The following is a 40490-nucleotide window of genomic DNA, read 5'->3' as shown; positions in this document are numbered from 1 at the left end:
CGCCGGGCTGGCCGCCGGCCTGGCCGTCCCGGCGCACGCGACGCCGGGCGACGTGCACACCGACCGGCGGCCCGCCACCGTGCTCGCCGGCCTGCCCCTCCCCGACCGCGCCGTCGGCCTGCCCGGACGGGCGCTGGTCGCCACCGGATCGCTGCGGCCGGCCCCCGCGCCCGGACCGGCGCGGACCGTCCTCGTCCGGCCCGGCGACTCGCTGTGGGCCCTCGCGGCCACGCACCTGGACGACCCCGGCCGCTGGCCGGAGATCTACGCCCTCAACCGCGACCTGATCGGCCCCGACCCGGGCCTGATCCATCCCGCGACCCGCCTTCGGCTCCCGGCCGACCGACCAGAGGAGACATCGTGAGCAACCAGGTGACCGACCCGACCGTCGTCCCGCTGCGGGCGCCGGTGCCGCTCGCGAGCGTGCAGGGCACGCTCGCCCTCGACCTCCAGCCCCGCTTCGACCCGCCGGACCCGGTCGTCCCCCACGGCCGTGCGGCGGCCGACGTGATCGACATCGAGCAGCCGCTGCGCCGCGGGCTCGAGCAGTGGGCCCGCCGGTACACGCAGGCGGCGGTCGAGATCGTCGGCGGGGACCGGCCGGTCTCCCAGCTGCTGCGCTGGAGCTCGCGCGAGGTCTACGAGAACCTGGACCGGCGCGCCCAGCTCGTCGCCCACGCTGGGCGCCACCAGCCCGGGCAGGGCCGGGTCCAGCCGGTGCGGCCCAAGGTGCTCGGCGTGCACGCCTGCTTCCTCTCCCGCGACGTCGTCGAGGTCAGCGCGCACGTGCGGTACGGCGAGCGCTCGCGTGCGCTCGCCGCCCGCTTCGAGGCCACCCACCAGCGCTGGTGCTGCACCGCGCTGGAGTTCGCCTGACCACCGACTCGCGGCCGGAGCTCGCGAGTCGCGTCGGCCACGCAGGTCACCTAGTGCCCGCGAGCAACGAAGGAGGTCGCGACGGCGCGTTCGAGACCAGGTGAGACGACGCAGGGCGGCGACCGTGGTCACCGCCCTGCGTCACTTCCGGGGTCTCGACGAGCTCGACACCGGCGCGTCTCGCTACGAGACCCGTGCGGTCAGTCCCGTCGGACCGCCGGGGCGGCCGTGGCACTGCTTGAACTTCTTGCCCGAGCCGCAGGGGCAGCGGTCGTTGCGGCCGACGCCGGCGAACTCGTCGTCCGCGTTCGTGGCCGTCGAGCCCTTGACCTCGGCCTCGCCGTCCTCGCTGGGCGCGGAGTAGGCGAGCTTCGTGGGCTTGGCGGGCCGCTCGAGCCCCTTGGCCCGGATCTGCGGCATCTCCGGCTGCTGGTCGAACGACGGCACCGGCTGGCGCATCGGCTCGAGGACCTCCTCCTCGTCCTCGTCGTCCTCCTCGACGTCGACCTGCACCTCGAGGTTGAACAGGAACCCGACCGACTCCTCCTTGATGCCGTCCATCATCGTGGCGAACATCTCGAAGCCCTCGCGCTGGTACTCGACCAGGGGGTCGCGCTGGGAGTAGGCGCGCAGGTAGATGCCCTCGCGGAGATAGTCCATCTCGTAGAGGTGCTCGCGCCACTTGCGGTCGAGCACCGAGAGCACCACGCGCCGCTCGAGCTCGCGCATCACCGTCTCGCCGATCTCGGCCTCGCGGCGGTCGTACGCCTCGTGGGCGTCCTTCTGGAGCGCCGCGATCAGCTCGTCGCGGTCCAGGTCCGCCCGGCCGCCGACCTCCTCCTCGAGAGCCCGGTAGTCGAGGCTGACGGGGTAGATCTGGCGCAGCGCCGTCCACAGCGACTCGAGGTCCCACTCCTCCGCGAACTCCTCGGTGGCACCGGTGACGTAGCCGGCGACCGTGTCGTCGATGAAGGTCCGGATCTGGTCCTGGAGGTCCTTGCCCTCGAGCACCTCGCGACGCTCGGCGTAGATCACCTTGCGCTGGCGGTCCATCACGTCGTCGTACTTGAGGACGTTCTTGCGGGACTCGAAGTTCTGCGACTCGACCTGGCCCTGGGCGTTCGCGATCGCGCTGGTGACGCGCTTGTTCTCGATCGGGACGTCGTCCGGGATCTTGAGGACCTGGAGCACCCGGTCGACCCAGTCGGACTTGAACAGCCGCATCAGCTCGTCCTGGAGCGAGAGGTAGAACCGGGACTCGCCCGGGTCACCCTGACGGCCGGAACGCCCACGCAGCTGGTTGTCGATGCGACGCGACTCGTGCCGCTCGGTGCCGACGACGTAGAGGCCGCCGAGCTCGCGGACCTCGTCGTGCTCGTTGGCGACCTGGGCCTTGATCCGCTCGATGGTGCCCGGCCACTCGGCCTGGTACTCCTCGGCGGTCTCGCCGGCGGGCTCGAGGCCGCGCTTGCGCAGCTCCTCGTCCGCGAGGAACTCGACGGAGCCACCGAGCATGATGTCGGTGCCTCGACCGGCCATGTTCGTGGCGACGGTGACCGCGCCGCGGTGACCGGCGAGCGCGACGATCTTGGCCTCGTCGGCGTGCACCTTCGCGTTCAGCACCGAGTGCGGGATCCCGCGCTTCCTCAGCTTCTCCGACAGGTGCTCGGACTTCTCCACCGAGACGGTGCCGACCAGGATCGGCTGGCCCTTCTCGTGCCGTTCGGCGATGTCCTGCACGACCGCGTCGTACTTCGCCTCCTCGGTGCGGTAGACCAGGTCGGCCTGGTCCTTGCGGGCCATCGGCTTGTTGGTCGGGATCGGCACCACGCCGAGCTTGTAGATCTTGTCGAACTCGGAGGCCTCGGTCATGGCCGTACCGGTCATGCCGGAGAGCTTGTCGTAGAGGCGGAAGTAGTTCTGGAGGGTGACGGTGGCGAGGGTCTGGTACTCCTCGCGGACCTGCACGCCCTCCTTCGCCTCGATCGCCTGGTGCAGACCGTCGTTGTAGCGGCGGCCCGCGAGCATCCGGCCGGTGTGCTCGTCGACGATGAGTACCTCGCCGTTCAGGACGACGTACTCCTTGTCGTTGTGGAACAGCTCCTTGGCCTTGATCGAGTTGTTGAGGAAGGAGATCAGCGGCGTGTTGGCCGACTCGTAGAGGTTCTCGATGCCGAGGTGGTCCTCGACCTTGGTGATGCCGGGCTCGAGGACGGAGATCGTGCGCTTCTTCTCGTCGACCTCGTAGTCCTCGTCGCGGACCAGGCCGCGGGCGACCTTCGCGAACTCGGCGTACCAGTGCACCTCGTCCTGCGTCGGACCGCTGATGATCAGCGGGGTCCGGGCCTCGTCGATCAGGATCGAGTCGACCTCGTCGACGATCGCGTAGTTGTGGCCGCGTTGGACGCACTCCTCGATCGAGCCCGCCATGTTGTCGCGCAGGTAGTCGAAGCCGAGCTCGTTGTTGGTGCCGTAGGTGATGTCGCAGTTGTAGGCCACCCGGCGCTCGTCGGGACGCATCTCCGGGAGGATCACGCCGACGGTCAGCCCCAGGAAGTGATGGACTCGGCCCATCATCTCGGACTGGAACTTCGCGAGGTAGTCGTTGACGGTGACGATGTGGACGCCGTTGCCGGACAACGCGTTGAGGTACGACGGCAGCACCGCGACCAGCGTCTTGCCCTCACCGGTCTTCATCTCGGCGATGTTGCCGAGGTGCAGCGCGCCGGCGCCCATGACCTGGACGTCGAAGGGGCGCAGGCCGATCACGCGGCGGGCGGCCTCCCTGACGGTCGCGAACGCCTCGGGCATGATGTCGTCGAGACTCTCACCGTTGGCGAGGCGCTCCTTGAACTCCGCGGTCATCCCTTGGAGCTCGGCGTCGCTCATCGCGACGAAGTCGTCCTCGATGGCGTTGACCGCCTGCGCGATGGCCTCGAGCTGGCGCAGGATCTTGCCCTCGCCGATGCGGAGGATCTTGTCGAGAATGGCAGGCACGTGGGTTTGGCTCCCTGAAATCGATGGCTGCGCCACTCTACCCAGCCTGCGAAGCACGCCCTAACCGCGCGCCGCGACCGCCGCGGTCAGCGCCGGGGCCAGGTCGCCGCGGGGCTCGACGGCCACCTCGGCGAGCCCGAGCCACCCGGCCAACGACTCGAGCTCGGCCGCCAGCTCCTCGGCGGTGTCGGGCGGGGCCCCGGACTCGGCGTACGCGGCCCGCACCACCAGCCGACCCGCTCCTCCCGCGGAGCCGCACTCGGCCTTCAGGTCGGCCCGGGCGACGATCCGGTCGCGCAGCAGGAACGGCAGCACGTAGTAGCCGTGCACCCGCTTGGCCGCCGGGACGTAGATCTCGATGCGGTAGCGGAACCCGAACAGCTGCTCGGTGCGGGTGCGCTCCCACACCACCGGGTCGAACGGGCTGAGCAGCGCCCGGGCGTCGATCCGCCGGGGCAGCCGGGCGTCGCGGTGCAGATAGGCGGCCCGGCTCCACCCCTCCACCCGCACCGGCACCAGCTCGCCCTCCTCGACCAGGGCGGCGACCGCGGCCGCGGCACCCGCCGCGGACATCCGGTAGTAGTCGCGCAGGTCCTGGACGGTGGCGACCCCGTGCGACCGGGCGGCGCGCCGGACCAGCTCGCGGGCGGCCTCCTCCCGGGAGGGGGTCGGGCGGGCCAGCACGTCGGCCGGGAGCACCCGCTCGGGGAGGTCGTAGCGGATCTCGAACTGGCTGTTGCGCCCGGCGATCGCCAGCTCGCCCGCCGTGTAGAGGTAGTCGAGCATCCGGCGGGTCTCCGACCAGTTCCAGCCCCAGCTGTCCTTGGCGCGGGGCAGGCCGTCGCCCACCCACGACGCAGCGTCGCGGGCCGTCGAGGCACCCCGGTCACGCACCACGGCCAGCAGGTCCTGCTCGAGCCGGTCGTTCTCGGCGACGAAGCCCCACTTGCCGCGCTTGTCGCGCTGCTCCGCCATCCGGTGCTGCATCACCGGCCAGAGCTCGACCGGCATGTACGCCTGCACGTGCGCCCAGTACTCCACGATCCGTCGGGGCCGGCGCTCGGCCGCGCGGTGCAGCAGCCCGACGTCGTACGGTCCGATCCGGGAGAAGACCGGCATGTAGTGCGCTCGCGTGAGCACGTTGACCGAGTCGACCTGCAGCACACCGGTCCGCTCGAGGGTGCGCTGGAAGGTGCGCATCGTCGGGGTCGTGTGCCGCGGGTCGAGGAAGCCCTGCGCGGCGAGCGCGATCCGGCGGGCCTGCGCGTTGCTGAGCGAGTCGACCACGGCGCGTACTCAACCACGAGCCGCGGACATGATGTCCGCGACCGAGGCTCCCGATTCCCTTGTGCAACCACGTCGCAGGGGAGGACGCTCAGGCATCGGCGATGACGGCGAGGAGGGCGATATGAGGCCCAGCAGGATCAGCATCTTCATCGCGGCCATCGTGGCTGCCGTCCTGGGCGGCGCGGTGTCGGGAGTCCCGACCGCGGCACTCGGCACGGCGCCCTCCTCAGGCAGCCACGGCGGTGCAGCCGCGGGCGTGGCCCCGGCACCCGGCAGCGCCGCCCTGCACCTCGGCCCTGCTGCGGTCGGCGCGCCCCCGACCGGCGGTCCGGCGGCCATGCGCCGGGCGGTCGTCACCGGTGGCTCCATCCGCCAGCTCGACCTGAGCTCCTCGGGCCGCGGAGCCAACGACGAGGTCATCAACGCCGCCGTGTCGCCCGGCGGGACGATGCTCGCCTTCTGGTCCCGGGCCACCAACCTCTACCCCAACGTCACGGACGGCAGGCTGCACCTGTTCGTCTCGGAGCTCGCCACCGGGAAGGTCATCGGCGTCGTGGACACGAGCGACGCCGGCGTCCTCGCCAACGACGCGAGCACCTACGACTCGTCACGCGCGCTCACCTGGGCACCGCGGGAGACGGGACAGAGGGACTCGCGTTACATCGCGTTCGGGTCGTGGGCCACGAACCTCGGCCCGGTCGCCCCCGACGGGGGCGGGCCGTACCTGTACGTGAAGACCCTCCAGACCGGCGCCGTCTCCCTCCTCGTCCAGGGCGTCACGGACGCTGCCTGGAGCCCGGACGGACAGAAGATCGCCTTCGTCACGCATGCGCAGTACGGCGCGGACCCCAGCACCGACGAGGACATCTGGTCGCTGGACCTCAGCGCACCGGACACGGCCAACCTGTGGGACGTCAGCACCAACAGCGCTGGAGCGTTCTTCACCGGGCACCCCGCCGGTTCGTTCGAGGCCTCCTGGGCTCCGGACTCGCACCGCGTCATGTTCCGGTCCTGGAACACCGACCTGGTGCCGAACGACACCAACGGATCCGCCGACATCTTCGTCAAGGACATCAACACCGGGAAGACCAGCCGAGTCTCCACGAAGAAGTCCGGTGGTCAGGCGAACAACTTCTCGGAAGGCGGCACCTGGTCACCCGACGGCAGGAGCATCGCGTTCACGTCCGCGGCGGACAACCTCGTGCGCGGGGACACCAACCCGGACAAGGACGTGTTCGTCAAGAACCTCTCGACCGGCGTCGTCCGGCTGGTGTCGACCACGGCGTCGGGGAGGCCGACGCTGTTCCCCAACTACCGGCCGCACTGGTCACCCGACGGCAAGAGGATCGCGTTCATGTCCGGGTCCGTGAGTCTTCTCCCCGGTGGGGTGGTGGACAACAACCACGTCGACGACGTCTACGTGAAGAACCTGGCGACCAACGGGGTACGCATCGTGTCCATCACCAAGTCCGGGCGCTTCGGCAACGGCTACTCGAGCATCTACGAGGTCGGTGGCTGGTCGGACAACGCCTGGTTGCCGGGCGGCCGGGCCATCGTGTTCCTGTCGATGAGCAGCAACTTCGCCAGGACGGATGGCAACCAGTTCAGGAGGGACGTGTTCCTCAAGACGCTCTGACCCCCGGCGCCGCCCTGGACGCCCTGGACGCCCTGGACGCCCTGGACGCCCTGGACGCCCTGGACGCCGTGGGCGCTGAGGACGCGCCGGCACCCGGTTGGCGCCGGCGCTAAGGCAACTCGAGCAGCTTCTCCTTGACGGCATACATCACGGCCTCCATGCGCGAGTGCAGCTGGAGCTTCTCCAAGATGTTGCGCACGTGGTTCTTGACCGTGTTCTCGCTGATGAACAGCTCCTTGGCGATCTCCCGGTTGTTCATCCCCTTCGCGACCAGGCGCAGGACCTCGAGCTCGCGCTCTGTGAGTCGCAGACCCGGGACGTGGTCGCGCTCGGGGCGCGACATCTGCTTGAACTCGTCGATCAGCTTCACGGCCATCGACGGGCTGATCAGCGACTGGCCGTCCGCGACCACGCGGACCGCCTGCGCGACCTCCTCGATCGAGGAGTCCTTGAGCAGGTAGCCGGAGGCACCGCTCTTGACCGCCTCGTAGAGGTCGGCCTCCTCATCGGAGACCGTCAGCATCACGATCTTCGCCGACGGGACGGCCTCCTTGATCGCCAGGCAGGCCTCGATCCCGGACCGCCTCGGCATCCGGATGTCCAGGAGCACGACGTCGGGTGCCGCGGTCTCGGCGAGCGTGGTGCCCTCGACGCCGTCGCCGGCCTCGCCGACCACCTCGATGCCGGTCTCGAGGCCGAGCAGCATCGTCAGGCCTCGACGGAACAGCTCCTGGTCATCGACCACGAGCACCCGGATCGGTTCCCGTCCGACGTCGGTCATTGCGTCTCCCACCACCGCATCATGGCACGATCAGGCCCCCCAGGCTGCATATCCGGGTGGTGACGCGAGCGGCCGGGGTGGCCCGTTCGGGCCACCCCGGCCGGGTCAGCCCGGACCAGCTCGTCGCCTCAGGACGTCTCGAGGTCCAGGGAGATCACTCCGTAGTCGTAGCCGTGCCTGCGGTAGACGACCGACGGACGGTCGTTCTCCTTGTCGACGAACAGGTAGAAGTCGTGACCGACGAGCTCCATCTCGTAGAGGGCCTGGTCGAGGGTCATCGGGCTCGCGGTGTGGGTCTTCTCCCGGACCACCAGCGGGCCGTCGCCGGCCACGTCGATCGGCCCCACCCGCCGCTCGTGGGTGGTCACCTGCTCGTCCGTGGCACCCGTCGCGTCCGCCGTGTCCGCCAGCGCCTGCCCGACCGACACCGGGGTGCGCCGTCCGCGGTGCACGCGCCGCCGGTCGGACGCACGGCGCATCTGGGCCGCCATCTTGTCCAGCGCGAGGTCCAGGGCCGCCATCTTGTCCGCGGCCATCGCCTCGGCCCGGATGACCGGGCCCTTGGACAGCGCGGTCAGCTGGAGACGTACGGCGCGGTCCGCCTGGCGCGGGTTCCGCTCACACTCCACCTCCACGTTCACGCGGATGATGCGATGGTCATGCTTCTCGAGCTTCCCCAGCTTCTCGTCGACGTGACTGCGGAACCTGTCCGACAGCTCGCAATGACGACCGGTGACCACAACTTCCATGTGAACCTCCCGTTGCACAGTTGGTTTCAGCGTTGATCAGCCCCCGAGCGCGCCCTCCTGCGGGCAGGCCGAGGCCCCGGCACCCCTGCTCAGGAGGGGTCCGGTGCTCGAGGTTGAGAGAGGAGTCCGTCCGGCCGACCTGGTCTTCGACCCCACAACCGCCTGCTGAGGTGCTCGCAGCTTGACTGCCACTACTGACCTTCTCCCGACCTGCGCCGCATCTGGCGACGGGGACGAGGCAGGACTTACCACTAAGCCGCACCGTGATCGGCGCTCCCACCGGAGAACGGCGGGAGCCACCTTACGTGGACCGTTTCGCCTGCGACTGGCATCGGCTTGCCGACTGGACCTCCGGGTGGACCCGGGCGTCCCGACGACGCAACCACGGACCCGGACGGACTCCATGCACAGACGTTAGTCGAACCCCTCGGCATTCAAAAGGGACCGAGGTCCCAGGACGCCCGGGGGGTCCGGCCGGGTCGGCGAGCCACGCCGCGGCGTGGCCGCGACGGCCGCCACCGCGACCACCGAGAGACCCACCGACTCGAGCGCGCGCTGGGCCTCGCGAGCGGTCGATCCGGTGGTGATCACGTCGTCGCACACCACGAGGTGGACCCGTGGCCGGCGCCCCCGCAGGCGGCGCAGCGAGGCGGCCGGGCAGTGCATGGAACCGGCTAGGTTGGCGGCTCGCGCGCCGGCATCGAGTCCGGCCTGGTCGAGCACCCCGGCCCGGCTGCGCAGCAGCCGCATCGCCACCACGTCCTGTCCCGCGGCCCGGGCGAGGCCGGCGGCCCGGGCGGTCATCGACCAGGTGGGATCGTGGCCCCGCGTGCGCACCGCGCCCGGGCGCGAGGGCACCGGCACCAGCACGACCGGGCCGTCCGGGCCGTCGAGACCGGCCAGCCCGGACGCGACGGACCGGGCCAGCAGCCGGCCGAGCGGTCCGCCGAGCGACAGCATCCGGCGCTCCTTGTGGGCGAGCACCATCGCGCGGACGGTGCCGGCGTACGCCGCGACCGCCCAGGGCGCCACCAGCCCGGCGGGCGCGGGCGTGGGCCACGCCGGTCGTCCCACGTCGGGCAGGATCGCGGCACACGCCTCGCACAGCGCCCGGCCCGGCCGGGCGCAGCCGACGCACGAGCCGCCGAGCAGGAGGTCGAGGGAGCCGTCGAGGACGTCACGGAGCATGCTCGATCGCAGCAGGTCCCGCCCTGGGGCTCAACCGGGCGGGGCGGGGCCTGTGGATCAGCCCACGTAGCCGAGGTCCGTGATCCCCTTGGGCAGCGGCGTCACCCGCTGGTCGGAGCTGCCGATGTCGACGAGGCCCGTCCGGGTCAGTCCGTACACGGGCTCGTCGCCCGCGGGCGACCCGACCAGCGCGACCAGTCGGCCCTCCACGGTCACCGACGAGGGCTCCTGGCTCGACGGCGAGCCGTCCACCGAGGCCAGCCCGATCGAGGCCAGCGAGGTCGTCACCGGCGGGTTGAGCACGGCCACGCTGGTGGCGCTGCGCCAGGCGATCGCACGAACCGGCAGCGGCGCGTCGACCCCGGTCCCGATCCGCGTCGCTCGGGTCGCACCGAGCACCCTGCCCGTGCCGCCGTGCTCGATCCGGCTGACGACCAGCTCGTCGCCGCCGTTCCTGTGGACCACGGCCACCAATCGGCTGCCGTCGCGCGAGACGAGGAACGACCGGACCTGCTTCCCGGAGACGCCGGGGACCTCCAGCGGGCGGACCCGGGTCCCCTGGACGTAGGCGACGCGAGCCCCGCGCGGGGTGCGGTCGACCAGCCACATTCGCCCGGCGAAGTCCCAGGCCGGCTTGAGGAAGTTGTGTCCACCGCTGACGACGGTCCGCACCCGCGCGCCTTCCCCGGCACCGAGCTCGCCGACCTGCACCGCGCTGCCGTCCGCGGCGATGCCCGCGACCGACTCCGCGTCGAGGCTGACGCCGATCGAGCGCAGGTCCAGGTCGGGACCGGCGAGCGCGCCCTCGACGGGGGCCAGGCCCGTAGGGGTGCCGGAGACGACACCGCCGTGCCGCAGGCCGTAGAGCAGCGGGCTGGCCTGGAAGCCGGCCGGATCGAACTGCGCGCCGCCGTCGACGCGGTACGACGAGACACCGCCCGGCAGCGGGACCGGGTTGCCGTTCACCGACAGCTTGATGCTCTTGATCGCGGGCTCCTGGCGCAGCGTCCACGCCAGCTGCGCCAGCAGCATCTCGGTCGTGTCCGCCGTCAGCGTGCCGACCTCTCCGGACAGCAGGATGTCGGCCACGCCGTCGTCGGAGACCGTCACCCCGACGGTCACCTCGAGCCCGGGCGGGATGAAGCTCTGGGCCACCCGCTCCAGTCCCGGGGAGGGTCCGAGCAGCAGCGCCTGGGTGAGGGCGGAGGCGAGCTGGTCGCCGCGGGGCACGAACGCCGGCTCGGGGACGAGGATCGAGGCGGTGGGGTCGAAGAAGTACAGGGAGACCTGGCGGTAGTACTGCTGGAACCAGTCCTCGGGGACGATCAGCGCGTCGGGCAGCCCCGCGATGCGCCACTCGCCCTTCTCCAGCGACATCGGGAAGGTGACCGTACGCCGCCCCTGGGGCAGCGACCCGCGCCACGCGCCGCGGCTGTCGAGGTGGTCGGCGTCGGCGAGGGCGATCGCCACCCCGCCCGGCGCCTCGCGCGGGGTCGGTGAGAGCGGGTAGGTGATCGTCTCCTGCTGGGGGTTCCAGGACGCTGCGGCGTCGGCGGTCAGGAACTCGCGGGCGACCTTGGTGCCGATCGGGGTCTTCTGCATCGCGATCAGGAAGCCGCGGACGATCTCGGTCCGGGTCGCGCCCGGCTGCGGGGGCATCGGGTCGAAGGACACCCCGCTGTCGGTGGACACGTCGCCCTCGGACCGGCTCTCGACCACGGGGCCGCTGTCCGGGAGCCGCACGCAACCACTGACGAGCGCCACCAGCAGGAGCCCGGCCAGGGCGGCCGGGACGCGGCGGCTCACGAGACCGGCTCCGTCACGTCCGCGGGCACGAGCGGGAGCGGACTGTGCCGCAGCACGCCTCCGGCGCGGCGCGGCAGCGTCAGCCGGAACTGGGCGCCCTCGCCCGGACGTCCCCACGCCTGCAGCCAGCCGCCGTGCAGGTGGGTGTCCTCGAGCGCGATCGAGAGCCCGAGACCGGTGCCGCCGGTGGTCCGGGCGCGGGCCGGGTCCGCGCGCCAGAACCGGTTGAAGACCATCGACGCCTCCCCCGGCGCCAGCCCGACCCCGTGGTCGCGCACCGCGATCGCGGCGGCGTGGTCGTCGCCGGCGACGAGCACCACGATGCCGGCGCCCGGGCCGTCGGCGGCGGCGTGGTCGATGGCGTTGGTGACCAGGTTGCGCACGATCCGCTCGACCCGGCGGACGTCGGCCTCGGCCAGGCAGGCGTGGCTCGGCGCCGTGACGACCACCCGGACGTGGCGCTGCTCGGCCAGCGGTCGGGTGACGTCGACGATGCGGTGGGCCACGTCGACGAGGTTGACGTCGTCGAGCTCGAGCACCGCGGCGCCGGCGTCGAAGCGGCTGATCTCCAGGAGGTCGGCGAGCAGCACCTCGAAGCGGTCCAGCTCGGTCTGCAGCAGCTCGGCGGCCCGCGCGGTCGCCGGGTCGAAGCCGTGGCGGGCGTCGTGCAGGACGTCTCCGGCCATCCGCACGGTGGTCAGCGGCGTGCGCAGCTCGTGGGAGACGTCGGAGACGAAGCGTCGCTGCACCCGGCTCAGCTCCTCGAGCTGACGGATCTGGCGCTGGAGGTTGCTGGCCATCTGGTTGAACGACGTCGCCAGCCGGGCCAGGTCGTCCTCGCCCGACACCTTGAGCCGCTCCTGCAGCTGCCCCGCCGCAAGCCGCTCGGCCACCTTGCGGGCCAGTCGGATCGGCGTCACGACCTGCCGCGTCACCAACCAGGTCATGCCGGCGACCAGCACGAGCAGCAGGACCCCGGCGGTCAGCAGGGCTCGGGTCACCAGCGCCAGGGTCTCCTCCTGCTCGTCGAGCGGGAAGAGGTAGTAGAGCGTGTAGGACTCCGCGTCGGCGGGCAGCAGCACCTGGGAGCCGACCGCGATGCCGGGCTGCTCGCCGACGACGCCCTCGGTGCTGGTCGTGCGGATCGTCGTGTACGTCCACGCGGTGGCAGTGTCGTCGTCGAAGTGCTCCTCCAACGACTCCGGGACGCTGCCGGTGTCGAGGCCGCGCGTGAAGTTGGCGCCGCCGTCGGAGATCCTGCTCCCCGGGGCCGTGGGCCCGACCAGGACCACCGAGAAGCCGCGCGTCTCGCCGCGCTGGATCAGCGTGGCGGCCAGCGACCGCTGCTGGCCGAAGGCGTCGCTGTCGATGCCGGGTGCGGACTTCAGCAGGTCCCTCGCCTCGGCGGTCTCGTCGTTCGCCTCGGCGACGACGGCGGCCACCCGATGCTCGAGGAGACCCTCCCGCGTCTGCTGGAGCAGGAACCAGCCGACGACGCTGACCACGGCCGCAGAGAGGATCAGCGTGCTCGCGACCACCCGCGCCTGGATCGAGCGCCGCCAGAAGGTCAGGCCCCGGCGGACGGACTCCGGCAGTCGGCGGGAGCTCCCCGGGGAGCGCAGGTGGAGCACCGCAGGCCTACGGGGTTCCGGCCTTGTACCCCACGCCGCGGACGGTCACCACGATCTCGGGGTTCTCGGGATCGTGCTCGACCTTGGAGCGCAGCCGTTGGACGTGCACGTTCACGAGCCGGGTGTCGGCCGCGTGGCGGTAGCCCCAGACCTGCTCGAGGAGCACCTCTCGGGTGAAGACCTGCCACGGCTTGCGGGCCAGGCACACCAGGAGATCGAACTCCAGCGGGGTCAGGCTGATCCGCTCGCCGGCGCGGGTGACCGCGTGACCGGCGACGTCGATGGTGAGGTCCCCGATGGACAGCGTCTCCTGGGTGGGCGCGTCGAACCGGCGTACCCGGGCCCGGATCCGCGCCACCAGCTCCTTGGGCTTGAACGGCTTGACGACGTAGTCGTCCGCACCGGACTCCAGGCCGACGACCACGTCGACGGTGTCGCCCTTCGCGGTCAGCATCACGATGGGTACGCCGGACTCCGCGCGGATCTCCTTGCACACGTCGATGCCGTCCTTGCCGGGCAGCATCAGGTCCAGCAGCACCAGATCGGGGCGGTACTCACGGAACGCCTCCATGGCCAGGTCCCCGCGCGCGACCATGTGGCTCTCGAAGCCCTCCTGGCGCAGCACGATGGTCAGCATCTCGGCCAGCGACGCATCGTCGTCGACGACCAGGATCCGGCCCCTGGTGAGGCCCTCGCCGAGCGAGGCGCTCGTGGTGCCGGCGGGGGCACCGAGGGGCTCAGTCATGGGTCCATCTTGCCCTAGTGCCGGTGCGGACCGGGCCTGATCCCCGTCACCGGGGCAGTCGATCAGTACCGGTACTGGTCGGGCTTGTACGGTCCGGCGGCGTCGACGCCGAGGTAGGCGGCCTGGTCGTCGGTGAGCCGGGTGAGCTTCACACCGAGCGCGTCGAGGTGCAGGCGGGCGACCTCCTCGTCGAGGTGCTTGGGGAGCACGTAGACGCCGACCGGGTACTCCTCGGTCTTGGTGAAGATCTCGATCTGGGCGAGCACCTGGTTGGTGAACGAGTTCGACATCACGAACGACGGGTGGCCGGTCGCGTTGCCGAGGTTCATCAGCCGGCCCTCGGAGAGCACGATGATCGACTTGCCCTTCTCGGAGCCGGTGCCGGGGAAGGTCCACACGTCGACCTGCGGCTTGACGTTCTTCCGCTCGGCGACGCCCGGCGCCTCGAGGCCGGCCATGTCGATCTCGTTGTCGAAGTGACCGATGTTGCCGACGATCGCGTTGTGCTTCATCGACCGCATGTGGTCGACGGTCACGACGTCCTTGTTGCCGGTCGCGGTGATGACGATGTCGGCGTACGGGAGCGCGTCCTCGAGCGTCGTGACCTGGTATCCGTCCATCGACGCCTGCAGCGCGCAGATCGGGTCGATCTCGGTGACGATCACGCGGGCGCCCTGCCCGCGCAGCGACTCCGCGCAGCCCTTGCCGACGTCCCCGTAGCCGCAGACCACGGCGACCTTGCCGCCGATGAGGACGTCGGTGGCGCGGTTGATCCCGTCGATCAGCGAGTGGCGGCAGCCGTACTTGTTGTCGAACTTCGACTTCGTCACCGAGTCGTTGACGTTGATGGCCGGGAAGAGCAGCGTGCCCTCGCGCATCATCTCGTAGAGACGGTGCACGCCGGTGGTGGTCTCCTCGGTCACGCCCTTGATCGAGTTGGCGATCGGGGTCCAGTGGTTCGGGCTCTCCGCGAGGACCTTGTTCAGGACCTCGAAGACGATCCGCTGCTCCGTGCCGGCGGCGGAGGCGGGGTCGGGCGCCTGGCCGGTCTTCTCGGCCTGGACCCCGAGGTGCACGAGCAGGGTGGCGTCGCCACCGTCGTCGAGGATCATGTTCGGCAGCTGGCTCTGCCCGTCCTTGGCAGGCCAGTCGAGGATCTGCTGGGTGCACCACCAGTACTCCTCCAGCGTCTCGCCCTTCCAGGCGAAGACGGGGACGCCCTGCGGGTCCTCGGGGGTCCCGCCGGGGCCGACCGCGATCGCGGCGGCCGCGTGGTCCTGGGTGGAGAAGATGTTGCAGGAGGCCCAGCGCACCTCGGCGCCGAGCGCGACCAGCGTCTCGATCAGGACCGCGGTCTGGATCGTCATGTGCAGCGAGCCGGCGATCCGGGCGCCGGCGAGCGGCTTGCTCTCGGAGTAGCGCTCGCGCATCGCCATCAGACCCGGCATCTCGTGCTCGGCGAGGGTGATCTCGGTCCGGCCGTAGTCGGCGAGGCTGAGGTCGGCGACCTTGTAGTCCATCGTTCGTCTCCTCGGGAGGGTGGAGTCAGGTCTGCGTCGTGCATCTGCACGTCTTGGGATCTCCCACGCGGACTCTGCAAGCGTAGGACGGCGATCGCCGGGAGGCGGAATCCTCGCGCTCAGTGGGCGGGTGCGGACTTCTTGCCGAACGGCAGCAGGTGCATCACGACCATGACGACGGCGCCGACGACCAGGCCGAGGATCGCGGACGCGACGGTGTTGACCATCCAGCCGAGCGCGCCGCCGGCACCGGACACCGCGTGGTGCACCTTCTCCTCGAGGTGGTGCACGGCGTCGTACGGCGCGTGCCAGCCGAGGTCGTCGAGCCCGACCAGCTCGATGTGGCCGCCGACCCACAGCATCGCAGCGGTGCCCACCACCGAGATCGTGGCGAGCAGCCGCGGCATGAACGCCACCAGCCCGCGGCCGAGCCGCTGCAGCGCGGCGGACGAGCGTTGGGTCAGGTGCAGGCCCACGTCGTCGATCTTCACGATGATCCCGACCACGCCGTACACCGCGACCGTGATGACGATCGCCACCACGACCAGGATCAGCAGCCGGCTGACGAACGGCTCGTCCGCGACCTCGTTGAGCGCGATCACCATGATCTCGGCGGAGAGGATCAGGTCGGTGCGGATCGCGCCGCTGACCATCACCTTCTCGGCGTCGACACCTGCCTCCGCCACCGGGAGGGCGTGCCCCTCGTGTCCCCGGATGCGGCTCCAGACCTTCTCGGCGCCCTCGTAGCAGAGGTAGGCGCCGCCGGTCATCAGGATCGGGGTCAGCAGCCACGGCAGGAACTGGCTGAGCACCAGCGCGACCGGGAGGATCAGCAGCAGCTTGTTGCGGATCGACCCGACCGCGATCCGGCGGATCATCGGCAGCTCGCGGTCCGCGGTGACGCCGTGGACGTACTGCGGGGTCACGGCGGTGTCGTCGACCACCACGCCCGCGGCCTTGGTGGTCGCCCGGCCCGCGGCCGCGCCGACGTCGTCGACCGAGGCGGCGGCCAGCCGCGCGAGCGCGGCGACGTCGTCGAGCAGCGCGAACAAGCCTCCAGCCATGACCCGAAGGCTATCGGGCGGGTCGCGGCGGACCCTCCGCCGTCCTCCCTCAGGCGAGGGCGGGCTGGTACACGCAGGCGGAGTCCTCCGCCAGCGGGTCGCCCGTGGCGGCGTACGCCCGGGCGCGCGAGCCCCCGCAGAGGTCGGCGTACTCGCACCGGCCGCAGCGACCGCCGAAGTCGGCCGCCCGGATGCTGCGCAGCACCTCGTTGTCGCGGTAGATGTCGACCAGCGCCCGGTCGCGCACCGAGCCGAGCGGGAGCGGCAGGAACCCGGCCGGGTAGACCTCACCGTCGTAGGCGACGAACACGATGCCCTTGCCGTCGCGGGTGGACGCCGTGTGCGCCGTCGACCGGCCGACCGGGGGCCCGAGCCGCTCGACGAGCCGCTCGCGCAGCTGCAGGTACGGCGCCTCCTGCGGGGCCGGGCCACCCGCCTTGCGCTGCACGACGACGCGGCGGAAGAACGGCGCCTCGACCGTGCGGATCGTGAAGCCGTAATGGGAGGAGTCGAACAGGAAGTGGCACACCTGCTCGTGCTCCTCCGGGGTGATCGCCCCGGTGGCCTGGCCGCGGCCGACGGGCACCAGGAAGAACACCTCCCAGATCGCGACGCCGGTCTCAGCCATGATCGCCGCGATGTCGGCGAGCTCGTGGAGGTTGGCCCGCATCACGGTGGTGTTGATCTGCACCCTCAGCCCGGCGGCGACCAGCGCCCGGATCGCGGGGATGGTCTGCTCGAAGTGACCGGGGATGCCGCGCACGCCGTCATGGGTGCCCGGCGTCGCGCCGTCCAGGCTGAGCGAGACCGCCTTGACGCCGGCCTCGACCATCCGGTCGATCGCGTCGGGGGTCAGCATCGGGGTCACCGAGGGCGACATGGCGACCGGGACCCCCAGGCTGTTGGCATGGGCCACCATCTCGAAGATGTCCGGTCGCAGCAGGCAGTCGCCGCCGGTGAGGATCAGGATCGGGTACGGCCGGCCGAACCCGGCGACCTGGTCGATCAGCGCCCGGCCCTCGGCGCCGGTGAGCTCCCCCGGCAGCGGGTCGGGGGCCGCCGACGCGCGACAGTGGCGGCAGGCCAGCAGGCAGGCGCGGGTGACCTCCCAGAACACCAGCATCGGGCGCTGCGCGTAGTCGACGCTGCGGGGCAGCTCGAGGCCGCCGGGATGGCCGCCGGTGTGGCGGCCGGTGCTGAGTGCCGTGGGGTGGCTCATGCGTGCGCTCCTTGCGCTGCGAGGAGGGAGGTCGCCGTCGCGTCGGCCTGGGCGACGCAACCGGCGAGACCGACGCCGCGGTAGGCCGCGCCGGTCACCAGGAGGCCCGGTGCCGCGGCCAGCGCCGCGTCGAGAGCGGAGAGGCGGGCGGCGTGCCCGACGACGTACTGCGGCATCGCGCCGGGCCACCGCTGCACCAGGCTCGCGACCGGCTCGGCGCGGATGCCGAGCATCCGGCGCAGGGCGTCGCGCACGCCGTCCACCAGCTCGGCGTCGTCCATGGCCAGCCACCGCGTGTCGCCGGACCGGCCGACCATGGCCTTGACCAGGACCTGGTCGTCGGCCGGCTGCGGCCACTTCTGGGACAGCCAGCTGCAGCCGACGACCAGCTCGTGCTCGGCCGGCGGGACCAGGAACCCGGTTCCGGGCGGCAGCGCCGGCACCTGGTCGCGCCGGAACGCCAGGGTGATGTTGGCGACGTCGACGTACTCGATCTCGCGCAGCAGCCCGGCGGCCCGCGGTGCGAGGTCGGCGACCAGGTCGGCTGCGACGTACGCCGGGGTCGCGAGCACGACCTGCCGGGCCGTGACCGTGCCGTGGTCGGTGCGCACGGTGTAGCACCCGGCCGCGTCGCGCTCGATCGTGCGGGCCGTGGTCCCCGTGAGCACGGTCCCGGGGCCGAGCTCCTCGGTCAGGCGGCCGGTGAGCGCCCCGAGGCCGCCGCGCAGGGACACCAGCGGCGCGCTCGGGCGACCGGGCGCCGGGGGCGCGGACCGGCGCCGCCGGCGCAGGGTGAGGTACAGGCTGCGACCCGAGCGAGCCATCGCCGCGATCTCGGGCACGGTGCTGGTCGCGCTGAGGCGGGCCGGGTCGCCGGCGTGCACGCCGCCGAGCAGGGGCGCGACGAGCCGGTCGTAGACCCCGGCACCGAACCGGGGCCGCACGACGTCCGCGACCGAGGGGTCCTCCGGCAGCGGCGTCGGTGGCAGCAGCAGGTCGAGGCCGGCGCGCGCCACGGCGGTGGGGCCGAGCAGCCCGGACCGCAGCAGCGGCCACAGCCGCTCCGGCAGCCCGAACGCGGTCCCGGGGGGCAGCCGGCGGAGCCGGCCGCGGGACCAGATGAACGTGCCGGTGCTCTGCGGCTCGACGACGAGGTCGGCGAGGCCGAGCGAGTCGACCAGCCGCCGCAGCTCGGGCGCCCGGGAGAGGAAGGCGTCCGGGCCGGTGTCGACCGGGTGCCCGGCCACCGACGCAGTGCGGACCTTGCCGCCCGTGCGGCTCTCGCCCTCGAGGACGAGCACCTTGGCACCGGTCTCGAGGCGCTCCCGGAGGAAGTACGCCGTGGCCAGGCCGCTGATGCCGGCGCCCACGACGACCACGCGCGCGTCCGCGCCGTCGTCCCTCCCGTCCGGGGCCATGCGACCATCCTGCTCCCGGTCGCTCCCCCGTGCCCAACCGGCAGGATCGATCCCGGTGTTGCGCTCGTCACGTCACCCGCGAGTGCCCCGAGGACGGTCGCTCAGCGGTGACCGACGTCCGCTCGCGACACGTCCGCGGCCCCGGTCCAGGTCGCGGTGCCGGCGTCGGTCCCAGCCTCGAGCCGGGCCTCGATCCCGGCCTCGATCCCGGCCTCGATCTCCGGTTGGACCTGGTCCCGGACGACGGCCAGGTCCACGGCGCGCCGCACGTGCCGCTCCGCGTAGCCCAGCGGGTCCACCAGGTCGTTGAGCCGCGAGGCGACCGGGCGCCAGGCGAGCAGGAGGGCGAGAACCACGGCAGCGGCCGTCGTCACGCCGAACGAGACCACCGCGTGCGCCTCGGCCCAGGAGTCGTAGCCGGCGTACCCCGCGCCCTTCACGACGAACCCGTGGAAGAGGTAGACGACGAGCGTCCAGGTGCCCATCCGGGTGAACCAGCCGGTCACCCGGGGCACCAGCGCCAGGAACGCGAGCGCGCCCAGCGTGCCGATCGCCAGCACGAGAGAACGGGTGAGCAGCGCGTGGAGGTCGTCGGCGTAGCCCATCTCGTCGTAGCGCGAGCGGTAGTACAGCCACTCGGTGCTCGCCCAGACGTCGGTCCAGGTCGTCAGGATCCAGATCCCGACGAACACGGCGACGCCGACCATCTGCACCCGGGTGTGCCGGAGCAGCTCGAGACGCTCCGGCGTGGCCTTGAGGCCCATCACGAAGAACGGCAGCAGGCCGAGGACCCGGGCGATGTCGAGGGTGTCGCCGGCGTACATCCCGGCGACCAGGCTGACGGCGACCGCGACCGCCAGGCCGGCGGGGAGCGGCCGGAACAGCGGGGTCATCAGCCGCCAGAGGAACAGCGCGGCGAGGTACCACATCGGCCAGTGCGGGTCGCGGAACAGGTCGGCCAGCTCCTCGCCGCCCACGTAGACCCGGAACAGCGCCAACGCGCACTCGAAGACCAGGTACGGCACCGCGACCGTGCGGACCAGTTGCCACAACCGGGTCCGGGTGTAGGCGAACCGCTGGGAGAGGTAGCCGGTGACCAGCACGAACGCGGGGACGTGCCAGGCGTAGAGGAAGTCGTAGAAGTGCGCGGTGACGGCGTTGTCGGGGAGCAGCGTCCATCCGTGCCCGACGACCACCAGGGTGACCAGCGCCATCTTGGCGTTGTCGAACCAGGGGTCGCGGGCGGCCGGGGCGGGCGACGGGTCCGTCGGCCGGGCGGTCGGCGTGTTCTGGGTCGGCACCCTGGGGAGATACCCGTTCGGGGCCGGGCTCAGTCCTCGACGAGGCCGATCCGGAGGTACTCGGCGGCGTATCGGCCGCTCAGCAGCAGCGACGCATAGCGGGCCACCTCGGTCGGCGCGTCCGTGGTGAGGGTCTCGACCCGGATGCCGCGGCCCGCGGCCGCCGCCTGGAGCCGGCCCCGGTGCTCACGCACCACCGGCTCCTCGGCGCCGTCGTCGAGCACCAGCAGCATCGGGCGCAGGTCGCCGGGCCCGTCCGCGAACGGGTCGTCGAACACGTCGCGCGGCCGGGCCGCCTCGAGGACGGGGAGCAGGTGCTCGGCGTCGCCGGCGAGTGCGGTGCGGCCGCTCGCGCGACGGATCGACTCCGCGACCCGGCGGGCCGCCCGGGCGGCCAGCACGGACCCGCCCCAGACCAACGGGTTGGTGTCGGCCAGCGCGATGGCGAGCACCTTGGCCGGGTTGACCGCCAGATCGCGGTGCGGCGAGCACTCGATCGCGACCTGGTCGAGCGCGGTGGCGACCTGCTCGGAGTCGGCGCGCGGGCCCAGCGAGACCCGCTCGAGGTAGTCCAGCACCACGACCGCCGTCGCGAGCTGGTCGCGGGTGTCGGTCGGCAGGATCGTGCTCCACCGGCCGGCGGCGTGCTCCGCGACCCGCGAGCCCGCCGGCGTGGCGACCACCACCTGGCAGCCGCGGCGCACGGCCTCGGCGACCGCGGACGCCGTACCGGTGCCGGCCCCGTCGGGCGCCAGCACCACCACGAGGTCGAGACTGCCCGCCCAGCCGGGCAGCGCCGGGCCCGGCCAGGCGACGAACGGCACGGGGCACCAGGGCTCGAGCACGGCCCGGAGCAGCCGCGAGTCCGGACCGGCGGCGATCACGGCCCGCGGGCGAGCCAACCCGTCGGCCCGCGCGACGGCCTCCGCCGTCGCCACGGCAGCGTCACCCGCGGCTCGGCGCACCCGGGCACCGGACTCAGCGAGGGCGCGCAGCGCGACGTCCGACTCCAGGGTGGTGACGTCGTCGAGGCGGGACTCGTCGAACCAGCTGACCATCGCGGCGGCCCGTCAGGCCTTGCGGGCCTCGTCGACCAGCAGCACCGGGATGTCGTCCCGGATCGGGTAGGCGAGCCCGCACCCGCGGCAGACCAGCTCCGCCTCGACCAGGTCCAGCTCGGACCGGCAGGCCGGGCAGACGATGATCTGCAGCAGCTCGGGGTCGATGTTCACGGCGTTCATCGCGTCTCCTCCTCGGTGCCCGGGCGGTCGGCCCGGATCTGGCCCAGCACGCGGTCGCGCACTTCGGCCATGGTGGCATCGTCGCGTCCCTCGGCGTTGAGCCGGAGCAGGGGCTCGGTGTTGGACGGTCGGACGTTGAACGACCAGTCGGCGTGGCTGACCGTCAGCCCGTCGAGGTGGTCGACGCTGACGCCGTCCGACCCGGCGTACGCAGCCTCGATGGCCGCCAGGACTGCGGCCGGGTCGGCGACCTCGCTGTTCAGCTCACCGCTCACGACGTACCGCTCGTACACCGCGAGGAGCTCCGAGAGCGGCCGGTCCGTCCCGGCCAGGGCCGCCATCGTGTGCAGCGCGGCGAGCATCCCGGAGTCGGCTCGCCAGAAGTCTCGGAAGTAGAAGTGCCCGCTGTGCTCGCCGCCGAAGATCGCGCCGGTCTCGGCCATCGTGGCCTTGATGAAGGAGTGCCCGACCCGCGTGCGGACCGGGGTGCCGCCGAGCTCGCGGACGATCTCGGGCACGGCCCGGCTGGTGATCAGGTTGTGGATCACCGTCGCGCCCGGCTCCTTCGCCAGCTCACGGGCCGCGATCAGCGCGGTCAGCGACGAGGGCGAGACGGCACGGCCCCGCTCGTCGACGACGAAGCAGCGGTCCGCGTCGCCGTCGAAGGCCAGCCCGAGGTCGGCGTGCTCGGCGCGGACCCGGCGCTCGAGGTCGACCAGGTTCGCGGGGTCGATCGGGTTCGCCTCGTGGTTCGGGAAGGCGCCGTCGAGCTCGAAGTACATCGGCACCAGCTCGACGGCGTCGCCGAGGCGCGCGAACACCGCCGGTGCCGTGTGGCCGGCCATCCCGTTGCCGGCGTCGACCACCACCTTGAGCCGCCGCCCGGACACCGGCGCGAGGGCGAGCAGGTGGGCGGCGTACGCCTCGAGCACGTCGTGCTCGGAGATATCCCCGACGGCCGCCGTGGCCGAGGGTCGTCCCGAGCCGGCGGGGTCGCTCAGGACGAGGTCACGGATCTCGGCGAGCCCGGTCTCCAGGCCGACCGGCTGGGCCAGGCTGCGGCACAGCTTGATGCCGTTGTACTGCGCGGGGTTGTGGCTGGCGGTGAACATCGCACCGGGATGGCCGAGGTGACCGGAGGCGAAGTAGAGCTGGTCGGTGGAGGCGAGCCCGATCATCACCACGTCGGCGCCCGCGGCGCTGGCGCCCTCGGCGAAGGCGCCGGCCATCCCGGGAGAGCTCGGGCGCATGTCGTGGCCGACCACGACGGTGCGGGCGCCCACGACCCGGACGAACGCGCGGCCGGTCGCCCGGGCGAGCGCCTCATCGACCTGGTCGGGGACGAGGCCGCGCACGTCGTAGGCCTTGAAGACCGAGCGGACGTTCGCCGGGTCCAGGGTGTCGACCATGCGGAGACTCTATTGGTCCGTCAACGGTGGTCGGTCAGCGGTCAGTCGCTGCTGAGCACCCGCAGGTGTCCGCGCCGGGCGGTCTCGCGGCCGGTCTCGGCGATCGGCGCCACCCGCGGCGGCGGCACCGGGCGGGCGGCCTCGCGCACCGCGTCCGCGAGGGCGAGCAGGTCGTCGCTGGACGGACCCTGGTCGGCCGGGTCGGGCGCCAGCCGCAGCACCTCCCACCCGCGGGGCGCGGAGAGCCGCTCGCTGTGCGCCTCGCACAGGTCGTAGGCGTGCGGCTCGGCGTAGGTCGCGAGCGGCCCGAGGACGGCCGTCTGGTCCGCGTAGACGTAGGTCAGGGTGCACACCGCGGGGCGGCCGCAGGCGGTTCGCGAACAGCGGCGGGCAGGACTCACGGTCCCGACGCTACCCGCCACGCGCACCCGTCCGGATTAGGCTCGCGGCGTGGAGGACCTCCGGCCCGAGAACGGCCCACCGAGGCGGCGCGTGCGCGACCGGCGCGGCCGCGGGATGCGCGGCCCCGCGGTGCTGCCGGCCGTCCCCGGACGGCCCGAGCTGCGCACCGCCCGTGAGCGCTTCGACGACCTCGCCCTCGACATCGTCACCGACATCGACGCGCGCTGGCAGGACCGGCTGGGGCTGGTGGAGTACGCCGTCGAGGACACCCCCCAGATCCCCGACGACTGGTCCCCCGGGACCGTCCCGCTGTCCTCGCTCGTCCGCGGGTCCGGCGCCACCCCGACCCGCCTGGTGCTGTTCCGCCGCCCGATCGAGCACCGCTGCGAGAACCGCACCGAGCTCGAGGCGATGGTCCTCACCGTGATCGTCGAGCAGGTCGCCGAGCTGCTCGGCATCGACGCCGAGCAGGTGGACCCGAGGTACGACGGCGACGACTCCGTCGAGTGACGCGTGCTGGCTGCTTGCAGGTACAGAAGCCAGCCAGTTCACGTCACTCGACGGGAGATGAGTCAGGGCAGGCCGGGCCGCACGTCGGGCACCAGTCCGTTCAGGGCGGGCGTCGTCAGCGGCACCACGGCCGCGCCCGTGGCCCGGCCCGTGCCCTTCACCGAGACCAGCACGGCGCCGCTGATGCTGGTGCGCTCGGGGGTGACGGTCACCAGGACGGCATCCGCAGGGAGCTTCACCGTGACCCCGCGGTCGGGGGTGACGTCGACCCGGGTGCTGTCGAGCTCCCGTCCGGACGCGGAGCGCGCGACCACGGTCACCGAGCCGGTGCGGGTCGCCCCGCTCAGCTCGACCGTCTTCGTGACGCCCTTGCCGCCCTCGGGGAGCAGCACGGTGGCGGGGCGGTCCAGGGCCGGGTCGGCGACCGCGTGCGAGAGGTCGCCCTCGACGAAGGACCGCAGCGTCGTCGTGACGGGCCCGGTCGCGCTGACGAGCAGGCCGGTCGCGCCGTCGGCGATCGCGGGGCCGAGCACGCTGGAGACCGCGACCCGCTGCACGCTCTGCGGCGCGATCCGGATCTCCCGCAGCCCCTTCGGCGCGAACACCGATTCGTCCGTGACGACGCGGACGTCGGCCCGCACCTCGTCGTCGGTCCCGTTGGCGACCACGAGGGTACGGCGTCCGCCGCCGGGCGCGAGCCCCATCAGCAGGTTGTCGGTGGCCGGCTCGGTCTGGGCGGGCAGCCAGTCCTGGGTGAGCTCGGCGGCACCGACCTCGTCGTAGCGGTCGAGCACGCTCGCACCGAGACGGCCCCGCGAGGCGACGACCTCGATGGCCAGCTCGTCCCGACGTGGGATCACCGACCCGAGGTCGAGCCGGACGCTGCTGCCCCCGGGGACCGAGACGCCACGCAGCCCAGCGGCCTCGACGACACCGCCGCGGCCGTAGACGGTGACGTCGGCGACCGCGGTGCCGGAGTCCGGGTTGGCGAGCTCGAGGATGGACGTGTGCCCGGCGCCCGCGCCGACGCCGGTGAACCATGCGTGCGGTGCCGGCGCGGGGCAGCTGACGGCCGTCGGCTCCTTCGTCCCGAACCGGCCGGCGACCAGGCCGGGAGCGGTGTCGTCCTCCCCGGCCACCGCCACGGGGCCGGCGAGACCGGCGACGGTGGTCACCCGCCCTGCGGTGAGGTCCGCGGTCCGCTGCTGGTCGCCGAGGCCGACCTGGACCTGGCCACGGGCGCCGTCCACCGCGCTCGTGAGCGCGACGTCGCCGGCGTCCTCCGGGCCGGAGGGACACACGACCGTCGCCCGGGTGAGCCCGACGCGGGTCGGCGGGTGGTCCACGTCGTCCACGCCGGGGTCCTGGACCAGGAGCAGGGCGAGCGCGCAGAGGATCGGCAGCCCGACGGCGAGCACCGTCGTGAGGTCGGGCCGGAACCCGCGCCGCGTCGAGCGTCGCCCCGGGGCGGCTGGTGCACTGTGGCTCACGACGACCGCCTCCGGCTGGTGGTGGGCAGGCAGAGCACGGCGACCACGACGACCGCCACTCCCTGGGCCACGAGCAGCAGCACGCGCAGCCACGACGTCGGGCCCTCCAGGGCCGAGGAGTCCAGCGGCCGGTCGACCTGCCACGCCCGGGTGGTGCGGTCCTCGGCGCTGGCCTGCACCAGACCGGCTGCCGCGTCCAGCACGGCGGCGACGTCGCCGTCGGCCGGCGACGGCAGGACGACGTACTCGATGCCGCTCCGCCCGAGCCGGTCGATCACGCCGGGGGTCGGCCGGGAGACCAGCTCGCGCACCTCGGCGGTGAAGGACGTGTCGGCACCCGTGAGGTCGAGGATCTCGTCCTCACCGAGCGTCACGCCGTCGCCGCGGCGGACGGTGTAGGTCAGGCCGTCGTCGACGCTGCCGCGGACCACGAGGATCCCGTGCGCGGCGCCGCTCTCGGAGCTCTGCACCATGTACACCGGGATGTCGGTGTCGATGCCGTCGGCGAGGGCGGGGTCGGACCCGGCGAACCACCATGCGAGTCCGCCGACCGGTACGGCGGCGGCCACCAGCGCGAGCCCCACGGCGGCAACCCGTCGCCAGGTCGCGTCGCCCTGCCCGGCGGCGATCGCACCGGTCGTGACCGCGACCACGAGGGCGCCCTGGAGCACCACGACCAGCGCGCCGAGCCCGGCGTCGGCGGAGGTCGCGGCCATCGAGACCGTGACGGTCCCGAGCACGGCCGCCAGGACGGCCGCGACCGCGGCCACCACCCAGCACACCAGCACGGGGATCCGGGTGGCCCGCGGCACCAGCGCGAGCACTGCCAGGACCGCCAGCACCACGCCCAGCCACCACGGGGCGCCCAGGTCGCCGAGCCGCCCGGTGACCAGGCCGAGACCGTCCACGTCCGGCCCGGGGAGCCGGCCCACGTCGAGGAGCAGCGCCTCGGCGGCACCCCGCTGGATGGCAGGGATCCACCACGGCGCGAGCAGCAGCGGGACCAGGCCGACCGCGGTCGCGGGCGGGCCCCAGACGGACCGGTCGCGGCCGGCGCCGCGGACGATCGCGAAGGCGGCGGCGAGGACCACCAGACCGAGCAGCACCGCGAACAGCCACAGCACGGGCGCGAACGAGGTCCCGACCGCCAGCAGCAGTCCGGTCCGCCAGGCCGCCCGCCAGCGGTGGTCGGCGTCCGGGTCGGCGAAGCCGAGCGCGGCGTGGGCGAGCCACGGCAGCAGCGCGGCGACGACCACGACGCCGAGGCGCCCGTCGCCCCAGCCACCGCTGGCGACCGGCACCAGCGCCCAGGTGGCCGACCCCCACAGCAGCGCCCAGCGCGGCGCGCCGGTCGGCGTCACGAGGCGGCCGACCACCCGCAGGAACCGCCAGGCCCCCCAGAGGCCGACCGGCACGGCGAGCACGAGCACGACCGACACCGCGGCCGAGGGGCTCCCACCGAGCAGCGTGGCCAGCAGGGCCAGCGGAAGCAGGTACGGCGGCGCGGGGACGGCGGTCCCGGTCCCGAGCGGGTGCCAGGTCTCGGTCTGGAGACGCCACCAGTCGGACACCCCGGAGGGGGTCGGCGAGAGCCCGCCGCCCGCGACGCTGCCGACTGCCTCCCGGGCGCCGACCAGCGCGGCGAGGACGATGACCGCGAGTGCCAGGGCCACCGGGTTGGTCAGGAAGCGCGCCACCGCGCCGGTGTCCTCGGCGAGCTCGTCCTCCTCGGTGCGCGGCCGGGCGACCGTGCTCGCGGGGGCGTGCTGGGCCGCCGCGATCCGGCGGCGCTCGGCGACGTCCTGGGCCTGGTTGGTCGCCGCCGTGACCAGGTCGCCGAGGAAGTCCAGGCCGTGTCGGTAGGGCAGCCACCACGGCGCGAGCAGCGGCCGGGCCCGCTCCTCCAGGAGCGGGCCCCGGGCTCGGCGCGCACGTCGCGCCGCGCGCACCTCTCCGGGGTGGGCGTAGATCGACAGCAGCGCGGCCAGGTCGTCCAGCGCCTCGCCGACCGCGCGGACCAGCAGGAAGCCGATCATCCGCAGCAGCGTGCCGAACGCCAGCCGCACGGTCAGCCACAGCAGCGAGCGGCGCCGGGCGTTGACCAGCAGCGTGTACAGCGCGGCCCGGCGCTCCTGGTAGTGGGTGTGCCGCCCGGTCAGCGGCGTACGCCGCAGGCCGCGGTGCGCGGCCTCCGCGTGGAACACGACGGCGTCGGGCACGACGACCGTGCGGTGCCCGGCCATGGCGGCGCGCCAGCCGAAGTCGATGTCGTTGCCGAAGATCGGCAGCTGCGGGTCGAGGCCGCCGAGCTCCTCGAGCACCCGTCGGCGCACGAGCATGCCGGCGGTGTTGACCGCGAGCACGTCGCGGATCTCGTCGTGCTGGCCCTGGTCGTACTCGCCGCGCTCGAGGCCGGTCAGCCGGCGCCCCGTGCCCGAGATCGTCACGCCGAGCTCGAGGAGCCGTCTCAGCGAGGGCCACTCCCGCAGCTTCGGGCCGAGGACGTCGACCTCGGGGTCGGCGGCGGCCGCCGCCAGCAGCGCCGCGAGCGCGCCGGGATCGGGGTTCGCGTCGTCGTGGAGGATCCAGATCCACTCGCTGGTGGAGCCGCGCTCACGCAGCTCATCGAGACCCAGGCCCACCGCGGCGGGGAACGACGTGGAACCGGGGGCCGTGACGACCGCTCCGAACGCGTCGTGGAGGAGGTCGGCGCTGCCATCCCTGCTGGTGGTGTCGACGACGACGACGTCGTCCACCGGCGTGCGCTGGGCCCGCAGTCCATCGATCACGGCGGGCAGCCACCGAGCGCCGTCGTGGCTGACGAGCAGCGCTGAGACCGAAGAACCCACGATCCCGAAGACTAACGGCCGGGGGGTGAGGCCCCCTCGGCCGGCGCTCGACTCCGCAGCGCCGGCCCCGAGGTTGGCCTCGGCGGTCGCCTCGGCGTCAGACCGCGCGCTTCTTCAGCTTGCGGCGCTCCCGCTCGGAGAGCCCGCCCCAGATGCCGAAGCGCTCGTCGTTCATCAAGGCGTACTCGAGACACTCGTCTCGCACCTCGCATGTCAGGCAGACCTTCTTGGCCTCCCTGGTCGACCCTCCCTTTTCGGGGAAGAACGCCTCAGGGTCGGTCTGTGCGCACAGCGCACGTTCCTGCCAGCCTGCTTCCTCGGCGTCCCCGTCGAGGAGAAAGAGTTCTCTCACGGCACTCGCCCTTTCGACCCGGTACGGTCGCTCCGCACATCGTGAACGACACTGTGGGAATTACATGCCTGTCGTACCCCGAAAGTCAACCCCGGATCTGCTATGGGGGGTCGGACCGGCGACGAGCGGTCGGTCCCGGTGCGGCAAGGTGTCCGCATGCAGAAGATCACCGTGCTGTCCGGCGGCATGGGCGGCGCCCGGTTCCTCCAGGGTCTGCTCCACGGCATCGCGGGGGGCGTACTCCCCGGCATCGCGCCCGATGCGGTGGTCACCGTCGTGGCGAACACCGCCGACGACCTGTGGATCCACGGTCTCAAGGTGTGCCCCGACCTCGACACGGTCATGTACACGCTGGGCGACGGGATCGACCCCGAGCGTGGCTGGGGTCGCCGCGAGGAGACGTGGAGCGTCAAGGAGGAGCTCGCGACCTACGGCGTGGAGCCGACCTGGTTCGGCCTCGGGGACCGCGACATCGCCACCCACCTGGTCCGCACCCAGATGCTCGACGCCGGCTACCCGCTCTCCCAGGTCACCGAGGCCCTGTGCAAGAGGTGGCTGGACCCGGCCCACGGACGCCGGCTCCGGCTGCTGCCGATGACCGACGAGCGGGTCGAGACGCACGTGGCGATCGCGGACGCGGAGTCGCCCAGCGGCCGACGGGTCGTGCACTTCCAGGAGTACTGGGTCCGGCTGCGGGCCGAGGTGCCGGCGGAGACCGTCGTGGTGGTCGGCCTCGACCAGGCGACCCCCGCCCCCGGCGTGATCGACGCGATCGTCGACGCCGACCTCGTCGTGCTGCCGCCGTCCAACCCCGTGGTGTCGATCGGCACCATCCTCGGGGTCCCCGGGGTGCGCGACGCGCTCGGCGTGACCCGGGCGCCGGTGGTCGGCCTGTCCCCCATCGTCGGTGGCAGCCACGTGCGCGGGATGGCCAACCAGCTGCTCGGCTCCCTCGGGCTCGAGGTGAGCGCGGCCGGCGTGGGCCTGCACTACGGCGCCCGTTCGGCGGGCGGCGTCCTCGACGGCTGGCTGGTCGACGAGGTCGACGCCGACCAGGTCGACCGGGTGCTCGCCGGCGGCCTGGCGTGCCGGGCGGTGCCGCTGATGATGACCGACCCGGACGCGACCGCCGCGATGGCGGCGGCCGCCGTCGAGCTGGTCCGCGGATGACCGGGTCCACTGCTGCCGGCGTCCGCGGGACGTCATGTGCAGGGTGTCACCGCTGCCACCGTCCGCACGACGTCCTCGCAGTCTGGAGAGCACGATGACGCACCTGGAGGTCACCGCACCCGACGGGGCGCCGGAGATCGGCCCCGGCGACGACCTGGTCGCCGTGCTGTCGGCGCTGGTCGACCTCGCCGACGGCGACATCGTGGCCGTGACGAGCAAGGTGGTCAGCAAGGCCGAGGGCCGGGTGCGGACCGGCACCCGCGAGCAGGCGCTCGCCGGCGAGACCGCCCGGGTCGTCGCACGCCGCGGGGCGACCACGATCGTGCGCAACCACCTGGGCCTGACCATGGCTGCGGCCGGCATCGACAGCTCCAACGTCGCGGCCGGCCGGGTGGTGCTGCTCCCGCTGGACCCGGACGCATCCGCCCGCGGCCTGCGCGCGGGGATCCGGCAGCGCACCGGCCACAACGTCGCCGTGGTCGTCACCGACACCGCCGGGCGCGCCTGGCGCGAGGGCCAGACCGACATCGCGATCGGGGCCGCCGGGCTGGTCGTCGCCGAGGAGTACGCCGGGCGCACCGACCGGTGGGGCAACGAGCTCGAGGTCACCCTCCCGGCGGTCGCCGACGAGGTGGCGGGCATGGCCGAGCTCGCCCAGGGCAAGCTCGCCGGCCGCCCGTTCGCGGTCGTGCGGGGGCGCGCCGACCTGGTGCTCCCGCCGGGCGAGGACGGCCCGGGGGCCGCGGCGCTGGTCCGTGCCGAGGGTGCCGACCTCTTCGGGTACGGCGCCCGCGAGGCCGTGATCCGGGCCCTGAAGGGGGATCGCGGCGACCGGGCGCCGTTCGGCGCGCCCGCGGCGGCCGAGGAGCTGGCGGCCGCGATCGCCGACACGGTCGGCCTGGTCGCCTCGCACTCGGGCGGCGCCGCGGGCTACGAGCTGCTGGTCACCGTTCCCCGCGGGCTGGTCCGGCCGGTGGCCGCCCTGGCGTTCGCCCACGGTTGGGACGTGGTCCACACCGATTCGCCGAGCGAGACGCGCTTGCGGCCTGCGCGGCGTTGAGGCCCCCGTAGACTCTGCCGACGACCGACCCGACCGCGCCCGCACGACTGAGGACGAACACCGTGGCCAAGCCCGCCAAGAACGACCGCCAGGCGGTCATCGAGCAGATGCGCAAGAAGCAGAGGAGCGCCGACCAGCGCCGCGGCCTCGCGATCGTCGGCGTGTGCATCCTGGTCGCCGTGCTGATCATCGGGGCTGCGGCGTACAAGCCGGTCAAGGACTGGTGGGACGGCCGCGAGTTCGACAAGCTCGCGCTCGCCGACATCGGCGCGCCCGCGTCCGCGTGCCAGGACATCGAGACCAAGACGGCCGAAGGCAACCAGAACCACGTGCCGACCGGCACGCCGGTGAAGTACACCGATGCCCCGCCGGCGTTCGGGCCCCACTGGAACGAGTCGGGTGTCGCGCCCGCACCGTTCGCGCGCAAGTTCTACACCGCCGAGGACCGGCCCGAGCTCGAGGCGCTGGTGCACAACCTCGAGCACGGCTACACGCTGCTGTGGTACGACGACACCATCGCGGGGAACGACACCGACCTGAACGAGCTGCGCGCGATCGCCGAGAAGTTCGCCGGCACCGACAACTTCCGCTACAAGTTCATCGCGCTGCCGTGGACCTCCGAGGACGAGAACGGCGCGAGCTTCCCCGACGGCCAGCACATCGCGTTCACGCACTGGTCGGCGGGCGGCACCGGTGAGACCGATGCCTCCAAGCAGGAGGGCGTCTGGCAGTACTGCACCGAGATCAGCGGCGCCGCGCTCGACTCGTTCATGAAGAAGTACCCCTACTTCGACTCCCCCGAGCCGAACGCGATGTGATGAGCTGCCGCGGCCTGAGCGTGCGAGGGCCGGGGCCCGGCGGCCAGGTCGAGGAGCCGCGCGGCTGAGGAACGGAGCCGCGACCGGCGTCTCGAGACCCAGTGCCGCAGCGGAGGGGCCAGGCCGGAGGCTCAGGTCAGTTCGCTGCGCCCCTCGGCCTTGAGCGCCTCGACCACCTGCTTGACGTCCTGGGCCCTCGCGCGTGTGGTGACGAGGAGCGCGTCGGGGGTGTCGACGACGACCACGTCGTCGAGACCCACCACGGCGACGGTGCGGCCGGAGCCCGGCACCACCAGCCCGCTCGCGTCGACGACGCGGACCAGGTCGTGGTCGCCGAGGACCGTGGTCGCCGTGGCCGTCGCGCCCAGCAGGGCGGCCAGGGAGTCGAAGTCGCCGACGTCGTCCCAGTGGAAGGACGACGGCACGCACGCGACGCGGCCGGCGGCGGCCGCCGGCTCGGCCACCGCGTGGTCGAGCGCGATCCTCGGTAGCCCGGGCCACAGCTCCTCGAGCCGCCCCGGGTCGGCGGCGATGGCGCGCAGCGCGCCGGCGAAGTCGGCGTGCCAGGTGGCCAGCAGGTCGAGCAGCACGGTCGGGCGGGCCACGAACATGCCGGCGTTCCAGCGGTAGCGGCCGGTGGCGACGTACTCGGTGGCGGTGCGCACCGACGGCTTCTCGACGAACTCGCGTACGGCGGTCGCGCCGGCGTGCCCCGGGAGCGGGTCGCCCAGGTGGATGTATCCGAAGGCCGAGGACGGGAACACCGGCTGGATCCCGAGCGTGACCAGCCAGTCGTCGCGAGCCACGTCCGCGGCGACCCGCACCGCCTCGCTGAACGCCTCCCGGTCGGGGATCACGTGGTCGGCCGCGAAGGAGCCCAGCACGGCCTCCGGGTCCTCGCGCTCCAGCACCGCGGCCGCGAGGCCGATGGCGCCCATGGAGTCGCGCGGGGCCGGCTCCCCCAGCACCCGCGCGGCGGCGACCTCGGGCAGCTGCTCGAGCACGGCCGACCGGTGGGCTGCGCCGGTGACGACCACGAACCGGTCCGCCACCAGCGGGACCAGCCGGTCGTGCGTCCCCTGGAGGAGGGTGCGGCCCTGCCCGGTCAGGTCGTGGAGGAACTTCGGGCTCGACGAGCGGGAGAGCGGCCACAGCCGCGTCCCAGCCCCACCGGCCGGGATCACGGCCCAGAAGTGGTCGATGGCAGCCATGCTGAGAGGCTAGCGGCGTGACGACCTTCGCCGACGTCCTGGCGCGCCAGCTGCGTGCCGACTCCGCCCGCCCGCTCATCACGTTCTACGACGAGGCCACCGGGGAGCGGGTGGAGCTGTCCGTGACGACCTACGCGAACTGGGTCGCGAAGGCCGCGTCGCTGCTGGCCGAGGAGCACGACCTCGAGCGCGGCGGCTCGCTGTGTGTCGACCTGCCCGCCCACTGGCTCGCACCGGTGTTCCTGGGCGCCGCATGGACGGTCGGGCTGGTGGTGACCGGCCCGGAGGACGCGGGGCCTGACGGCGGCGGCCCGGACGCGGTCGTGTGCGGCCCCGGCTCGCTGGAGCGGTGGGCGGAGCGGGCCGATGACCTGCCGGTGCTCGCCTGTTCGCTGCTGCCCCTCGGCGTGCGCTTCGCCGAGCCGTTGCCCGCGGGGGTCCACGACGTCGGGGTCGAGATCTGGTCGCAGCCGGATGCGTTCGCCCCGTGGGACCCGCCGGGCGCCGACGACCTCGCGACGGCGGCGTCGTACGGCGGAGCCACCCAGGGCGAGACGTGGAGCGCGGCCGCCGCCGGGAGTCTTCTCACCGACGGCGGCCGGCTTCTCACGGGGGCGAACCCGGCTTCCCCACCGGGTATCGCCACCTTCACCGAGCCGCTCGTTCGCGGCGGCTCGCTGGTTCTGGTCACCCACGCCGGGCCGGAGCGTCTCGAGGCGATCTACGCCGCCGAGCGTGCCACGGCCCGCTTCCCTTGATCGCGGACGACCAGCCAGTCCTCTCCCCTTGGGGTGCCGGGCTAGCCGGCCAGGTCGTACTCCCCCATCCCCTCGGCCAGGAAGCGGCGCGGCTTGAAGCCGGTCGCCGTTCCCTGGAGCAGCCACAGGTAGCCGGTCGCCTTCTCGCGCACGATCAGGTCCGGGTGCCCACTGAGCATCTCGTCGCTGATCCCGATCACCCAGTCGTACGGCGTCAGGTCGAGGCCGAGCGCCTTGGGGTTGGTCAGGCCGCCGGGCCCGTTCCCGGGGAACAGGGTGAGCCTCGCGCCGCTGCGGAACAGTGAGTCCGGAGCGCCGTCGCCGTCCCACCGCCCGACCGGCACCTGGCGTCCGGCGGCGATCCGCCCGTGCGCGACGTAGCTGGGCTTCAGCCCCGCCAGGCCGTTGCCGGGGTAGATCCGCATCGCGCTGCCCCGCGGCTGGCCCATCAGGTCCGGGTAGCCGTCGCCGGTCATGTCGCCCACGGCCGCGAGCAGTCCGACGTCCTTGAACCCGGTACCGATCCTGGTGGGCCGCTCGAAGTGGCCGGTGCCGTCGCCGCGGCGCACGAACAGTGCCCCGGTCTGCTTGTTCCGGTTCACGATGTCGCCGAACCCGTCGCGGTCCCAGTCGCCCGCGTTGAGCACCAGGTTCGCGTTGGACAGGCCGGCACCGATCGCGATCGGCTTGCCGGTCTCGAACCCGCCGCTGTTGGGGAAGACCAGGACCCGTCCGCCACTGCGCGCGACCACGTCGGCGGTGGCGTCCCCGAGGACCTGGGCGGCGCCCACCAGGCCGCCCACGGAACGGACCCGGGTCACGGGCCCGAACGGCCGCCCGAACGTGCCGTCCCCAGTGGCCGGGACCACGAAGCCGTTGCCCGACGAGCCGTCCCGGACGAACAGGTCGTTGCGGCCGTCACGGGTGAGGTCGCCGATGCCGGTGATCGTCGACCAGCGCTGCCACGAGCCCGCGAGCTGTACCCGGGTGCCGAAGCCGCCCTGGGCGCGCCCCGGGTGCAGCCACAGCGTGCCGTTGGCGTCGCGGCCGAGCAGGTCGGCCCGCCCGTCGCCGTTCAGGTCGCCGGCACCCACGAGCATCGTGTAGCCGCCCCAGGCCGTCCCCCGCCGGACGAGCTTGAAGCCGCCGCCGCTGCGGCCGAGGTAGGTGTCCAGGCGTCCGGTCTCCGGCCAGCGGGCGACCAGGTCGTTGAGGCCGTCGCCGTCGAGGTCGCCGACGGCGGTGATCAGGTCGCGGCCGGCGAGCGAGCGGAACTGCTTGACCGCAGCGCCGAACGTGCCATCCGCGGCACCCGGCCGGACCCGCGCGATGCCGTCGGCGGAGCGCACGACCAGGTCACCGATGCCGTCGCCGGTCAGGTCCGGCGAGGCGAGCACCGTGTCCCCGGAGGCCAGGCCGGTCAGGCCGGTGACGCCCTTGCCGAAGCCGGTCATCCCGCCGGTCGGGATCACGAAGCCCTGGCCGTCGCTGGCGCGGCGGACGATCAGGTCGGGGTGCGGGGTGGAGGCCAGGTTCGACTCCAGCTCGCGTCCCGCCCAGCCGCGCTGCGCCTCGGCGGCGAGCCGGCGGATCTCCGGGAGCTTCGCGTAGAGGTACCTGCCCGGGCACGCGGTCGACGCCGCGTCCCGGTGGCCGTTGATGGCCTCGAAGTACTTCGACCCGACCCACTGCTTGGTCGAGGACGCGTCCACGCCGTGCAGCGAGAGCTTCCAGGCGAACAGCGCGCCGTAGGCCTGGACCATCGCCTGCGAGGGCTGCTTGATGTCGTAGTTGCCGATCGCCGACATCGCGAAGGCGTAGTCGTTGTAGTTCAGGGTGTGGGCGCCGACGACGGGGCGGTCGATGCCGCCGTACCGGCCCTCCCAGATCCTGCCGAACCGGTCGACCAGGAAGTTGTAGCCGATGTCGGACCAGCCGCGGGACTGCGTGTGGTAGGCGTAGATGCTGCGGATGATCCCGGGGACCTCGGCGCGCGAGTAGTCGTTCGCGTTGACCGTGTGGTGCACGAAGCCGGCGTGCACCTCGAAGTAGTGCAGCGAGCTCTTCTCCCGCATCCGCTCGTCGGCACCCCACTGGGCGCGCGAGTAGATCGTGGGCCGGGGGGTGTACGTCGCCGCCTGCAGGTCGATCTCGTCGCCGCCGTCGGTGCCCTCGCCGGGGTCGGTCGCCAGCGCGGCGGTCTGCGCCGACGCGTCGCCGGGGGCGCCGTCCATGGTGTTGGTGTCGAGCGCCGGCTTCTCGACCGCGGTGCGCGCCGCGGCGCCGGGGTCGACCACGGCCAGCCGGAGGTCGGGCGGCAGCGCGCCGGTCGAGGACGCGCGGACCTGCACCTGGTCGACGTCGCCGACGAGTAGGGCGTCGGTGCCGGGGCGGGCGTGTCGGGCCTCCTGGCTGCCCGGATCGGGGCCGTGCTCGAGGTCGTACTCCAGGTCCATCCAGCCCGACCAGCTCGCGCCGGTGCGGGTGCGGACCGCGAGGCTGATCGTGTCCTCGGGCACCGTCGTACCGTGGGCCCAGGTGACGCCGACGGCGCCGTAGCCGACCACGGCCTCGGGTGCGCTGGTCACCTCGCCGCCACCGAGCGCGCCGGCCTTGGTCCGGCTGCTGACGGCACGGGGCGCGGCCTTGGAGCCGGCGGGGGCGGTGAGGGGGTACTCCGCGACCGTCGGGTCGACCGCCTCGGTGGGGACCTTCGAGGGCCGGGCGCTGGCCCGGGTGTACGCGGACAGGTCGGCCGCGAGCGGGTCCTGACCGGCGCTGCCGGTCGGCAGCTCACGGACGACGTCGAGGCTGACGACGCTCGCCGCGGGGGTCAGTGCGGCGAGCACGACACCGAGTGCCAGCAGCTGCTGACAGGCGGTGACGAACGTGGTCTTGCTGGGGGGCATCGAGGTACTCCATGTGCGCGGGGAAGTTCACACGTGGAGCAACTGTCACACCAGTCACAGGGGCCGGGAAGAGGAATTGAGTAACTACAATCTTGTAATTTCCAGTCGACACGCCGATGACTTCAAGATTTGTCAAGAAACTTCACCGCTGTAATTCGCGTCTGGCTCGTCGGCTTCGCCGCCGCGCCGGCCGCGAGCTCGGCCACGGGGTGAGGGCCCCACGCTCTGGTTGCGGTGGGCGCTCGGCTGCGGACCGCCACCTGAGGCGGTGGCCCGGGATATCCGCGGATGGCTATATGTCGGCGCCGAGCTCGTCGTCGGTCTCGCCGGGGTTGTGCTCCTCGCCGTCGGTGTCGTCGTACTTGACGAACTTGATGCCCTCGTCGACGTTGCCATCGAAGGCGAGCCGGCCCTGCTCCAGCACGATCACCCGATCGCACATCTTGCGGACCGAGCCGGCGGCGTGGCTCACGTAGAACAGAGTGCGGCCGCTCTCCCGGATCTCCTGCATCTTCGCCAGGCACTTCTGCTTGAACGGCTTGTCCCCGACCGCAAGCACCTCGTCGGCGAGGAAGATGTCGGAGTCGACGTGGATGGCGACGGCGAAGCCGAGCCGGGCGAACATGCCCGAGGAGTAGTGGCCGACCGGGGAGTCGAGGAACTTGCCGATGTCGGCGAACTCCGCGATGTCGTCGAACTTGCGCCGGGTCTCCGCCTCGCTCATGCCGAGCACGGCCGCGTTGAGGAAGACGTTCTCCCGCCCGGTCAGCTGCGGGTGGAAGCCGGCGCCCGTGGCGATGAGTCCCGCGATCCGACCTCGGGTGAGGACGGTGCCGCTGTCGGGCCGCATCACGCCGTTGATCAGCTTGAGCAGGGTGCTCTTGCCCGAGCCGTTGAGACCCATCAGCCCGATGGACTCCCCCTGCTCGACCGTGAACGAGACGCCGTCGAGGGCCTTGAACGTGTTGCTGATGTCGCGTCCCTTGATCGCAGCCACGGCCATCTGCTTGAGCGTGCGGTGGTAGCGCAGCGTGAAGGACTTGGTCACGTTGTCCACGACGATGGAGGTGCTGCTCGGGTACGTCGTCACAGCTGCTCCGGGATCCGGTTCTCGAACCGGGCGAAGACCCGCTGGCCGATGAGCAGCATCACCGCCGCGATGCCCAGCGCGAGGAACCCGTAGGCGAACAGGTTGTCGGGGATGTGCTCGGCGTGGGTCGTCGCCGGATCCTTCGTGCTGCCCACCCAGAACGCCTGCTGGACCAGCAGCACGGCGTCCGCGATCGGGTTGAACAGGTAGAACTGGGCGAAGCTGCCGAACCTCGCGTCGACCAGGCTGTAGGGGTAGATCATGGGCGCGCCGAAGCGCACGAAGTTCGTCAGGATCGACACGAAGCTGCTGACGTCGCGCAGGAACACGTTGGCCACGCTGAACATCAGCGCCAGCGAGGTCCCGAGCATCGCGATGATCGCCAGTGCGAGCAGGAACCCGAGGAGGTAGACCGGGTCGGGCGTCCAGCCGGTGAGCAGGACGATGATCGTGAGGATCACCAGCTGCGGCCCCATGTGGTACAGCGACACCAGCATCGAGGCGACGGGGAACATCTCGCGCGGCATCGCCATCTTCTGCACCAGCGCCCGGTTGCGCACGATCGAGCGGGTGCCGGCGTTGAACGTCTCGATGAAGAACTGCACGACGATCAGCCCGCAGAAGACGTGCACCGCGAACATCTCGGTGCTGCGGCCCATGATCTTGCCCATCACGAACCAGTAGATGAACAGCTGGGAGAGCGGGTTGATGTAGGACCACAGCAGCCCCAGGACCGAGCCCTGGTAGCGCGCGCTGAGCTCGCGCTGCACCAGCATCCGCAGCAGGTACCGCCGCCGGAACACCTCGATCAGGCCGGCGCGGGGGGCCGGTGGGGTCAGCGGGGCATCGACCACGTGGCCGGCCTCAGTCATCGGCGTCCGGGCCGTCCGTCCACGGCCGGAAGGTCTCCTCCCATGCCTCCGGCGAGGTGACCTCGCCGAGCTTGGCGCGGTACTCCTCGGCCAGCCGCGGCCACTCGCGCTTGAGCCGCTCGTGGATCTCGAGGGTCTTCACCATCTGCTCACGGAACAGCTGGGGGTCGCGACGGTAGAACGCCGCGGAGGCGCCGTCGTTCATCGAGACGACCGCGGAGTCGTACGACGCGAGTCGGTACCACTTGGCGTCCATGGCCCGGACCTCGGCCTCGGGGTTCTCCTGGGAGAGCTCGCGCGGGGGCTTGAGCTGGCGCAGCGGCTGGAGGCCGGCGCTGAGCAGCAGCGAGAGGCGCCCGGGGATCTCCGTGCCGTCGCGTCCCTTGCGCGGGGGCTTCTTGCGCCGGATCGCGGGGAACGCGTCCGGGTCCACCTCGAGCTGCGCGTCGGTGAACCGCTTGCGGATCGCGTTGATCTCGGCGAGCCGGTTCGGCAGCATCTCGTGCAGCTTGTCCGGTCCGGCCAGCACGTCGAGCAGCGCCTGGTGCCGGATCTCCACCGTCGAGTACTGCATCGAGACGAGGTGGGAGATCTGGTGGTTGCGGCTCTCGCGGATCATCCGGCCGCCCTTGGGGTACGGCGAGTGCAGCAGCGCCGCGATGAACCGGTTGCGCTGGTGGAAGTAGGCCTGCCAGTCCAGCCCGTCGTTCTTGTCGGTCCACGGCACGTGCCAGACCGCGGCGCCCGGGAACGTCACCGTCGGGTAGCCGGCCGCCTTGGCGCGCAGCCCGAACTCGGAGTCGTCCCACTTGATGAACAACGGGAGCGACAGCCCGATCTCCTCGAGGACCCGGCGCGGCACCAGGCACATGAACCAGCCGTTGAAGTCCACGTCGATGCGCTTGTGCAGCCACCGGCTCGAGCGCAGGTTGCGGCCCGCGAGGTCCCAGTCGCTGTAGGTGTCGAACGGTGACTGCCACCAGAAGCGCCACGGCTGGACGATCTCGCCGAAGCTGTGCAGCCGGGAGCGCGAGTAGATGTTGAACATGTGGCCGCCGACGATCGTGGGGCGGCGCGCGAGGTCGGCGAACGTGATCGCGCGGATCACGCCCTCGGGCTCGCACACGATGTCGTCGTCCATCATCATCGTGTACGTCGCGGTGCCCTTGCGGATCGACTCGAGCTGGCCGCGGGCGTAGCCGCCGGAGCCGCCGAGGTTGCCCTGGTCGATGACTCGCAGCAGGTCCCCGAGCGCACCCTGGGCCTTCGCGAAGTCCGGCGAGTCGACCACCTTGTCGGTGCCCTGCTCCATCACGAAGACCGTGTCGAGGTAGGGACGCACCTCCTGGTCGTCGCCGAGCTGGCCGAGGAGCTTCGCGCAGAAGTCCGGGCGGTTCATGGTCGTGATCGCGATGTCGACGGTGCCGTGCTCGGCTCGGTCCTCGGGGACCTCGGCGGTCCACTCGGCGCTCTCGACGACCACGTCGTCGTCGCCGGCGATGATGTCGTACCAGTACCAGCCGCCGTCCACGAACGGCTTCAGACTGAGGTCGAAGCTGAACGTGCTGCGGCTCTCGGCACCGGTGCCGGCGGAGGCGACGCGCTGCGAGTGGCCCTTGGCCATCGACTTGTAGACCAGGAGGGTGGCGCCCCGACCCGCGACGGTGACCGTCAAGGTGACGTCCTTGACGACCGTCCAGCGGCGCCAGTAGCTGGCCGGGAACGCGTTGAAGTAGGTGCCGAACGAGAGCCGGTCACCCGACTTGACCCGCAGCGCGGTGCGCGACTCGATCTGGTCGGGGTGGATCGTGTGGCCGGTCGCCGTGGACTGCCGGATCGCGGCGTTGTTGAGGTCCTTGGCCGCGCGGCTGCCGCCGATCTCGTACTTGTCGGCGTCGAGCCGGGCGTCCTCGGGATCGACGTACAGCGCGAGCACGTCGAAGTCGCGGTCGACCGGCAGGATCTGTCGCTGGAGCAGGCGGGTCGCTGTCATGCGGGGTCCCCTCGAAATTGTGGGCCGGAGGAGCGCAGCGGGGGAAGCAGAGGACGTGGGGTGCTCAATCGTCGACTCCTCCGCTGGTGAGGGGCACGCCTTCGGCGAAGTGCGGCCGGAGCTTGTTCTCGAACATGG

Annotated in this window: 33 protein-coding genes and 1 pseudogene (1 of these 34 cut by a window edge); 8 read left to right on the top strand and 26 right to left on the bottom strand. The window is 72.4% G+C overall.

Translation table 11 applies throughout. The features are described from left to right. Nucleotides 1-364: pseudogene (locus tag QMC84_RS17860) on the top strand (LysM peptidoglycan-binding domain-containing protein); the annotation flags it as partial. After that, on the top strand, nt 361-876 hold the full coding sequence (locus tag QMC84_RS17855; protein WP_300377038.1) for an Rv3235 family protein: 516 nt from the start codon (nt 361-363) through the stop codon (nt 874-876). The pseudogene QMC84_RS17860 and the gene QMC84_RS17855, both read left to right, overlap by 4 nt. Nucleotides 877-1059: 183 nt before the next feature. On the opposite strand, the gene secA is transcribed toward QMC84_RS17855, so the two are convergent. Together secA and QMC84_RS17845 are read right to left on the bottom strand one after the other, a co-directional pair. Next, complete coding sequence (gene secA / locus QMC84_RS17850) at nt 1060-3873, bottom strand: preprotein translocase subunit SecA (protein ID WP_300377037.1); 2814 nt, start codon at nt 3871-3873, stop codon at nt 1060-1062. A 60-nt stretch (nt 3874-3933) separates the two neighbouring features. After that, on the bottom strand, nt 3934-5160 hold the full coding sequence (locus QMC84_RS17845) for a crosslink repair DNA glycosylase YcaQ family protein (RefSeq protein WP_300377036.1): 1227 nt from the start codon (nt 5158-5160) through the stop codon (nt 3934-3936). Between the two features lie 121 nt (nt 5161-5281). Here QMC84_RS17845 and QMC84_RS17840 point away from each other — a divergent pair, with 121 nt between their 5' ends. Continuing rightward, complete coding sequence (locus QMC84_RS17840; RefSeq protein WP_300377035.1) at nt 5282-6796, top strand: hypothetical protein; 1515 nt, start codon at nt 5282-5284, stop codon at nt 6794-6796. 109 nt (nt 6797-6905) lie between these two features. Here QMC84_RS17840 and QMC84_RS17835 read toward each other — a convergent pair whose 3' ends face one another. The 15 genes from QMC84_RS17835 to QMC84_RS17765 form a co-directional block, all read right to left on the bottom strand. Continuing rightward, the gene (locus QMC84_RS17835; RefSeq protein WP_300377034.1) at nt 6906-7577 is read right to left on the bottom strand and encodes a response regulator transcription factor; all 672 of its coding nucleotides are present in this window, start codon (nt 7575-7577) and stop codon (nt 6906-6908) included. A gap of 128 nt (nt 7578-7705) precedes the next feature. After that, nucleotides 7706-8326 carry a ribosome-associated translation inhibitor RaiA gene (raiA, locus tag QMC84_RS17830; protein ID WP_300377032.1) on the bottom strand — a complete coding sequence of 207 codons (621 nt, stop codon included), beginning with the start codon at nt 8324-8326 and terminating at the stop codon, nt 7706-7708. A 414-nt stretch (nt 8327-8740) separates the two neighbouring features. After that, nucleotides 8741-9514: a ComF family protein gene (locus QMC84_RS17825; RefSeq protein WP_300377030.1), complete on the bottom strand. Its 774-nt coding sequence runs from the start codon at nt 9512-9514 to the stop codon at nt 8741-8743. Between the two features lie 57 nt (nt 9515-9571). Further along, the gene (locus QMC84_RS17820) at nt 9572-11320 is read right to left on the bottom strand and encodes an LpqB family beta-propeller domain-containing protein (RefSeq protein WP_300377028.1); all 1749 of its coding nucleotides are present in this window, start codon (nt 11318-11320) and stop codon (nt 9572-9574) included. Then, nucleotides 11317-12951 (bottom strand): MtrAB system histidine kinase MtrB, encoded by a 1635-nt coding sequence (gene mtrB / locus QMC84_RS17815; protein ID WP_300377026.1) that lies wholly within the window; start codon nt 12949-12951, stop codon nt 11317-11319. Before mtrB ends, QMC84_RS17820 begins: the two co-directional genes overlap by 4 nt. 7 nt (nt 12952-12958) lie before the next feature. Further along, nucleotides 12959-13696: an MtrAB system response regulator MtrA gene (gene mtrA / locus QMC84_RS17810; RefSeq protein WP_300377024.1), complete on the bottom strand. Its 738-nt coding sequence runs from the start codon at nt 13694-13696 to the stop codon at nt 12959-12961. A gap of 62 nt (nt 13697-13758) precedes the next feature. Continuing rightward, nucleotides 13759-15216, bottom strand: coding sequence for an adenosylhomocysteinase (gene ahcY, locus QMC84_RS17805; protein WP_300377022.1), 1458 nt, complete (start codon nt 15214-15216; stop codon nt 13759-13761). 119 nt (nt 15217-15335) lie between these two features. Next, nucleotides 15336-16280: a DUF808 domain-containing protein gene (locus QMC84_RS17800; RefSeq protein WP_300377020.1), complete on the bottom strand. Its 945-nt coding sequence runs from the start codon at nt 16278-16280 to the stop codon at nt 15336-15338. A gap of 49 nt (nt 16281-16329) precedes the next feature. Continuing rightward, nucleotides 16330-17499 (bottom strand): TIGR04053 family radical SAM/SPASM domain-containing protein, encoded by a 1170-nt coding sequence (locus QMC84_RS17795; RefSeq protein ID WP_300377018.1) that lies wholly within the window; start codon nt 17497-17499, stop codon nt 16330-16332. Continuing rightward, nucleotides 17496-18917, bottom strand: a complete 1422-nt coding sequence (hemG, locus tag QMC84_RS17790; protein ID WP_300377016.1) for a protoporphyrinogen oxidase — start codon at nt 18915-18917, stop codon at nt 17496-17498. The genes QMC84_RS17795 and hemG overlap by 4 nt, the downstream gene beginning before the upstream one ends. 101 nt (nt 18918-19018) lie before the next feature. Further along, nucleotides 19019-20218, bottom strand: a complete 1200-nt coding sequence (locus QMC84_RS17785; RefSeq protein ID WP_300377014.1) for an acyltransferase family protein — start codon at nt 20216-20218, stop codon at nt 19019-19021. Between the two features lie 29 nt (nt 20219-20247). Further along, on the bottom strand, nt 20248-21276 hold the full coding sequence (locus tag QMC84_RS17780; protein ID WP_300377012.1) for an SIS domain-containing protein: 1029 nt from the start codon (nt 21274-21276) through the stop codon (nt 20248-20250). A gap of 12 nt (nt 21277-21288) precedes the next feature. Further along, complete coding sequence (locus tag QMC84_RS17775; protein WP_366145764.1) at nt 21289-21444, bottom strand: Trm112 family protein; 156 nt, start codon at nt 21442-21444, stop codon at nt 21289-21291. 11 nt (nt 21445-21455) lie between these two features. Next, nucleotides 21456-22868: a phosphomannomutase/phosphoglucomutase gene (locus QMC84_RS17770; protein ID WP_300377010.1), complete on the bottom strand. Its 1413-nt coding sequence runs from the start codon at nt 22866-22868 to the stop codon at nt 21456-21458. Nucleotides 22869-22909: 41 nt separating this feature from the next. Beyond that, nucleotides 22910-23269 (bottom strand): DUF3499 domain-containing protein, encoded by a 360-nt coding sequence (locus tag QMC84_RS17765; protein WP_300377008.1) that lies wholly within the window; start codon nt 23267-23269, stop codon nt 22910-22912. Nucleotides 23270-23318: 49 nt separating this feature from the next. On the opposite strand from QMC84_RS17765, the gene QMC84_RS17760 reads away from it, so the two are divergent. Next, complete coding sequence (locus QMC84_RS17760) at nt 23319-23780, top strand: metallopeptidase family protein (protein WP_300377006.1); 462 nt, start codon at nt 23319-23321, stop codon at nt 23778-23780. 62 nt (nt 23781-23842) lie between these two features. Here QMC84_RS17760 and QMC84_RS17755 read toward each other — a convergent pair whose 3' ends face one another. From QMC84_RS17755 to QMC84_RS17745, 3 genes are all read right to left on the bottom strand, one after another. Next, the gene (locus tag QMC84_RS17755) at nt 23843-25270 is read right to left on the bottom strand and encodes a DUF5719 family protein (RefSeq protein ID WP_300377005.1); all 1428 of its coding nucleotides are present in this window, start codon (nt 25268-25270) and stop codon (nt 23843-23845) included. Then, on the bottom strand, nt 25267-28119 hold the full coding sequence (locus tag QMC84_RS17750) for a glycosyltransferase family 2 protein (RefSeq protein WP_300377003.1): 2853 nt from the start codon (nt 28117-28119) through the stop codon (nt 25267-25269). The genes QMC84_RS17755 and QMC84_RS17750 overlap by 4 nt, the downstream gene beginning before the upstream one ends. Nucleotides 28120-28216: 97 nt before the next feature. Beyond that, nucleotides 28217-28471, bottom strand: coding sequence for a WhiB family transcriptional regulator (locus tag QMC84_RS17745; protein WP_300377001.1), 255 nt, complete (start codon nt 28469-28471; stop codon nt 28217-28219). A 156-nt stretch (nt 28472-28627) separates the two neighbouring features. Here QMC84_RS17745 and cofD point away from each other — a divergent pair, with 156 nt between their 5' ends. The 3 genes from cofD to QMC84_RS17730 all read left to right on the top strand — a co-directional run bounded on the left by cofD (nt 28628) and on the right by QMC84_RS17730 (nt 31519). After that, nucleotides 28628-29641, top strand: coding sequence for a 2-phospho-L-lactate transferase (cofD, locus tag QMC84_RS17740; RefSeq protein WP_300376999.1), 1014 nt, complete (start codon nt 28628-28630; stop codon nt 29639-29641). Nucleotides 29642-29735: 94 nt separating this feature from the next. Beyond that, nucleotides 29736-30701, top strand: a complete 966-nt coding sequence (cofE, locus tag QMC84_RS17735) for a coenzyme F420-0:L-glutamate ligase (RefSeq protein WP_300376997.1) — start codon at nt 29736-29738, stop codon at nt 30699-30701. A 62-nt stretch (nt 30702-30763) separates the two neighbouring features. After that, on the top strand, nt 30764-31519 hold the full coding sequence (locus QMC84_RS17730) for a DUF3105 domain-containing protein (protein ID WP_300376996.1): 756 nt from the start codon (nt 30764-30766) through the stop codon (nt 31517-31519). 131 nt (nt 31520-31650) lie between these two features. Here the strand turns inward: QMC84_RS17730 and QMC84_RS17725 are convergent, their stop codons facing one another. After that, nucleotides 31651-32730: a mannose-1-phosphate guanylyltransferase gene (locus tag QMC84_RS17725; RefSeq protein ID WP_300376994.1), complete on the bottom strand. Its 1080-nt coding sequence runs from the start codon at nt 32728-32730 to the stop codon at nt 31651-31653. 17 nt (nt 32731-32747) lie between these two features. Between QMC84_RS17725 and QMC84_RS17720 the strand changes: the two genes are divergently transcribed. Then, nucleotides 32748-33488 carry a TIGR03089 family protein gene (locus tag QMC84_RS17720; RefSeq protein WP_300376992.1) on the top strand — a complete coding sequence of 247 codons (741 nt, stop codon included), beginning with the start codon at nt 32748-32750 and terminating at the stop codon, nt 33486-33488. Nucleotides 33489-33529: 41 nt separating this feature from the next. Here the strand turns inward: QMC84_RS17720 and QMC84_RS17715 are convergent, their stop codons facing one another. From QMC84_RS17715 to glf, 5 genes are all read right to left on the bottom strand, one after another. Then, nucleotides 33530-36397, bottom strand: a complete 2868-nt coding sequence (locus QMC84_RS17715) for an FG-GAP-like repeat-containing protein (RefSeq protein ID WP_300376989.1) — start codon at nt 36395-36397, stop codon at nt 33530-33532. 292 nt (nt 36398-36689) lie between these two features. Beyond that, nucleotides 36690-37487 carry an ABC transporter ATP-binding protein gene (locus QMC84_RS17710; RefSeq protein ID WP_300376988.1) on the bottom strand — a complete coding sequence of 266 codons (798 nt, stop codon included), beginning with the start codon at nt 37485-37487 and terminating at the stop codon, nt 36690-36692. Further along, nucleotides 37484-38359 carry an ABC transporter permease gene (locus tag QMC84_RS17705; protein ID WP_300376986.1) on the bottom strand — a complete coding sequence of 292 codons (876 nt, stop codon included), beginning with the start codon at nt 38357-38359 and terminating at the stop codon, nt 37484-37486. The genes QMC84_RS17710 and QMC84_RS17705 overlap by 4 nt, the downstream gene beginning before the upstream one ends. Then, complete coding sequence (locus QMC84_RS17700; protein WP_300376984.1) at nt 38352-40352, bottom strand: glycosyltransferase; 2001 nt, start codon at nt 40350-40352, stop codon at nt 38352-38354. The genes QMC84_RS17705 and QMC84_RS17700 overlap by 8 nt, the downstream gene beginning before the upstream one ends. A 64-nt stretch (nt 40353-40416) precedes the next feature. Then, nucleotides 40417-40490, bottom strand: partial view of a UDP-galactopyranose mutase gene (gene glf, locus QMC84_RS17695; RefSeq protein WP_300376981.1) — the 3' end only. It continues 1129 nt past the right edge of the window; the window shows 74 of its 1203 coding nt (coding positions 1130-1203); its start codon lies off the right edge, out of view; it ends in the stop codon at nt 40417-40419.

This window comes from Nocardioides sp. (assembly GCF_030019515.1).
Lineage (GTDB): Bacteria > Actinomycetota > Actinomycetes > Propionibacteriales > Nocardioidaceae > Nocardioides.
The sequence above is the reverse complement of the archived record's forward strand: the minus strand, read 5'-3'. Positions and strand labels throughout refer to the sequence as shown.

What these genes read in the sequence shown, in the direction of transcription:
- QMC84_RS17840 (WP_300377035.1), top strand. Translation starts at nt 5,282, where the DNA reads ATGAGGCCCAGCAGGATCAGCATCTTCATCGCGGCCATCGTGGCTGCC.
- QMC84_RS17835 (WP_300377034.1), bottom strand. Translation starts at nt 7,577, where the DNA reads ATGACCGACGTCGGACGGGAACCGATCCGGGTGCTCGTGGTCGATGAC.
- raiA (WP_300377032.1), bottom strand. Translation starts at nt 8,326, where the DNA reads ATGGAAGTTGTGGTCACCGGTCGTCATTGCGAGCTGTCGGACAGGTTC.
- QMC84_RS17825 (WP_300377030.1), bottom strand. Translation starts at nt 9,514, where the DNA reads ATGCTCCGTGACGTCCTCGACGGCTCCCTCGACCTCCTGCTCGGCGGC.
- mtrA (WP_300377024.1), bottom strand. Translation starts at nt 13,696, where the DNA reads ATGACTGAGCCCCTCGGTGCCCCCGCCGGCACCACGAGCGCCTCGCTC.
- ahcY (WP_300377022.1), bottom strand. Translation starts at nt 15,216, where the DNA reads ATGGACTACAAGGTCGCCGACCTCAGCCTCGCCGACTACGGCCGGACC.
- QMC84_RS17800 (WP_300377020.1), bottom strand. Translation starts at nt 16,280, where the DNA reads ATGGCTGGAGGCTTGTTCGCGCTGCTCGACGACGTCGCCGCGCTCGCG.
- QMC84_RS17795 (WP_300377018.1), bottom strand. Translation starts at nt 17,499, where the DNA reads ATGAGCCACCCCACGGCACTCAGCACCGGCCGCCACACCGGCGGCCAT.
- hemG (WP_300377016.1), bottom strand. Translation starts at nt 18,917, where the DNA reads ATGGCCCCGGACGGGAGGGACGACGGCGCGGACGCGCGCGTGGTCGTC.
- QMC84_RS17780 (WP_300377012.1), bottom strand. Translation starts at nt 21,276, where the DNA reads ATGGTCAGCTGGTTCGACGAGTCCCGCCTCGACGACGTCACCACCCTG.
- QMC84_RS17770 (WP_300377010.1), bottom strand. Translation starts at nt 22,868, where the DNA reads ATGGTCGACACCCTGGACCCGGCGAACGTCCGCTCGGTCTTCAAGGCC.
- cofD (WP_300376999.1), top strand. Translation starts at nt 28,628, where the DNA reads ATGCAGAAGATCACCGTGCTGTCCGGCGGCATGGGCGGCGCCCGGTTC.
- cofE (WP_300376997.1), top strand. Translation starts at nt 29,736, where the DNA reads ATGACGCACCTGGAGGTCACCGCACCCGACGGGGCGCCGGAGATCGGC.
- QMC84_RS17725 (WP_300376994.1), bottom strand. Translation starts at nt 32,730, where the DNA reads ATGGCTGCCATCGACCACTTCTGGGCCGTGATCCCGGCCGGTGGGGCT.
- QMC84_RS17715 (WP_300376989.1), bottom strand. Translation starts at nt 36,397, where the DNA reads ATGCCCCCCAGCAAGACCACGTTCGTCACCGCCTGTCAGCAGCTGCTG.
- QMC84_RS17705 (WP_300376986.1), bottom strand. Translation starts at nt 38,359, where the DNA reads ATGACTGAGGCCGGCCACGTGGTCGATGCCCCGCTGACCCCACCGGCC.
- QMC84_RS17700 (WP_300376984.1), bottom strand. Translation starts at nt 40,352, where the DNA reads ATGACAGCGACCCGCCTGCTCCAGCGACAGATCCTGCCGGTCGACCGC.